This is a genomic window from Chungangia koreensis (assembly GCF_042651785.1).
GTDB classification, from domain to species: Bacteria; Bacillota; Bacilli; order Bacillales_A; family Planococcaceae; genus Chungangia; species Chungangia koreensis.
Window position 1 is genome coordinate 189,297 of record NZ_JBHSEC010000014.1, and the last position, 54,032, is coordinate 243,328.

Annotated in this window: 62 protein-coding genes, 7 tRNA genes and 1 rRNA gene (1 of these 70 only partly in view); 56 read left to right on the forward strand and 14 right to left on the reverse strand. The window is 41.9% G+C overall.

Annotation, left to right across the window (positions count from 1 at the left end):
- On the reverse strand, window positions 1–206 hold the 5' portion of the coding sequence (locus ACFOZY_RS08675) for a DUF2500 domain-containing protein (protein ID WP_378154394.1). The gene continues 187 nt to the left of window position 1, outside the view; the window shows 206 of its 393 coding nt (coding positions 1–206); its start codon is at window positions 204–206; the stop codon falls past the left edge of the window.
- A 222-nt stretch (window positions 207–428) separates the two neighbouring features.
- Between ACFOZY_RS08675 and ACFOZY_RS08680 the strand changes: the two genes are divergently transcribed.
- Window positions 429–2,609, forward strand: coding sequence for a putative bifunctional diguanylate cyclase/phosphodiesterase (locus ACFOZY_RS08680; protein WP_378154396.1), 2,181 nt, complete (start codon window positions 429–431; stop codon window positions 2,607–2,609).
- 73 nt (window positions 2,610–2,682) lie between these two features.
- Here the strand turns inward: ACFOZY_RS08680 and ACFOZY_RS08685 are convergent, their stop codons facing one another.
- On the reverse strand, window positions 2,683–3,207 hold the full coding sequence (locus ACFOZY_RS08685; RefSeq protein ID WP_378154398.1) for a YceI family protein: 525 nt from the start codon (window positions 3,205–3,207) through the stop codon (window positions 2,683–2,685).
- A gap of 185 nt (window positions 3,208–3,392) precedes the next feature.
- On the opposite strand from ACFOZY_RS08685, the gene ACFOZY_RS08690 reads away from it, so the two are divergent.
- The 4 genes from ACFOZY_RS08690 to crcB all read left to right on the forward strand — a co-directional run bounded on the left by ACFOZY_RS08690 (window position 3,393) and on the right by crcB (window position 5,426).
- Window positions 3,393–3,698 (forward strand): winged helix-turn-helix transcriptional regulator, encoded by a 306-nt coding sequence (locus ACFOZY_RS08690; protein ID WP_378154400.1) that lies wholly within the window; start codon window positions 3,393–3,395, stop codon window positions 3,696–3,698.
- Window positions 3,699–3,771: 73 nt separating this feature from the next.
- A complete protein-coding gene (gene murB, locus ACFOZY_RS08695) occupies window positions 3,772–4,686 on the forward strand; it encodes a UDP-N-acetylmuramate dehydrogenase (protein WP_378154402.1) in 915 nt (304 codons plus the stop codon).
- Between the two features lie 57 nt (window positions 4,687–4,743).
- The gene (locus tag ACFOZY_RS08700) at window positions 4,744–5,085 is read left to right on the forward strand and encodes a fluoride efflux transporter FluC (protein WP_378154404.1); all 342 of its coding nucleotides are present in this window, start codon (window positions 4,744–4,746) and stop codon (window positions 5,083–5,085) included.
- A complete protein-coding gene (gene crcB, locus ACFOZY_RS08705) occupies window positions 5,082–5,426 on the forward strand; it encodes a fluoride efflux transporter CrcB (RefSeq protein WP_378154406.1) in 345 nt (114 codons plus the stop codon). The genes ACFOZY_RS08700 and crcB overlap by 4 nt, the downstream gene beginning before the upstream one ends.
- A gap of 83 nt (window positions 5,427–5,509) precedes the next feature.
- Here the strand turns inward: crcB and ACFOZY_RS08710 are convergent, their stop codons facing one another.
- The 3 genes from ACFOZY_RS08710 to ACFOZY_RS08720 are packed head-to-tail and all read right to left on the reverse strand — an operon-like array spanning window position 5,510 to window position 7,268.
- On the reverse strand, window positions 5,510–6,502 hold the full coding sequence (locus ACFOZY_RS08710) for a P1 family peptidase (RefSeq protein ID WP_378154408.1): 993 nt from the start codon (window positions 6,500–6,502) through the stop codon (window positions 5,510–5,512).
- Window positions 6,503–6,561: 59 nt separating this feature from the next.
- Window positions 6,562–6,981 carry a universal stress protein gene (locus tag ACFOZY_RS08715; protein ID WP_378154410.1) on the reverse strand — a complete coding sequence of 140 codons (420 nt, stop codon included), beginning with the start codon at window positions 6,979–6,981 and terminating at the stop codon, window positions 6,562–6,564.
- 26 nt (window positions 6,982–7,007) lie between these two features.
- Window positions 7,008–7,268 (reverse strand): STAS domain-containing protein, encoded by a 261-nt coding sequence (locus tag ACFOZY_RS08720; RefSeq protein ID WP_378154521.1) that lies wholly within the window; start codon window positions 7,266–7,268, stop codon window positions 7,008–7,010.
- Between the two features lie 282 nt (window positions 7,269–7,550).
- Between ACFOZY_RS08720 and ACFOZY_RS08725 the strand changes: the two genes are divergently transcribed.
- The 5 genes from ACFOZY_RS08725 to ACFOZY_RS08745 all read left to right on the forward strand — a co-directional run bounded on the left by ACFOZY_RS08725 (window position 7,551) and on the right by ACFOZY_RS08745 (window position 12,593).
- Window positions 7,551–7,919, forward strand: a complete 369-nt coding sequence (locus ACFOZY_RS08725) for an ArsR/SmtB family transcription factor (RefSeq protein ID WP_378154413.1) — start codon at window positions 7,551–7,553, stop codon at window positions 7,917–7,919.
- Window positions 7,916–10,021 carry a heavy metal translocating P-type ATPase gene (locus ACFOZY_RS08730; protein WP_378154415.1) on the forward strand — a complete coding sequence of 702 codons (2,106 nt, stop codon included), beginning with the start codon at window positions 7,916–7,918 and terminating at the stop codon, window positions 10,019–10,021. The genes ACFOZY_RS08725 and ACFOZY_RS08730 overlap by 4 nt, the downstream gene beginning before the upstream one ends.
- 24 nt (window positions 10,022–10,045) lie before the next feature.
- On the forward strand, window positions 10,046–11,164 hold the full coding sequence (locus tag ACFOZY_RS08735) for a GNAT family N-acetyltransferase (protein WP_378154417.1): 1,119 nt from the start codon (window positions 10,046–10,048) through the stop codon (window positions 11,162–11,164).
- Window positions 11,165–11,403: 239 nt separating this feature from the next.
- Window positions 11,404–11,700, forward strand: coding sequence for a transposase (locus tag ACFOZY_RS08740; RefSeq protein WP_378154419.1), 297 nt, complete (start codon window positions 11,404–11,406; stop codon window positions 11,698–11,700).
- On the forward strand, window positions 11,697–12,593 hold the full coding sequence (locus ACFOZY_RS08745) for an IS3 family transposase (protein ID WP_378154421.1): 897 nt from the start codon (window positions 11,697–11,699) through the stop codon (window positions 12,591–12,593). The genes ACFOZY_RS08740 and ACFOZY_RS08745 overlap by 4 nt, the downstream gene beginning before the upstream one ends.
- A gap of 206 nt (window positions 12,594–12,799) precedes the next feature.
- On the opposite strand, the gene ACFOZY_RS08750 is transcribed toward ACFOZY_RS08745, so the two are convergent.
- A complete protein-coding gene (locus ACFOZY_RS08750; RefSeq protein WP_378154423.1) occupies window positions 12,800–12,955 on the reverse strand; it encodes a lmo0937 family membrane protein in 156 nt (51 codons plus the stop codon).
- Window positions 12,956–13,092: 137 nt separating this feature from the next.
- Between ACFOZY_RS08750 and mntR the strand changes: the two genes are divergently transcribed.
- The 5 genes from mntR (at window position 13,093) to ACFOZY_RS08775 (ending at window position 16,556) form a co-directional block, all read left to right on the forward strand.
- Window positions 13,093–13,515, forward strand: coding sequence for a transcriptional regulator MntR (gene mntR / locus ACFOZY_RS08755; RefSeq protein WP_378154425.1), 423 nt, complete (start codon window positions 13,093–13,095; stop codon window positions 13,513–13,515).
- Window positions 13,516–13,535: 20 nt separating this feature from the next.
- On the forward strand, window positions 13,536–14,399 hold the full coding sequence (locus ACFOZY_RS08760; RefSeq protein WP_378154427.1) for a CvfB family protein: 864 nt from the start codon (window positions 13,536–13,538) through the stop codon (window positions 14,397–14,399).
- Window positions 14,400–14,500: 101 nt separating this feature from the next.
- A complete protein-coding gene (locus ACFOZY_RS08765; RefSeq protein WP_378154429.1) occupies window positions 14,501–15,397 on the forward strand; it encodes a DUF1002 domain-containing protein in 897 nt (298 codons plus the stop codon).
- Between the two features lie 81 nt (window positions 15,398–15,478).
- Window positions 15,479–15,760 carry a GNAT family N-acetyltransferase gene (locus ACFOZY_RS08770; protein WP_378154431.1) on the forward strand — a complete coding sequence of 94 codons (282 nt, stop codon included), beginning with the start codon at window positions 15,479–15,481 and terminating at the stop codon, window positions 15,758–15,760.
- A gap of 316 nt (window positions 15,761–16,076) precedes the next feature.
- Window positions 16,077–16,556 carry a DUF4064 domain-containing protein gene (locus ACFOZY_RS08775; RefSeq protein WP_378154433.1) on the forward strand — a complete coding sequence of 160 codons (480 nt, stop codon included), beginning with the start codon at window positions 16,077–16,079 and terminating at the stop codon, window positions 16,554–16,556.
- Window positions 16,557–16,606: 50 nt separating this feature from the next.
- On the opposite strand, the gene ACFOZY_RS08780 is transcribed toward ACFOZY_RS08775, so the two are convergent.
- On the reverse strand, window positions 16,607–17,092 hold the full coding sequence (locus ACFOZY_RS08780) for a GNAT family N-acetyltransferase (protein ID WP_378154435.1): 486 nt from the start codon (window positions 17,090–17,092) through the stop codon (window positions 16,607–16,609).
- A 108-nt stretch (window positions 17,093–17,200) separates the two neighbouring features.
- On the opposite strand from ACFOZY_RS08780, the gene ACFOZY_RS08785 reads away from it, so the two are divergent.
- The 4 genes from ACFOZY_RS08785 (at window position 17,201) to ACFOZY_RS08800 (ending at window position 19,437) form a co-directional block, all read left to right on the forward strand.
- Window positions 17,201–17,647, forward strand: a complete 447-nt coding sequence (locus ACFOZY_RS08785) for a GNAT family N-acetyltransferase (RefSeq protein ID WP_378154437.1) — start codon at window positions 17,201–17,203, stop codon at window positions 17,645–17,647.
- 66 nt (window positions 17,648–17,713) lie between these two features.
- Window positions 17,714–18,088, forward strand: a complete 375-nt coding sequence (locus ACFOZY_RS08790; protein ID WP_378154439.1) for a hypothetical protein — start codon at window positions 17,714–17,716, stop codon at window positions 18,086–18,088.
- Between the two features lie 271 nt (window positions 18,089–18,359).
- On the forward strand, window positions 18,360–19,139 hold the full coding sequence (yidC, locus tag ACFOZY_RS08795) for a membrane protein insertase YidC (protein ID WP_378154441.1): 780 nt from the start codon (window positions 18,360–18,362) through the stop codon (window positions 19,137–19,139).
- Between the two features lie 52 nt (window positions 19,140–19,191).
- Complete coding sequence (locus ACFOZY_RS08800; RefSeq protein ID WP_378154443.1) at window positions 19,192–19,437, forward strand: hypothetical protein; 246 nt, start codon at window positions 19,192–19,194, stop codon at window positions 19,435–19,437.
- Between the two features lie 230 nt (window positions 19,438–19,667).
- On the opposite strand, the gene ACFOZY_RS08805 is transcribed toward ACFOZY_RS08800, so the two are convergent.
- A complete protein-coding gene (locus tag ACFOZY_RS08805; RefSeq protein ID WP_378154445.1) occupies window positions 19,668–20,819 on the reverse strand; it encodes a 3-phenylpropionate MFS transporter in 1,152 nt (383 codons plus the stop codon).
- Between the two features lie 112 nt (window positions 20,820–20,931).
- Between ACFOZY_RS08805 and ACFOZY_RS08810 the strand changes: the two genes are divergently transcribed.
- From ACFOZY_RS08810 to ACFOZY_RS08820, 3 genes are all read left to right on the forward strand, one after another.
- Window positions 20,932–21,858 (forward strand): M15 family metallopeptidase, encoded by a 927-nt coding sequence (locus ACFOZY_RS08810; protein ID WP_378154448.1) that lies wholly within the window; start codon window positions 20,932–20,934, stop codon window positions 21,856–21,858.
- Between the two features lie 74 nt (window positions 21,859–21,932).
- Window positions 21,933–22,880, forward strand: coding sequence for an ABC transporter permease subunit (locus ACFOZY_RS08815; RefSeq protein WP_378154450.1), 948 nt, complete (start codon window positions 21,933–21,935; stop codon window positions 22,878–22,880).
- Entirely contained in the window at window positions 22,877–23,776 is a 900-nt protein-coding gene (locus ACFOZY_RS08820; RefSeq protein WP_378154452.1) for an ABC transporter permease, read from the forward strand. Before ACFOZY_RS08815 ends, ACFOZY_RS08820 begins: the two co-directional genes overlap by 4 nt.
- 52 nt (window positions 23,777–23,828) lie before the next feature.
- On the opposite strand, the gene cls is transcribed toward ACFOZY_RS08820, so the two are convergent.
- Complete coding sequence (cls, locus tag ACFOZY_RS08825; protein WP_378154454.1) at window positions 23,829–25,280, reverse strand: cardiolipin synthase; 1,452 nt, start codon at window positions 25,278–25,280, stop codon at window positions 23,829–23,831.
- A 167-nt stretch (window positions 25,281–25,447) separates the two neighbouring features.
- On the opposite strand from cls, the gene ACFOZY_RS08830 reads away from it, so the two are divergent.
- Window positions 25,448–26,836 (forward strand): L-cystine transporter, encoded by a 1,389-nt coding sequence (locus ACFOZY_RS08830; RefSeq protein ID WP_378154456.1) that lies wholly within the window; start codon window positions 25,448–25,450, stop codon window positions 26,834–26,836.
- Window positions 26,837–26,885: 49 nt separating this feature from the next.
- Here the strand turns inward: ACFOZY_RS08830 and ACFOZY_RS08835 are convergent, their stop codons facing one another.
- Window positions 26,886–28,118: a helix-turn-helix domain-containing protein gene (locus tag ACFOZY_RS08835; protein WP_378154458.1), complete on the reverse strand. Its 1,233-nt coding sequence runs from the start codon at window positions 28,116–28,118 to the stop codon at window positions 26,886–26,888.
- A 105-nt stretch (window positions 28,119–28,223) separates the two neighbouring features.
- Between ACFOZY_RS08835 and ACFOZY_RS08840 the strand changes: the two genes are divergently transcribed.
- On the forward strand, window positions 28,224–29,528 hold the full coding sequence (locus ACFOZY_RS08840) for an MFS transporter (protein WP_378154460.1): 1,305 nt from the start codon (window positions 28,224–28,226) through the stop codon (window positions 29,526–29,528).
- Between the two features lie 16 nt (window positions 29,529–29,544).
- On the opposite strand, the gene ACFOZY_RS08845 is transcribed toward ACFOZY_RS08840, so the two are convergent.
- Complete coding sequence (locus ACFOZY_RS08845; protein WP_378154462.1) at window positions 29,545–30,702, reverse strand: MFS transporter; 1,158 nt, start codon at window positions 30,700–30,702, stop codon at window positions 29,545–29,547.
- A gap of 86 nt (window positions 30,703–30,788) precedes the next feature.
- Window positions 30,789–31,190, reverse strand: a complete 402-nt coding sequence (locus tag ACFOZY_RS08850; RefSeq protein WP_378154524.1) for a CBS domain-containing protein — start codon at window positions 31,188–31,190, stop codon at window positions 30,789–30,791.
- Between the two features lie 199 nt (window positions 31,191–31,389).
- Between ACFOZY_RS08850 and ACFOZY_RS08855 the strand changes: the two genes are divergently transcribed.
- Entirely contained in the window at window positions 31,390–31,527 is a 138-nt protein-coding gene (locus ACFOZY_RS08855) for an Lmo0850 family protein (RefSeq protein ID WP_378154464.1), read from the forward strand.
- A 78-nt stretch (window positions 31,528–31,605) separates the two neighbouring features.
- On the opposite strand, the gene ACFOZY_RS08860 is transcribed toward ACFOZY_RS08855, so the two are convergent.
- Window positions 31,606–32,790 carry an FtsW/RodA/SpoVE family cell cycle protein gene (locus ACFOZY_RS08860; RefSeq protein ID WP_378154466.1) on the reverse strand — a complete coding sequence of 395 codons (1,185 nt, stop codon included), beginning with the start codon at window positions 32,788–32,790 and terminating at the stop codon, window positions 31,606–31,608.
- 151 nt (window positions 32,791–32,941) lie between these two features.
- Here ACFOZY_RS08860 and ACFOZY_RS08865 point away from each other — a divergent pair, with 151 nt between their 5' ends.
- The 8 genes from ACFOZY_RS08865 to ACFOZY_RS08900 all read left to right on the forward strand — a co-directional run bounded on the left by ACFOZY_RS08865 (window position 32,942) and on the right by ACFOZY_RS08900 (window position 41,116).
- On the forward strand, window positions 32,942–33,274 hold the full coding sequence (locus tag ACFOZY_RS08865) for a DMT family transporter (protein WP_378154468.1): 333 nt from the start codon (window positions 32,942–32,944) through the stop codon (window positions 33,272–33,274).
- Entirely contained in the window at window positions 33,274–33,588 is a 315-nt protein-coding gene (locus ACFOZY_RS08870) for a DMT family transporter (protein ID WP_378154470.1), read from the forward strand. Before ACFOZY_RS08865 ends, ACFOZY_RS08870 begins: the two co-directional genes overlap by 1 nt.
- 88 nt (window positions 33,589–33,676) lie before the next feature.
- Window positions 33,677–34,759: a D-alanine--D-alanine ligase gene (locus ACFOZY_RS08875; RefSeq protein WP_378154472.1), complete on the forward strand. Its 1,083-nt coding sequence runs from the start codon at window positions 33,677–33,679 to the stop codon at window positions 34,757–34,759.
- 12 nt (window positions 34,760–34,771) lie between these two features.
- Entirely contained in the window at window positions 34,772–36,139 is a 1,368-nt protein-coding gene (locus ACFOZY_RS08880) for a UDP-N-acetylmuramoyl-tripeptide--D-alanyl-D-alanine ligase (RefSeq protein WP_378154474.1), read from the forward strand.
- Between the two features lie 92 nt (window positions 36,140–36,231).
- Window positions 36,232–36,930 carry an alpha/beta hydrolase gene (locus ACFOZY_RS08885; RefSeq protein WP_378154476.1) on the forward strand — a complete coding sequence of 233 codons (699 nt, stop codon included), beginning with the start codon at window positions 36,232–36,234 and terminating at the stop codon, window positions 36,928–36,930.
- 323 nt (window positions 36,931–37,253) lie between these two features.
- On the forward strand, window positions 37,254–38,753 hold the full coding sequence (locus ACFOZY_RS08890; protein WP_465251162.1) for a DEAD/DEAH box helicase: 1,500 nt from the start codon (window positions 37,254–37,256) through the stop codon (window positions 38,751–38,753).
- A 424-nt stretch (window positions 38,754–39,177) separates the two neighbouring features.
- The gene (locus tag ACFOZY_RS08895; protein ID WP_378154478.1) at window positions 39,178–39,657 is read left to right on the forward strand and encodes a PH domain-containing protein; all 480 of its coding nucleotides are present in this window, start codon (window positions 39,178–39,180) and stop codon (window positions 39,655–39,657) included.
- Window positions 39,650–41,116 (forward strand): PH domain-containing protein, encoded by a 1,467-nt coding sequence (locus tag ACFOZY_RS08900; RefSeq protein ID WP_378154480.1) that lies wholly within the window; start codon window positions 39,650–39,652, stop codon window positions 41,114–41,116. The genes ACFOZY_RS08895 and ACFOZY_RS08900 overlap by 8 nt, the downstream gene beginning before the upstream one ends.
- Before the next feature lie 40 nt (window positions 41,117–41,156).
- On the opposite strand, the gene ACFOZY_RS08905 is transcribed toward ACFOZY_RS08900, so the two are convergent.
- Window positions 41,157–41,765 (reverse strand): rhomboid family intramembrane serine protease, encoded by a 609-nt coding sequence (locus tag ACFOZY_RS08905; RefSeq protein WP_378154482.1) that lies wholly within the window; start codon window positions 41,763–41,765, stop codon window positions 41,157–41,159.
- Between the two features lie 68 nt (window positions 41,766–41,833).
- On the opposite strand from ACFOZY_RS08905, the gene acpS reads away from it, so the two are divergent.
- From acpS to ACFOZY_RS09020, 23 genes are all read left to right on the forward strand, one after another.
- Complete coding sequence (acpS, locus tag ACFOZY_RS08910) at window positions 41,834–42,190, forward strand: holo-ACP synthase (protein ID WP_378154484.1); 357 nt, start codon at window positions 41,834–41,836, stop codon at window positions 42,188–42,190.
- A 110-nt stretch (window positions 42,191–42,300) separates the two neighbouring features.
- Window positions 42,301–43,308 (forward strand): LolA family protein, encoded by a 1,008-nt coding sequence (locus ACFOZY_RS08915; protein ID WP_378154486.1) that lies wholly within the window; start codon window positions 42,301–42,303, stop codon window positions 43,306–43,308.
- A gap of 65 nt (window positions 43,309–43,373) precedes the next feature.
- Window positions 43,374–44,486: an alanine racemase gene (gene alr, locus ACFOZY_RS08920; protein ID WP_378154488.1), complete on the forward strand. Its 1,113-nt coding sequence runs from the start codon at window positions 43,374–43,376 to the stop codon at window positions 44,484–44,486.
- Between the two features lie 151 nt (window positions 44,487–44,637).
- Window positions 44,638–44,916, forward strand: a complete 279-nt coding sequence (locus tag ACFOZY_RS08925) for an antitoxin endoai (protein ID WP_378154490.1) — start codon at window positions 44,638–44,640, stop codon at window positions 44,914–44,916.
- Window positions 44,917–44,920: 4 nt separating this feature from the next.
- Complete coding sequence (locus tag ACFOZY_RS08930) at window positions 44,921–45,271, forward strand: type II toxin-antitoxin system PemK/MazF family toxin (RefSeq protein ID WP_378154492.1); 351 nt, start codon at window positions 44,921–44,923, stop codon at window positions 45,269–45,271.
- 150 nt (window positions 45,272–45,421) lie between these two features.
- Entirely contained in the window at window positions 45,422–46,261 is an 840-nt protein-coding gene (locus ACFOZY_RS08935; RefSeq protein WP_378154494.1) for an STAS domain-containing protein, read from the forward strand.
- Window positions 46,236–46,598 (forward strand): STAS domain-containing protein, encoded by a 363-nt coding sequence (locus ACFOZY_RS08940; protein ID WP_378154496.1) that lies wholly within the window; start codon window positions 46,236–46,238, stop codon window positions 46,596–46,598. The genes ACFOZY_RS08935 and ACFOZY_RS08940 overlap by 26 nt, the downstream gene beginning before the upstream one ends.
- A 2-nt stretch (window positions 46,599–46,600) precedes the next feature.
- Window positions 46,601–47,002 carry an anti-sigma regulatory factor gene (locus ACFOZY_RS08945; RefSeq protein WP_378154498.1) on the forward strand — a complete coding sequence of 134 codons (402 nt, stop codon included), beginning with the start codon at window positions 46,601–46,603 and terminating at the stop codon, window positions 47,000–47,002.
- Between the two features lie 15 nt (window positions 47,003–47,017).
- Window positions 47,018–48,013 (forward strand): PP2C family protein-serine/threonine phosphatase, encoded by a 996-nt coding sequence (locus ACFOZY_RS08950; protein WP_378154500.1) that lies wholly within the window; start codon window positions 47,018–47,020, stop codon window positions 48,011–48,013.
- Window positions 48,014–48,091: 78 nt separating this feature from the next.
- Window positions 48,092–48,436, forward strand: a complete 345-nt coding sequence (locus tag ACFOZY_RS08955; protein ID WP_378154502.1) for an anti-sigma factor antagonist — start codon at window positions 48,092–48,094, stop codon at window positions 48,434–48,436.
- Complete coding sequence (gene rsbW / locus ACFOZY_RS08960; protein WP_378154504.1) at window positions 48,423–48,893, forward strand: anti-sigma B factor RsbW; 471 nt, start codon at window positions 48,423–48,425, stop codon at window positions 48,891–48,893. Before ACFOZY_RS08955 ends, rsbW begins: the two co-directional genes overlap by 14 nt.
- Window positions 48,871–49,653 (forward strand): RNA polymerase sigma factor SigB, encoded by a 783-nt coding sequence (sigB, locus tag ACFOZY_RS08965; RefSeq protein ID WP_378154505.1) that lies wholly within the window; start codon window positions 48,871–48,873, stop codon window positions 49,651–49,653. Before rsbW ends, sigB begins: the two co-directional genes overlap by 23 nt.
- Complete coding sequence (locus ACFOZY_RS08970; RefSeq protein ID WP_378154507.1) at window positions 49,654–50,253, forward strand: PP2C family serine/threonine-protein phosphatase; 600 nt, start codon at window positions 49,654–49,656, stop codon at window positions 50,251–50,253.
- 94 nt (window positions 50,254–50,347) lie between these two features.
- Window positions 50,348–52,516: a Tex family protein gene (locus tag ACFOZY_RS08975; protein ID WP_378154529.1), complete on the forward strand. Its 2,169-nt coding sequence runs from the start codon at window positions 50,348–50,350 to the stop codon at window positions 52,514–52,516.
- Between the two features lie 51 nt (window positions 52,517–52,567).
- Window positions 52,568–53,032, forward strand: coding sequence for a SprT family protein (locus ACFOZY_RS08980; RefSeq protein WP_378154509.1), 465 nt, complete (start codon window positions 52,568–52,570; stop codon window positions 53,030–53,032).
- Between the two features lie 147 nt (window positions 53,033–53,179).
- Window positions 53,180–53,254, forward strand: a tRNA-Asn gene (locus tag ACFOZY_RS08985).
- Window positions 53,255–53,261: 7 nt separating this feature from the next.
- Window positions 53,262–53,333: transfer RNA gene (locus ACFOZY_RS08990), tRNA-Glu, on the forward strand.
- Window positions 53,334–53,343: 10 nt separating this feature from the next.
- Window positions 53,344–53,418, forward strand: a tRNA-Gln gene (locus ACFOZY_RS08995).
- A 4-nt stretch (window positions 53,419–53,422) separates the two neighbouring features.
- Window positions 53,423–53,498 (forward strand) — tRNA-Lys (locus ACFOZY_RS09000).
- A gap of 67 nt (window positions 53,499–53,565) precedes the next feature.
- A tRNA-Leu gene (locus ACFOZY_RS09005) sits at window positions 53,566–53,652 on the forward strand.
- A gap of 5 nt (window positions 53,653–53,657) precedes the next feature.
- Window positions 53,658–53,734 (forward strand) — tRNA-Arg (locus tag ACFOZY_RS09010).
- A gap of 18 nt (window positions 53,735–53,752) precedes the next feature.
- Window positions 53,753–53,826: transfer RNA gene (locus tag ACFOZY_RS09015), tRNA-Gly, on the forward strand.
- 143 nt (window positions 53,827–53,969) lie between these two features.
- Window positions 53,970–54,032: ribosomal RNA gene (locus ACFOZY_RS09020) — 16S ribosomal RNA — on the forward strand; the annotation flags it as partial.

The window sequence follows — 54,032 nt, forward strand, 5'->3', positions numbered from 1 at the left end:
CGTTTTGTCACTACCTTTGCCGGTACGGTGAGACGTGGTGAACTATTGTTTTGCGACCATTGCCTTATACTGGAACCAATCACGAATATGAACATCCCAATAATGAAAATGAATAATAACGCAAAAAATACACCAAATAGGCCAGGACCTCCGCCAAGGAAGGTGCGTTCAAAAAAACCAGGTCCCTCTATTATAGGATAATCCATCTGCTCTTCCCCTTTCCCTTACTCAAGATTTATATACGTATAAAAGTGGAGTTGGTTTCAGACGAAATTATTATATCGTTAAAACAATAGTTCGATGAATCAAACTATTGTAAATAAAATTAATGGGAAGCATTGACTAATTTCCGACAGTGTTCGACAATGGAAATGGAAACCTTTCATGTATTGTTATTTAATGGAACCCAAAACGGAGTGTAGCCATCCATGTCAAATCGGCAAGAAAACAAGTATGGACTAATCACCATGTTAATTCTTTGTATCATCGCCGTAACAGCTATCAATTACAATTTGACGCTTAATCATGTTGTGAAATCAGTGGACAAAGAATCTGAATTTATATTAGAGAGGATGTCAGAAGAGTCCTCGGAATACATTGCTGAACGGATAGCTAATATGAGATTAATGGCTGATTATTTGTCTTTTATCCATAGTAACGATGATCTGATCGTCACCTTCTTAAATCGGCAAAAGGATTCGTTGGAAACTTTTGAAAGCTTATCCTATATAACTAAAGAAGGAAGAATGCTAACAGCTCAAGGAAGAAGTATGGAAATACCAGACCGAGAATCTGTCAATCTCGCACTTTCTTCAAAAGAGCCTATATATAGTGATGTATTTGAAGTAGAGCCAGACGTATTCGCAGCCGCTATTCGCTTCCCGGTAATGGTGGACGAAGAAGTGGTAGGGGTTATTTCAGGAACCATCAATGCACAAGAAATGATGTCTAACGTGTCTAAAGGGTTGGACATTTCAGGTCAAGCCTCACTTAGTGCTAACCAGCGTATCATCGTCTCAACAGCAAATGATCTTAAGGTGAATGCGGTCATCCCGTTTTCCGATATTTTTCTTGGGGATATGGAAGCTCATGTTGAAGGCAGAGAGTTAGTAAATGAACAAGATGCCCATTTTATTAAATATAACCAGGTTGTCCCAAACTGGTATGTCGTTTTAGATACATATTCAAGCGAAAGCCAACAGGCAGTGACTTTCCTTTTTTGGCGAAATTATTTGTTCATAGCAGGGGGAGTATTGGCATTACTTACGATTTATCTTCTGTTGAAGAAGTACAAAATTAGGAAAGAACGGCTATTAAAACAAGACCTTTTAACGGGATTATCGAACCGTGTTCAGTTAGAGGAAGATTTAAAGGAAGCATTTGAAAAAAAATCGAAAAGTTCACTTTATGTAATTCTCATTAATATCGATCGGTTTAAGAATATCAATGACCGTTTTGGTTATCAGAGTGGGGACCGGGTACTTTACGAACTGAGCCGGATGGTACAGACTGTTGTATCTTCTAATCAGTTATATCGGGTTGGAGCGGATGAATTTGTTTTAACTGCCTATTCGAATTCTGAAGAGCAAATCTATAAAACGATGGATTCAATTCTAAAAAGTGCTGACCGTCCAGTGATCCTACCTTCTGGAGAATCTCTTTGGATGACAATCAGTATCGGAATCCGGCATTACGAGAAAGGCGTCAGTTCCGATGTACTGCTGCAAGATGCATCTTTAGCCGTACAGCATGCAAAGGGCATGGGCGGGAACCGATACGTTCTGTTCACGAAGGAATTGAGTACACAGCATGAACGTGTCCGCCTCATGGAAAAAAATCTGGCTACAGCTTTACAAAACAATGAATTCCACTTAGTGTATCAGCCGTTGTACTTATTGCAGTCAGAGAAAATAACAGGATATGAAGCATTATTAAGATGGAATTCACCAGCTCTTGGTGAAATTTCGCCAGTTGAATTTGTACCAGTTTTGGAAAGCACTGATTTAATCATCCCAGTAGGTCGGTGGGTGATGCATGAGGTAGCTCAAACAGTCAATCGGTGGGAGCAGGAAACGGAAGAACACTTCCAAGTAGGCATTAATATTTCGATTAAACAGCTAATGCACCCGGAATTCATAAATGATGTTAAAAGTCTGCTGAAGGAGACTTCAGTGTCGACTGATAAACTACTATTTGAAATTACCGAGTCTGTAGCTGTTCAAAATAGTGTACTGGCACTCTCCATATTAAATGAATTGAACGCGCTTGGTATTCAGACAGCGCTTGACGACTTCGGTACAGGCTACTCCTCGCTTTCAATCTTAAAAACATTACCGATTCAACATTTAAAAGTGGATCGTTCGTTCATAATGATTATGGAAAGTGATGGGGATAAGTCGAAAATGATTTTAAAAGGCATCATCGATATTGCAAAAGGCCTCGGGTTGAACACTGTTATGGAAGGTGTCGAAACGATCGAGCAATTGACGCTTCTGAAAGAAATGGGTGCGGAGAAAATCCAAGGCTATTTAATAAGTAAACCGGTTCTTCCAAGGAAGGCATTGGCATTACGGAGTGTCAACTACTTCAAGGCGCAAGAATCGAAATGATTGTTGCCGAGTTTTTGTACTGAAAATGTAAAAAACCTCCTCTCGATTTCGAGAGGAGGTTTTGTGATTAGAATTATGCAGGGTTTGCTTCAAGTTCGATATCGATTTTAATATCTTCTCCAACTAAAACGCCGCCAGTTTCAAGTGCTGCATTCCAAGTTAAGCCGAACTCTTTACGGTTGATCTTAGTCTCAGCTGAAAATGCTACTACTTCAACGCCCCATGGGTTAGTACCTTTGCCGCCAAACTCAGCTTCAAATGTCACTTTCTTCGTTGTATCTTTGATCGTTAAATCACCTGTAACATCATATTCGCCGTCGCCTTTATTGACGATGTCAGTAGCTACGAATGTAATCGATGGATAATTTTCAACATCGAAGAAATCAGCAGAACGAAGGTGGTTGTCACGGTCTTCATTTTTTGTATTGATGCTGTTCACATCGATTTTAAACTCAATTTTTGCTCCTGTTAAATCTTCAGGAGTACCTTCCAATTCCGCTTCAAAGTTTGAGAAGCTTCCACGTACTTTTGAAACCATCATGTGTTTAACAGAAAAGCCTATTTCAGAGTGTGCCAAGTCAACATTATATTTCGCCATTTTTTCTTCCTCCTAAAAATTAGAATCTTTCTATACACAATATAAAATGCATAAACCTTGAAGTCAAGATATTTTTATTAATTTGGTTACTTTTTTTCACCAATATACTATTAGTCATTTAATTACACTGAAGTTTACTTTAGATGAAAAAGGAGTATAATATTATAGAAAATGGGGGGATTTAAATGAAAGAAAAGTGTTTATGTCCGCGTTTGGCGAAAGCTATGGACCTTTTAGGAAAGCGGTGGACCGCTTTAATCATATATCAATTACTTGAAGGCTCTCAACGATTCAATGAAATCGAATCTGCACTTCCAATCAGTGGAAGGCTTCTTTCTGAAAGACTGAAAGAACTGGAGAAGGAAGGGCTCGTAGAGCGAAAAGTGTATCCTGAAGTTCCCGTGAGAGTCGAATATGCTTTAACTGAAAAAGGATTGGGTCTTAAGACGACAATTGAGGGCATACAACAATGGTCGCAAGACTGGTGTTAATGAAATGGCACTTGTCATGACTATGTCCGCATACTATGATAGGTGAGAAGGTTTTTTGAAAGGAATTGACTCCATGAAAACTGAATGGTTTAAGGCATTAAGTGAAAAGATCAGCAGTAATAATATAAAAATAGACGAACCATTAAATCTCCATACAGCAACTAAAATGGGTGGTAACGCAGACGTTTTTGTTGTACCGGAAAATGAAGAAGAAGCACAATTTGTCGTTAAATATGCCCACTCCAACGGTATTCCGATTCTTCTTTTAGGAAACGGCTCTAACATGGTTGTCCGTGATGGCGGTGTCCGTGGAATCGTAGTGAACTTCTCGAAGTTGAACAAGATTATAATTGACGGAACTCATGTATACGCTGAAGGTGGAGCAGACGTAAAGGAAGTATCTAAACAAGCAGCAGCTGAAGGTTTGACAGGCTTTGAGTTCGCATGCGGTATTCCAGGTACCATTGGCGGCGGCATGGCGATGAACGCCGGAGCTTATGGTGGGGAATTTAAGGATGTTATCATCCAATCTACCGTATTAACGCCGGAAGGGGAACTTAAGGTCCTCTCAAAAGATGAACTTGAACTTGACTACAGAAAGAGTGTCATTGCAAAAAAAGGCTATTACGTACTTTCTGCAGAGTTCGGATTGGCATATGGAGTGCAAGAAGAAATCGATGCAACCATTGCTGATTTAACATACAAACGCGAATCGAAACAACCGCTCGAATACCCTTCAGCAGGTAGTGTATTTAAACGCCCGCCCGGGTATTTTGCAGGAAAGCTGATCCAAGATAGTGATTTACAAGGAAAAGGCTTCGGTGGTGCGGAAGTCTCCATGAAACACGCCGGGTTTATTGTCAATAAAAACGGGGCAACTGCAACGGATTATATTCAAACAATCGAAATGGTCCAAAGCACTGTAAAAGAAAAATTTGGCGTTGATCTTGAATTAGAAGTGAAAATCGTCGGAGAAGAACCGATGTAACTGACGTGTCCGGCCCTTTGTAGCCGGACACTATTTTTTTAGGAGAAGGTGTGTCATGTGGTGATAGTCGGGCTCGGCGGAGCGGTTGGCGCAGTACTACGTTTGCTTGTAACAAGTTATATGGACGGTGCCGCTCTATGGTTGGTGAACGGAATAGGAAGCTTAGCTCTCGGGTATATGAATGGACGTTTAAGAGGTCAATCTAAATGGATACTGTTCTTCGGTACCGGTATGATCGGATCGTTCACGACATTCTCGGCGTTTTCGCAACAGTGGTTTGACTTGTTGGCCCATGACTTCATTGCTGGTATATTGTATGGAATTGGAATGACTATCCTTTGCTTTTTCCTCTGCTGGTTCGGATTGAATGCAGGTAGAAAGAGAGGCGGTCAGGCATGATGATCCTTTTGACGGCAGTTGGAGGGTTTTTCGGAGCCATTGCCCGGTATTTGACGTCAAAACTGTTTAAGCGTTTAAATTCGGGCTTTTCTGCAACGATGGCAGTAAATCTGTTAGGTTCCTTTCTAATGGGACTGGCTGCCCGTGCTGCGTGGGATGATTTGAATTGGCGAACACTCGTTATCACAGGGTTTTTAGGCGCTTTTACAACATTTTCTACATTCATGTATGATGCGGTGGAGTTGGCAGAAGAGAAATTGCCGTTCAAGTCTTTGATCTATGTAGTACTGACTCTCATCGGTGGATTACTGCTATTTATGATGGGTTGGAGTTTATCCTGATCATCCAAAGAACTCCGCTGAAAGTCATCATAATGAGAAGTGGAAATAACAAAGGGAGCCCTTATTCAGAGGCTCCCTTTGACTTACTTGTTTAACTTGAAATTACCTTTCTCAACAACGCGTCCTTTCCGGCCAATAGTTGTTTCTGCATGCAGGACTGATTGGTAGACCGCTTCCTCAGTCGCTTCAATGACCGCTTGGAAAAGATCATTCATTACAGCTGAATCATCGCGAAGAATCGCATTTTCGGTATACATTTCCGTACTTTCATGCGGGATCATATAGCCGTTAGAGAATGCGATGATAATGTCTCCGCTGCCGTTATGTACGTGTGTGCCCGTTCGTCCAAGACCGATTGCGGCGCGTTTAGCAAAACGTTTAAGCTGCCGCTCGTTTACTGGTGCATCGGTTGCGACGACGATTATTACTGAGCCGTCAGGTTTCTCTAAATCGTCCGGAGCCCAATCCGCAATTTTAATTTCATGAGCACGACCGAAGTTCGTTAATGTTAAAACACCAACTGTATACTGATAGTTCTCGCCCTCGACGATTCTGGATGAACTGCCGATTCCACCCTTCACCCCATAGCAAATCATTCCTTTTCCCGCGCCGACTGCCCCCATTTCAAAGACACCGGACTCCGCTTTAACGATTGCCTGTTCAGCATGCTCAGGACGGACCGCCATAAGACGCATGGAATTCAAATAGCTGTCGTTACATTCGCCGACGACAATATTCAAAGAACTGGTTTGATCTCCGATTTCAGGATTTTCATGAAGCATATACCCCATGGTTCCTTCCAATACAGCTCCAACACTAAAAGTATTCGTAAGCATGATCGGGGATTCTATTACACCCAACTCATCGACTTGTATCAATCCCGCAGTTTTTCCGAACCCGTTTAAGACGAAGCTCGCAGCTGGTACTTTTTCCTTGAACCAGTTTCCGCTATGAGGCAAGATTGCCGTGACTCCTGTGCAGATTGTGTCATCCTCATTCAATTTCTCATATAGCGTAACATGTCCGACTTTTACGCCTTCCACATCCGTAATGACGTTCCATTTTCCTCTTTTCATTTCGCTTCCTCCATTGATAAAAGACCTTTTCCGAAAGCGGAAAAGGTCATTATTAGTAGTTATTTTACAATCAAAACTGGAGCGTGTACACGTTTGGCCACCTTATGGCTGACACTACCCAACACCATTTCCTGCAGGGTATTCAGTCCCCGACTGCCAATGACGACGATATCGTACTTCTCACGATTCGCATGTTCGACAATTGTCGGGCCTGGTTCGCCATGAAGGAACTTCACCTCATATTCTATTCCTTCTCGATTCAATAATTTCTCGACGTCCGCAAGCAACTTTCGTCGTTCCAAATGCATTTCTTCATTGCTTTGAACATGCATAACGTCTGAACGGGATTTCGAATAGTCGATAACGTAAAGCAAGGTCACGACTGTATCCTGTGAGATTTTGGCTACTTTCGCTGCTTCGGTCGCAGCTCGTTCAGAATGATCCGAGCCGTCTACCGCCAAAAGGATTTTTCGATACATTAGGCAACCCCCTCGAATGTGAAAAATCAATCATTTCCCTTTATCGGATATACGGCAAGACGTTCAACCAGTCTCTTACTTGACTCGTTGAGGCCGATGAATTCAATCCGTTGGGATTTCTCCTTCAGTTTTACATATACCCGATCTACAGCACCTACACTTGAGTCATCCCAAATATGGGCATCAGAAAAGCCGATGATGATCTGCTCAACCTTTTCCACTTCATCGATTTTGGCTGTAAAGTCTTGGACTGAAGCAAAGAATAATTGACCATGTACTGTATACATATTCTTCACGCCAGTTTCTAACACCTTCTTTTTCACTGTAACACAGGAAATTTTAGAGATGAAAAAGATGGCACTTAAGATGACCCCAGCTAATACACTTTGGACAGATCATGAGTTTCCAAGACGACTATGACTGTCACTAACATAACGATAGCATGCACTTCGGGTCTTTGTTTCTTTATCAACAAAAGACGGAGCTGTTTAATACATTCAAATGAATGTTTGAATATTAGTGGACTTATTCTGAATAATTGCATATAATACAGTCAAACAATCATTTGAATGAAGGTGCTGACTTTGAAGGATATATGTGAAGTGACAATTGTCCATGAGGAAACAGTGGACTTTGTTAAAAAAGCAATGCCCGACTTAACCACTACCGTACTACTCTTTAAAGCATTGGCAGATGAAACCCGATTGAAAATCGCCTATGCGCTTACTTTGGAAAAAGAACTGTGTGTTTGCGATGTAGCGGCAGTTATTGGCTCCTCAAATGCGACTGCATCCCATCACCTCCGTTATTTGAGGGAACAGCATTTGGCTAAGTCGGAACGGAAAGGGAAAATGGTATATTACTCCCTCGCGGATGAGCATATTTTGCATCTGATCCAAGTCGCTTATGAACATGCAATAGAAGGTGATGGGGAATGAAGATTGATGAAAAGAACGAGTATCGCTTGGAAAACTTATCCTGTGTAAATTGTGCAGCAAAATTCGAAAAGAATGTACGCAATCTGCCAGGAGTGGATGACGTTCTCCTGAACTTTGGAGCATCCAAACTAACCGTTTCTGGAGTTGCGTCCGTAAAAGATTTAGAACAGGCGGGTGCCTTCGACAATATAAAAGTGCGTCCTGTAAAAGAAAAAAGAGTCATTGAAACGATTCCATTTTATAAAAGAAAAGAAAATGTAATCAGCCTATTTTCCTTACTCTTTTTGTTAATAGGGACTTCGATTTCATTTGAATCCGGAGAAGAAAATCTATTGGCCATCAGCCTGTTCGCCCTCTCCATTTTGGTTGGCGGGTTTGATATGTTCAAGGTGGGGCTAAAAAACCTATTTCGCTTTGAATTCGATATGAAAACTCTCATGACGATTGCGATTATTGGTGCTGCAATTATCGGGGAGTGGCGAGAAGGGGCGGTCGTCGTCTTCCTGTTCGCTGTTAGCGAAGCGTTGGAAGCCTATTCGATGAATAAGGCACGCCAGTCTATACGCCATTTAATGGATATTGCGCCATCGCGGGCAATTGTCAGACGTAAAGGAGAACTATTGGAATTAGACACGGATGAGGTACGGATCGGAGACATGCTGATCGTTAAACCGGGACAGAAAATTGCAATGGACGGCCAGGTTTCCTCAGGACTTTCAACCGTCAATCAGGCCCCCATTACAGGTGAATCGATGCCGGTTACTAAGTCTGTCGGAGATGAAGTTTTTGCTGGCACGATCAACGAAGAAGGCGCACTTGAAGTCCTCGTGACGAAAAGAGCAGAGGATACGACCATTGCGAAAATTATCCACCTCGTTGAGGAAGCGCAGGCAGAAAAAGCACCTTCGCAGAAGTTTGTTGACCGATTTGCAAAATACTATACGCCAATCATAGTAATAATCGCTTTGCTGGTTGCTGTTATTCCTTCTTTAGTAACGGGAGATTGGCACACATGGGTGTACCAAGGGCTTGCAGTATTAGTCGTAGGATGCCCTTGTGCACTCGTCGTTTCGACGCCAGTAGCAATCGTGACTGCTATTGGAAATGCAGCGCGTCAAGGAGTGCTAATTAAAGGCGGAATCCATTTAGAAGAGCTCGGCAAGATCAAAGCAGTAGCTTTTGATAAAACAGGAACTTTGACAAAAGGGTACCCGGAAGTTACGAACGTCGTGCCGGTGGACATTTCAGAGGTGGAAATGGTCCGACTTACGGCAGCGGTAGAATCGATGTCGCAGCATCCGCTGGCAAGAGCTATATTGAATTACGCGAAAGGGAAAGGGATTAGCTTTCCTGAAGGCACCGAATTCCAATCTGTAACAGGAAAAGGAGCGCATGCAAGAGTAGATGGCAGGGCAATCATGGCAGGTAGTTTGGACTGGATCGGCTCAATAGTCTTCGTCCCGGAACAGATGCAGCAGATGGCCACGGCCTTGCAAAGTGAAGGGAAATCCGTCATAGCGATTGCCGATGAACAACATCTTATAGGGCTGATTGCAGTCGAAGATCCGATTCGGGAAAATAGCGCAGAGGTATTGAAACGGCTTGTCAAAGCTGGCGTAACACATACGGTTATGTTGACAGGAGACGGTAAACGTACAGCTGAAGCAATTGCTAAACGGGTGAATGTAACGAATGTGGAAGCACAGCTTATGCCAGAAGATAAGCTGACAGCTATCCAAAAAATGAGAAATCAGTTTGGCCGCGTAGCGATGGTAGGTGACGGTGTAAATGATGCACCTGCTCTTGCTACAGCCGATGTCGGAATAGCGATGGGCGGAGCCGGAACGGATGCCGCATTAGAAACCGCTGACGTGGCTCTCATGTCGGATGACTTGGATAAATTGCCGTATTCAATTAATTTAAGCCGAAAAACATTGCGAATTATTAAAGAAAATATTATGTTTGCATTAGGCTTAAAAATAGTAGCGCTACTTCTCATTATTCCGGGTTGGCTGACATTGTGGATTGCCATTTTCGCGGATATGGGTGCAACCCTGTTGGTTGTATTGAACTCTCTCCGGTTAATGAGGATCCAAAAGTAGGGCGCTGATACGGGGGAATCGTCAGTGAAATTGACAGAGTGGACAATGGAAGAGCAAGAACAGCTGATCCATTTTATGACTACCAATGCTTGGCCTTATCATGGAAACTCCCACCCTGCACGGGATATCATCGAAAAGACGATAGAAGAGGGCGGATATGAATCCGATGAAGTTAAAACGTTTTGGGTAGAGAATGATGAAGGTAAACAAGTAGGGATTGTGAAAATCTATGATTTACAGGATGAAATTCCGCTTTTCGACTTGCGGATTGCGGAAGCTCATCGTGGACACGGCTATGGTCCGAAAGCATTGAAGCTATTGGCTGAATACGTTTTCGGACTGCCAGGCAATAAAATTCGGTTGGAAGGCCATACTCGACAAGATAACTTCGCCATGAGAAAAACATTTGAACGGGCCGGCTTCGTCAAGGAAGCGCATTTGCGCAAAGCTTGGTACTCACCAAAAGAGCATTCGTATTATGATGCCGTCACATATGGAATTACCCGTGAGGACTTCTTTGGAGGAACAACAACTCCAGTCCATTGGGACGATGAACAAGAGAATCGTAATTTGGCTGAAGTTGTGCCATTAGCTCTTCGCCAGTTTCCTGAGTATTTTGAGTCGGAGCGGCTCATCATTCGTGCTCCGCGAGTGGAGGATGCTACTTTGGTTTGGGATGCCATTCGCCATTCCATGAAAGAATTGAAGCCATGGATGCCATTCGCACAAAAATTGCCTAAACTAGAGCAGACGACCGAAAGCATCCGTCAAGCAGTAGCGGATTGGGCGACCCGGAAAGATCTCCGTCTCCACGTGTTCTTGAAGGAAACTGGAGAATTCATCGGTTCTTCAGGTCTACATCGCATTAACTGGGACATCCCGAAGTTCGAAATCGGCTACTGGCTTGATAGCCGCCATGAGGGCAAGGGCTATATGACGGAAGCGGCGGAACGCATTACACAATACGCTTTCGAAGAACTTGGAGCAAGAAGAGTTGAAATCCGATGCGACACCGACAATGTCCGAAGTCGTGCCATCGCTGAACGATTAAAATATAGTCTTGATGGAATCTTGAAAAACGATTCATTATCCGCAGACGGAAAACGTCTACGCGACACATGTATTTACTCTAAAGTAAGATAATAAAAAGGAATGCCGTATCATGGCATTCCTTTTTGATGTTAGGGCAATCCAGCGTTACTACCGATTATTGTGGTTTTACTACCGATTATCGTAGATTTACTACCGATTATTAAGGTTTTACTACCGATTCTAAGGGCTTTACTATCGATTATTGATTGTTTATGGGGTTAGTCTAAAAAGTGGACACGAAAATGTGAGATTGGGATAATCGATACAACATTTAAAGGGGCGTGTCCAAAATGGCCGAAAGAAAATCTCCCGAGTATAAAGAATATGTATCAAAGCTAATTGTAGAAGAAGGAAGAAACGCAAAGCAACTAAGCTATGAGTTAGAACTTAGCTATTCAACCACACTCAAATGGGTCAAGGCATATAAGGAAAAGAAGCAGCGTGAACTGAATCCTGACCAACATCTGGATACTCCTTCGGAGTTACGTAAAAGAATTGATGAGTTTGAAAAACGTAACCGTGAGCTTGAGGAGGAGAATGAAATCTTAAAAAAGGCCATGCATGTCTTTGCCAAAAGCCGCAAGTGAAATATGAATTCATCCAGGCACACCAGGATGAATACCGAGTGGTAAAGATGTGCGAAGTCTTGAAAGTTTCAAAGAGCGGCTATTATAAATGGCTCCATTCAAAAGATGAAGTCAGTGAAAGAAAGCAAAGACAGGAAGAACTTCGACGAAAAATTTCCAAGTCCTATCATGAGAGTGGTGGTACCTATGGCAGCCCGCGTATCCATCAAGATCTATTGGAGTGGGGATATATTGTTTCTCAGAAGACCGTAGCTCGTTTAATGCGTGAGATGGAATTAACGGCCATTCCTGAGTCGAAATATATAACAACTACGGATTCTAACCATGAAGAGTTTGTCTATCCTAATCTACTTGAAAGACAATTCATGGTGGAGGCTCCAAATACAGCTTGGGTCGCAGACATCACCTACATCTGGACAGTAGAAGGATGGCTTTATTTGGCAAGCATCATGGATCTTTTCTCTCGAAAAATAGTCGGGTGGAGTCTGGATGTCACGATGAAGAAAGAGTTACCGTTAGAAGCTTTAGAAGAAGCCTTAACTCTCCGGCAGCCACAAGGAGAACTGATTCACCATTCGGACCGTGGGTCCCAGTACTGTTCAACAGAATATATCCAGACATTAAACAATCATGTGGAGAGCAAAGTCGGCATCAGTATGAGTAGGAAGGGTAATCCCTACGACAATGCTTGTATCGAATCCTTCCACGCGACAATCAAGAAAGAACTAATCTATCGAAGGCGATTCAAAACGAGAAAAGAAGCAATTGATGCCATAACTCATTACATTGACCATTTCTATAATGGGAAAAGAAGACACTCAACATTAGGATACCTGTCTCCGAATGATTTTGAGAAAGAGTATCATCAAAATCCAAAAGTAAAAATAGCATAACACTCTCAAAGACGTCCGAAAGGTTCGGTCTTCTTTTCGACCGAACTTTTCGGATGTCCCACCAAACGAAGTGCGGTAGCGATTTTTTAGAAAGTTACCTCATAAGAGTGTGTCCACTTTATTGACCTAAGTCCATTTACTACCGATTCTCAATTTCCCTGCCGGTTAGGCAAAGAAAAAGACGGACCCTATAAGTCCGTCTCCGTCTAAGTAGATCGCCTTCCGGTCAACAATTGGAAAATGAAGATAATACCGGCAATCACTAAAATAATATGGATTAATCCGCCGCCGATTTTGAACAGGAATCCTAATAACCAAAATACGATCAAGGCGATAATAATCCACCATAGGATTTTACCCATCTGTCTCACCCTCTCTTTGCATGTCCAATACCCTGTTGAAAAATTTCATAAACTTCACCATAGTATGGCAAAAATAGAGATGTTCATGCATCTTGTAGTAAACTGTTAATACGTATTGGAGAAAGTAGGGGAACTTTATGCCAACACCAAGCATGGAAGATTACATAGAACAAATCTTTCTTTGGACTGAGAAGACTGGAGAAGCGCGTGTATCAGATATCGCCGAGTCGCTATCCGTACTCCCTTCATCTGTGACAAAGATGGCCCAGCGCTTAGACAAGGATGGGTATTTAGTTTACGAACGATACAAAGGGTTAATATTAACAGAGAAAGGCCACAAAGTTGGAAAAAGGCTAGTGAGAAGGCATGAGTTATTAGAACAATTTCTCCGGTTGATCGGTGTAGATAAGGAGAATATCTATACGGATGTGGAAGGGATTGAACATCACCTTAGCTGGAATGCCATTAGCCGAATTGAAGGTCTTGTAGAGGTGATGGAGGCTAATCCGTCGTTTATAGAAAAATTGAAAAAAACTGTGCGAGATCGGGAAGAAAATTGAACGAAAAAGGAGATAGAGTAATGGCTGAGCTTCAATCAGGTACAATCGTCGATATGGAAGTGAAAGAAAAACAAGGCTCTAAGTGGATATTAGCGTTAGAGGGCCAGGAAGTCAGTATGAATGCTTCGGAGGCGCCGGAAGATTTGGCAGAAGGCGACACTCTAAAAGTATTTCTATACTTGGATCGACGCGGTGAACTTTCAGCTACCTCTGCAGTTCCTGACATAAGTTTGGACACATATGGTTGGGCAAAAGTGATTCGCACGAGCGATAGAGAAGGAGCTATTGTCGATATAGGGACAACCAAGGAGATTCAAGTGGCTCCTGAAGATCTTCCCAAAATCCGTTCAATATGGCCGGAAAACGGGGACTGTCTCTTCATGACGTTACGAACGGACAAGAAGGGAGAGCTTTTTGGCCGCTTAGTGACGGAAGAAAAAATTCAAGATAAATTGATTGAGGCCCCTACATCTATATTCAATAAAAACATTAAAGCAAGACCTTATCGATTGTTGCCGGTTGGTTCCTTTTTACTGAGTGTACCGGAAAATTATCGAATTTTTGTTCATAACTCTGAAATGGTGAAGGAACCAAGGCTGGGACAAGAAGTCGAAGTACGTGTCATCGGTGTCAAAGAAGATGGGTCAATTAACGGTTCTATGCTTCCAAGAAAACAAGAACGTATTTCCGATGATGCCGAAGAAATCTTCCGTTATTTAATTGATGTAGGTGGTAAGATGCCGTTTTCGGATGATTCGACGCCTGAAGAAATAAAGGAAATGTTCGGCCTGAGTAAAGCGGCATTCAAACGAGCTATGGGTAAGCTCATAAAAGATGGAAAAGTTACTCAGAATGAAGGCTGGACCCAATTGAATCACGTTTAATAGAAAGAGGACAGAGAGTCGACTGGGAACTTTTTTGTCCTCTTCTACGTACTTATCTTGTAGGAGGATGTGGAAAAACATTCCCGAAAAGGAGAGTCAATATGAAGAAATTGATATCAATTGTAAGTGTAATCATGCTGTCAGCAGCTATTATAACCCCCTCTGCATTTGCGGAGACAAATAGCGGAGTCGTCAATGAAAAATTAGGGGTTCCTGTAGTCGTCTATGGAGCAAACTTGACAGAAGATCAAAAAGCGAGTGTAAAAGATAGTTTGAAAGTGTCCGATGGAGATGACGTTGAAGAGATCATAGTGGATGGCAATGATTTAGTGAAGTATGTGAAAGACGGGAATTCGAATTCCCGTATGTTTTCATCCGCTAAAATTACGCGGAAAGACGCAGGCAAAGGGCTGGTCATCCAGATTGTAACTCCTGATAATATCACAGAAGTCACTTCTGAAATGTACATGAATGCTATGTTGACTGCAGGAATCGAGGACGCAACTGTACTCATTGCGGCCCCTAAACCGGTAACCGGTCACTCAGCACTTGTAGGGATTTATAAGGCATACGAAGTGAATGGTGAAAAGCTTGATACTGAGCGGACAGATGTTGCCAATGATGAGCTATCGGTTGCAACCACTTTGTCAGAATCAGTCGATGATGCAAAAGTTAGTGAACTATTAACAGAAATAAAGAGACAAATTGCTGAACAAAATCCTGTTTCGAAGGAAGAAGTAGAAGCAATCGTCAATGAACAGTTGAATAAATTGCAAATTGAATTATCACCAGAAGATAGACAATTACTTATTGACTTGATGGATCGAATTCGTCAATTGGATATCGACTTCAGTAAATGGTCCGACCAGTTGAACGACTTGAGTAAAACGATTGAAGACAAAATCACGGAACTTGCAAATGATGAAGGGTTCTGGAAGAAAGTTAAAGATTTCTTCACTAACCTAATCGATTCCGTCCGTTCTATTTTTGGAAACTAAACCATTTGACCATCCATCAGTGTAATTATTAGAGGCTGTATGGTTAGTATGCTACAATCGTTGAAAAGGAGTGATGCATAGATGGAATTTCAATTAACGGAATTAGGAAACGATAGTTTTGCCTATGTTCATGAACAAGATGGAAAGAATCTTGCTGAAATTACATGGGTCCGCAAAGGTGATGTAATGGTCATGGATCATACATTTGTCGATCCTTCTTTACGTGGCCAAGGCGTAGCAAAAAAGCTATTGGATCAAGCGGCAGATTACGCACGTGACAACGGACTGAAAATGCAAGCCCTATGTTCCTATGTCGTCTCTGCTTTTAACCAATCCTCCTCATACGATGACGTGAAAGCATAACAAAAAAGGCAGACCCTATAAGGTCTGCCTTTATTTCATAAGTCCGAATGATTAAAAACCCATAACAATAAATAAGAATGTAGTTAAAACGGATGCACCGGCAATTGTGAATAAGACGTCAGATTGGGTATAAATGATGTTTTTTTCTTCCATGTGTAGTTCCCCTTTCAATCTGGTGTAATACTCTATTTATTCCCAAATTGATAGAGAATTAAACAACATTATCCAATTATTGTTTAAGAATTTGAAAAAAGTGAAACTAATTCATTAGGAAGACCGTATAGAAATAGAGAATTTTAAAACAGAGGTGACCTTCATGAAAAGAACTGGGGAAGTCGTTTTAGGTGTCATTGGTTCGATTTTCAATGTAATCGGAATTATTGGCTTACTATTTTTAATGGTAGGTGCTTCAGGGTTTATGAATAGTTCAGACTATGAGCTCTTCATGGATCAGATGCAGATGGAGATGCAAAACGATCCTAACTTGACTGCTGAAGACGCTCAAATTGTAGCTGATATGATGCCTGCCATGTTTGATGCAATCGGTGTATTTGGATGGGTCTTTTTAGTGGCCCTGATTATCAGTTTAATATTAGCAGTCATCGGAATTGTGAAAATCAGTAAGAACAGCAGTCCGAAAGCAGCCGGTGCTCTCTTCATCGTAGCAGGAATCTTTGCGGGCATTTTGTCTCTGACATCGATCCTATTCTACATCGCTGCCATTATGTGCTTTGTTCGTAAACCGCCAGTCCAAGATGAGTTCTTAGAACAACGCGAACCATACCAAACATTTTAAGGAATACAAAAAACCTGCACGCTCTAGTAAAAAGCGTGCAGGTTTTTAAATTATCCGGCAAAAGCTGGTGCTTTAACGTAGTAAACATATTGCGCAGTGTCAAGAGGATACCCTTGAAATAGTTCCTCAAATTCCTCTACGAATTCAAACCCTTTTGCTTCATAGAAATTACGGCCATTTACATTGTCACATTCTATATAGACAAAAAGTTGCTGTGCATCCTGTATTAACTCGAGTCCCGCTTCGAATAACTGGGTGCCAATCCCTAATTGCTGATATTCAGGGAGCAAATAGATCGCAGTCAATTCAGCATCACCGTCTTCATCAGTTTTTGTGAATGCTGCAAAGCCAACAACATGACCATCGATTTCTGCGAGGAGCATATTCGTTTTTTCCATTCTCTTTTGAAGCATCGGGATAGAATATGCCATGTTCAAAAACTGTTGTTGAACATCTTCTGGTATGATTCCATTATAAGTATGTTGCCAGCTAACATTAGCAATGTGCTGGACTATTTCAATATCGTCATAGGTCATGGAACGAATCATCCTTGTCACCTCGAAACTCTTTTTGACATCATAACAAATATTAGGCTTCAAGACCACTTACATGTGTAATATTTCCGGAAAGGGGGACAATTTACTATGAAATGGATCACCAAGTCATTTGATGAATTAACAACCATCGAACTTTACCATATTTTAAAGGTGCGAACTGACATTTTCGTTGTTGAACAAAAATGTGCGTATCCGGAAATAGATGGTCACGATGGGGTATCATTGCATCTGTTTTCTCTTCAAAACGGGGAAATTGCAGCTTATGCAAGACTTGTTCCTGCTGGGGAAAAATACGAGCAAGCCTCAATAGGAAGGGTACTCGTTATTCCTGCTAAAAGAAAATCCGGTTTGGGTCGCCAACTCGTCTCACAAGCTATCGATAAGATTAAAGAAGAATGGGATGTAAAAGAAATTAAACTTCAAGCACAAAGCCATTTGGAATCTTTTTATGGATCATTCGGTTTCCAGCCAGTATCCGAAATATACGATGACGACGGCATTCCGCATGTCGATATGCTCTTAACGGTAAGATAAGGAAAGTTTTTAAGACAAAAAAATGGGTATACATAAGTACATAGTGAAAAGGGAGGAAGATCTACTATGGCGAAACGTAAACGAAATAATCGAAACTTATTATTAGCTGGACTTGCAGCAGGTGCTTATGCATATTTCAGTAAAAAAGAAAACCGTGACAAAGCGATGGTAGCCTTCAACAATACAAAGGAAAAAGTGAATTCTTTCATGCACGCTCAAAAATTGAATCGATCTACTGAGACAAAAGCTGGGTTATCGGACCCTTATGATTTACAGGACAATAAAATGGTAAGTGAAGGCTCACAAACTAGCGTTCACTACTATAATCAGGAAGTCGAAGATAAGAAATCGAAAAAGTCCGGTGAAGACCAAGGTTTATATAAAATGGATCCGGAAGCGACAAAGAATAGTCAAGAACCTGATAAAAATACACTTCAATAATAAATCAACCGGTGGGAACTGCGCTGTACTGTGCAGTTCCCTTTTCTATGTCTAAGCTGCATTTTGTGAATTTATAGGCGGCGAAAAAAAGCTTAGACTCGTTGCTCTACGTGATGAAGCTGCTGTATAGTATGACTGATTTTGCTCAAGAGAGTCAGCTCATTTGATCTTTTTTTCCTTCAATCAGGTGTGAAGTCTCACTTTGAATTGTAATGACACTTGTAAATAAGGTATACTACTCTATAGTTTAAAAACATTGAAGGTGAAATGATTGAAGAAAAGGATTGGATTATTCTCTATCCTAATAACCGCAGCATTTGTCTTATCTGGCTGTGCAGGTGTAGAAAATAAAGAAGGTATGTTTTATAGCTTTTTAGTTCGTCCATTAGACTTATTGTTGAATTACTTAGGGGATTTATTTGGTGGCAGTTATGGACTAGCTATCATTGCAATTACGCTCATTATCCGTCTTATTTTAATGCCATTAATGTTGAGGAACTATAAAAATCAACAGGCGATGAAATCGAAAATGGATAAACTGAAACCGGAAATGGAAGACATCCAAAAACGGTTAAAAGAAGCGAAGTCAAAAGAAGAACAAACGAAAGTCCAACAGGAAATGATGGGCCTTTATCAAAAACACGGAGTCAACCCGTTGAATATGGGCTGTTTACCGATTCTTATTCAGATGCCGATCATCATGGGATTATATTTCGCTATTCTCCACTCACCAGAAGTGAAATCTCACCAGTTCCTTTGGTTCAACTTAGGTTCTCCTGACATTGTGATGACATTGCTCGCAGGTGCTGTTTACTTCGTACAAGCGAAAGTTTCTCTCTGGACCGTGCCTGAACAGCAAAAGCAGCAAATGAAAATGTTTGTCTATATTTCGCCAATCATGATCATGTTTGTATCGTTCTCCTCTATGGCTGCTTTGCCGCTTTACTGGGCAGTCGGTGGACTTCTATTAATATTCCAAACGTATTTGGGAAGAAAATTCTATTCAGAGCATCCTGAAAAGGCATTAGAAGAGACTAATAAGCAATCTTAAAGTACAACCGGCGCGATCAATTGCGCCGGTTTTTTCTAAGGAGTGAAATGGTTTGAATCGGAAGTTAGTCTTTGGTATTTTAATTGGGTTATCAAGTATATTATCCTTAGTCTTTATCGTATTGAGAAATATGGACCTTGCTGTGTTCTTCATGTGTATACTATTTACTTTTACAAATTTATCAAGAGTATATAGCTTCCGGGAGAAAGGCTACACGAAAGAAGCGAATTGGATGAAATGGATGGCCGTCGTATTTGCAATCGGAGCGGTTGTAATCCTGTACCTCTATTTATTCTGAAAATGAAAAGCGCGTTGAATCCTAAACGATTCAGCGCGCTTTCTTTTGTGGTGCTACTTCCCGTTCATGTCTACGTTCCTCTAACAAAATGTCAAGCTGTTTCATGAGCCTTTTTACTTCAAAATGGGTAATTGGTTGTTTCATGTTCATTTCTCCTCCCGGTATATGTATGTACCATATGATTCGAAAGAAAGGAGGAGTTTCTGTCCGTAACCAACTAAAATAGGTCCTTAGTAGGAATACTTCTTTCTGGTGGCCAAAACAAGTATAAGGGCAGGAATAGAACAAGCCGTCATACCTAAAAAGGCAATTTTAGGTGAGTATTCATATAATGGACCGCCTGCGAATGTAAGGAGCGCTGTACTTAGGCTCATGGCAAATGCGGCATACATTCCTTGAGCTGCCGGAATCTGTTCATCAGGCAACCGTATAGAAATATATTTGATGAACGCATAGTGGGCAACGCCAAACGACAGAGCATGTAACAGTTGAGATAGCACGAACATCCAAACATTTGGGGATAGGAATATTAACAGCCAGCGGACAGTAGAACCTACCGCGGCAATTATAAACATCGTTGAAACCTTAGTGTTAGAGAGCAGACGGTCAGCTGCTGCAAAGACAATGATTTCTGAGACAACGGCAATATTTAAGATGAATCCGATATAGAATGCACTGACTCCGATCTCTTTTAAGTATATAAACCCATAATTATAGTAGGACGTATGGGCTCCTTGGAGCAGAATGGTCAATAAAAGTATAGTTATAAAACTACTTGAAGTAAGAAGGGTCTTGTAAATCCCTTCTCCGGACGTGCCTGACTTGTGCAAGGGACCTTTTAAAGTATCAGGTGCAGGCAGGAATTGAGTAAGGACCATCAGGAATAATCCTAAGATAAGTATCCATACTATCGAATTTTCTCCCCACGTATATGTGGCAATCCCGATCAAAAGTACAGCAATTATATAACCGAACGATCCATAAGAGCGGCTTTTTCCATAATTGATGTTCTCTTTTTGCATTAAGACGGATCCGCTGCTTTCCATCGCAGCCAAAATATTCGGATACACTAAACTAAAGATCACCGTAATGACCAAGAGCATTCCAAATGAATCGGATGGGATGTAGAACAAAACTATAATCAGTGATAGAAGAGCAGAATATCGCATAAATGAGCTAAGAGAAGAACGCTTTGTCGCTTCGGGGAAAAGTAAGAAGGTCGAGAGAGAGCGAATAATCATACCAGCTCCCATGATTATACTCGCCTCTATGACAGTGAGACCTTTTCCGTCTGTAAGCCATCCAACCATATAAGGGAGAAAAACTCCCCAAGTAAAGAAGAATGTAAAGAAGTTAAAAGAAAGCCAGCGTTGTGTTTTCATATGGTTGTAACCTCGCAGAAGTTTAAATAGTCTTATTCATTATAGCGGAAAAAGGATAGGAAGAGCTTCATAAAGATGGTAAACTAACTGTAGGTTTTTAGAAAGAAGGGTAATGATGGAATTCAACAGGTTTAACCACAACAAGAAAAGTAACCGCACGTGGATTGTGCTTTCAATTATAGTTTTTATCATCGTATTAGCCGCTGGCAGTTGGATCGGCTACAATGGCTGGAATGTCAATCGAAGTATAGATAACCTTGTGGCCGTATGGAATTCAGAGAATAAAGGGGGAGAAGGGGAAATGATTCCAACCGGAGGGGATCCGACAGAAACACCAGAGGTGCCGGAACGACAGCAAGCAGAGCCTGAACCTGTTCCGGAAGCGCCTAAGCAACCGGAAGAAAAGCCTGAAGTGACACCGCCTCAAGAAAAGCCGTCAGAAGATGTCAAAACACCGGTCCAGCCGGAACAAACGATTGATCATGGCGGTTATATTGAAGGAGTGAAGATTCCAAAGGAACCGACGTATATAAATGGTGTTTTGATTGCTAACAAAAAGAACCCGCTGCCTCAGGACTTTGCACCTGGGGAAAACAAGGAAGCCCGTGAGGCTTTTGACAAGATGGCAGCAGAAGCGAAGCTTTCCGGATTTGAATTGGTGGCATTTAGCACGTACCGCTCATTTGACTATCAGACGACTCTTTACAACCGATATGTTGAAAAAGACGGGCAGGAAGCAGCTGACCGCTATAGTGCCCGTCCAGGATTTTCGGAACATCAAACCGGTCTTGCTTTTGATATTGGAGAAAAGAATTTTGAACAATATTGGGCGGACTCCGAATTTGGAAATACCCCAGCAGGACAATGGGTAGCAGAAAATGCCCATAAATACGGGTTCATCCTCCGATATCCGGAAGGTAAAGAGGAAATCACAGGGTACATGCATGAATCTTGGCATTTCCGATACGTAGGGGAAGGAATTGCACGGGATGTCTATATAAAAGGCATCACATTAGAAGAATACTTGAACATACAATAGAGCCTGCTATGTGCAGGCTTTTCTTACATCGAAATTATTCTGTTTATTCCGACATATAAAAAGGGGGAATCGGAATGCTGAGTAAGTTATTAACACAAGTGGGTCTGTGGGCGGTTGCTTATTGTGTATTAATCACCATCTTTTTAATGCCTACCTCGGTAAATTATCAACCATCCGAAGTGCGGGGGCATTTTGCAGGTGCCACATATGACTATTCTTTTGAAGAGCATTGGGAGCTAATGAAAAGTTTTGGAGCTTATCTTATAGAAAATAAGGGCTTTGGTTATGAGGAGAATGGGGATTCTATTTTAGGATTCATGCTGGAGAAGATAGGTAGGAGTGTTTTGCTCATTATTCCTGCAATCTTCATTTCGTTCTTTTTCGGGATTATGAAAGGAATCTTTGACTATCGAACACGCAACTCTCTTGGTAAACTGCCGGGGAAAAGTATGACGTGGCTTTCCTTATCTGTACCGGATATGTTTTTTGTCCTTCTGATCCAATTGACGCTGCTTTTTGTGGTATATAAAGGCTGGCTGTTTCATATTGATCTGTTTGGAAGTGATAAATTGGAGAATGTTTTATTATGTATTCTATTCTTATCCATATATCCAACTGCCTACATCGCGAACATCACGTTCCAATCATTACGGGATGAAGAGGGGTTAGATTATATTCGGACAGCCAAATCGAAGGGACTCAATGATTTTCATGTATTTTATAAACATATGCTGAAAAATGGCTTCCTCAAAATTTTAGCCCATGCCAATTCTATGGTTCTCTATCTGTTATCCAATCTCTTTATCATTGAGTTTTTTATGGAGTACCGAGGGGCAGCGTACTATTTTAAAGGAGCATTAGGACAGCCGAATGTTTTCATGGTCGGGCAGAATGTCTCCTCCATTGATATAGTCTACGCAGCCGGATATGCATTTTTCTTCACTGTAGTGATATTGATTTCGAATGTGATTGCGGAGATTGCTAAGAACTTCGTGTCTCCCATGAATGGCGGTGAGGCATGATGAACCGCTCACTTTGGATTGGCGGCCTCATGACCCTTGTTACTGTCATTGTCTTTGTGTTTGGGCCGCATTTACCACTCATTGATGAAAGTCTTGAGAGGACACTTGTTATAAGAGACGAAGCAGGCAAATTATTAGTCCCACCGATTGAACCCTCAAAAGATTTTCCGTTAGGAACAGATAAACATGGGCGGGATCTCCTGTCTCGCTTAATCATTGGGGCAAGAGAAACATTAATATTAGTGGCAATGATCGCAGGAATCCGGCTTGCTTTCGGATTGGTGCTATCAATATTATCTTTTTACTTTAAACCCGCTAAAGTTGTGATGGATTTATGGAATCGACTCTTTTCTTTTATGCCGTCTATCTTCTTTATCATCGTTTTATTAAACATACCGTTCATCATGTTTTCATCGAATCGCGATATTTTGGCCATTCTTACGATTGCATTGGCGGAAGGGGGACGTGTAGCTTCCGTCTTTTATGCGATGATGACAGAAATACAAAAGAAAACATTTATGGAAGCGGCGATTGCAGCAGGCGGTTCCAGGTGGAATTTATTCAGGAGGCATTATTGGCCAATAATGAAAGGGCATGTCTTAGTACAGTCGCTAACGGAAGCCGCACGAACCATGTTTTTAATTGCGCAGCTGGCGTTCTTGCAGATCTTCATAAACCAGGTTTTCATGTCGCAAGAAGCAAGAGGTACATATTTATCAATTGACCAATCCCATTCATGGATGTCATTCTTCCACGAGGCACGCTTGGACGTATATATAGCTCCATGGATTCCAGTTTCGGGTTTTTTAGCGATCACCTTTGTCATGGTGGGACTCTATCTTCTGGCTGATGGACTTCAACGAAGAAACTTGATGAAACAGAGAAGGATGGTATAGCCGTTCAAAAAGAGAGGGGAGGAATCCAAAAGATTCCTCCCCCTTCCGATTTTTATAAAATGGGTGATAACAAGCGTGAAACGGATTCTTTTAATCGAATCATGGAAGATCTCTCCTGATAAGATTCCCAAGTCAGTTCGGTAGATAATTGCATATCTTGCTCGAACAGCTCAGCAAGCCTTCGGGAAGTTTCTTTATCATAGATAAATGCGTTCACTTCAAAATTCAGTTTAAAACTTCGCACATCAATATTCGCCGTTCCTACGGTTGAAACTTCATCATCTACTACAATTGTCTTCGCATGTAGGAATCCATTTTCGTAAATATATACTTTAGCTCCTGCCTTTAATAACGAACCGACATTCGAATACGTTGCCCAGTAAACAAATAGATGGTCCGGTTTATTCGGTATCATAATCCGGACATCGATCCCTGACAAGCAAGCAATTCTTAAAGCATCTAAAAAGCTGATGTCTGGTATGAAGTACGGCGTCTGGATATAAATGTACTTAGTGGCCAAGTTGATCATTTTCAAATAGCCGTCTTTAATCTGTTCCCATTCAGCATCCGGCCCACTTGATACAATCTGCATGCCGACAGTTCCTTTTCGTGGAATGGCGGGGAAGTAGCGTTCCGAATACTCAATGTCATGGTTGGCGGAAGCTTGGTTCCAATCCAGGATAAACCGAGTCTGGAGCGGATGAAGGGAACTACCCTCTAAGCGTAAATGTGTATCTCTCCAGTAACCGAATCGTTTATTAAGTCCTAAATACTCATTCCCGACATTAAATCCGCCGATATATCCAATCCGTCCATCTACTATAACGATTTTACGGTGGTTCCGATAATTTAATCGGGGATTGATCAATGGCAAAATGGAAGGGAAGAAGGCTTCAACTTCTCCACCGTATGCAATCAGTTCTTTAAAATGCCTTTTTCTCAGCCATCTTGAACCCATATCATCATAAAGGATTCGAACTTTGACACCTTGTTTTGCTTTTCTTAGTAATGTGTTATAAATACGTTTACCAATTTCGTCCAGGCGGAAAATATAGTATTGAATATGAATATGGTCTTTTGCCGAATCTAAGTCATGTAGAAGAGATTCGAACTTATCGAAACCATCGTTAAAAATGCGGACATCGTTGTCTTGGGTCAATACCGCATGATTGTTCCGTAAGTGAAGATAAATCATTGCATTGTAGGAAGTCGTATCTTTCATCAGGAATTCAAATGAATTGTCCTCTATGGCTTCCATTTGGTAGTGAATAAGTTTTTCAATACCGATCCTGCTTCGTCCTTCCCAGCGGAAAAGATGCTTCCGCCTTAAAGGGCGCCCAAGTAAAAGGTAAAGGAAGAACCCTGCAACCGGCAGGAAGAACAGGACCAAAAGCCATGCCCATGTCGATGTAGCATCTCTGCGCTCAAGGAATATTAAGGCAATGGCAAGGAATATATTAATGATAAGAGTCGCAGCAATAAAGATGGTAATTATTTGGCTCATTTTATATCCCCCATCAACCGGTCATTCTAACAATAAGTATAGCAGGTAAGCTGAAAAAAATCGTAGGAGGACGCCGAAAGAACATTTCCGAGAAAACCTACTTGACTAATAGGTATTAAAGTCTTAAAGTATGAAAGTCATTTACTTTTCGTAAGGAGGTTTAAAGTTTGGAAACTTTATATATTGTTTTAAACGTTGCTGTCTTAGTTGCACTCATTGGATTGTTAGTTTATATGCAACGAAAACACGTCTCATTTTCCAAGCGGGTTTTCACGGCGCTTGGATTAGGAATTGTACTCGGTCTTGTACTCCATCTCATTTACGGTGCAACCTCAGAGGTGCTCGCTGATTCGGTAGCTTGGTATAACATTATCGGTACTGGTTACGTGAAATTCCTTCAAATGATTGTTGTACCTTTAGTATTTATCTCTATTTTAGGTGCATTTACACGAATTCAATTAGGAAGTAATTTAGGTAAGATCGCTGGCTTGATCTTATCCATCCTAATTGGAACAACTGCTATTGCAGCGGTTGTAGGAATTGCCTCAGCAGTGGGCTTCCAACTTGATGCATCGGAATTAGTGCAAGGAGAAGCGGAGACAGCTCGTGCCGAGAACCTTGTGCAAAGAGCCGCTGAAGTGGAAGGAAAGACACTTCCGCAACAAATCATTGAATTCATTCCAGCAAATCCGTTCCTTGACTTTACAGGAGCACGCCCAACTTCTACTATCGGTGTTGTCATTTTTGCAGCGTTCTTAGGTTTTGCGTATTTGGGAATCTCCCGTAAGGATCCTGAAAATGCAGCTACAGTAAAAAAGGCAGTAGATGCCCTTTATGCGTTAGTTATGCGTGTCGTAACACTCGTTCTTCGCCTGACTCCATATGGTATTTTAGCGATCATGGCAAGAACGGTCGCAACTTCCGATTTCGGTGCGATTTACAATTTAGGTAAATTCGTCATTGCATCTTATGTGGCATTAGGTACAATGTTCATCATTCACTTAATCATCGTTTCCCTTTCAGGGTTAAATCCAATCACGTACTTGAAAAAAGTTGCTGATGCTTTACTCTTCGCATTTACTTCCCGTTCAAGTGCCGGTACATTGCCATTGACGATCAACGCACAAGCGAACCGTCTTGGTGTATCTGAAGGAATTGCGAACTTCTCTGGTTCCTTCGGTTTGACCATTGGACAGAATGGATGTGCCGGAATTTACCCGGCAATGCTTGCAGTCATGATTGCCCCTTCTATGGGTATTCCTCTTGACTTGCCGTTCATTTTGACATTGATCGCTGTCGTGGCAGTTAGTTCATTCGGTGTGGCAGGTGTCGGCGGTGGTGCAACATTCGCTGCAATCCTTGTCCTTTCAGCGATGGATCTGCCAATTGCATTAGCAGGTCTTTTGATCTCAGTTGAACCGTTGATTGACATGGGTCGTACTGCGTTAAATGTAAACGGGTCGATTACTGCTGGTGTCGCAACAGCTCGTATTACAGGTCAGTTGGATAAAGATATGTATAACGAACCGATGGAAAAACAAACTGCTGAAGTTTAATGAAAATAATAAAAAAGGAAAAGCCGCATAATGCAGGCTTTTCCTTTTTTTATTTAATCTGATCTTTAATGTATCCATAAGTATCATTTATAAAGTCTTTGTATGGCGAGTGCGGCATAGTTGATACATTGTCTACTGCTAACTTTGCAAATTTTAAAGCTTCTTCATCATGTCCCAAATTCAAAAAACATAATGCTTTATAAGAATCTGTCGTATAAAGCATGGATAAGTCATATGGGTGATGGATATAATCTGGTATTTTATAATCCTCAAGCCATTTTAATGCCTGTTCGTATTGGCCCATTCCGTACAGTGATTTTCCCATTTCTGGATAGAAGAACGAAATATCTTTACCAGGTTCTTTGAAATAGTGATCTATAAATGACAAGGCGGCTTCATAATCCTTGGCATACGTATTATAATAGTGGGCTTTCATTAAGTCGACAAATGCTTCAGTCATTTTATGGTCGGCGAATGCAGCGTATTGGGCTAATTTCTTCAGATAATATTCCATGTTGGCATTATGTCCTGCCATCATCGCTTCAAAAGCCGCTAACCTATACAAATCATCAGTCCGATAGAAAATCCTGTGCTCTTTCGAATATTTAATCGCTTCATTCATGACTTCAACTGCCTTTTCAGTTTCCCCTACAGCAAAACATAAAATTGATTCGTAGTAATTATAATCGAGCCGAGTCATGGCATCTAAGACCCCATTTTGATGTTCCAACCTTTGACGTTCGGTTTGAATAATTCTTAATGCATCCGCATATTGATGTTCAGTAAACTTTGTCATGGCATAAAAAGTAATCATTTTGGCACGCTGATTTATAAGATTCAGCTTTTCGTACCGATTGATTGATTCATCATAATACTTACGCCAATTGTTGTTTTTCTTATGAAATAGACAACGACTATATAGCTCCAGAAGTCTCGCCGATTCGTATGAGAGAGGTATCTTATCTGCATAAGGTTTGACCAATTCAATAATCTGGTCATATTCGTCCTTCAAGTTTTCAAACTCCACTTTAAACTGTTCTTCCACCTGTTCAAGCAGCTCTCTTAAATCAGAAGTGCTAAATTCCGATAATAGGTCTATTGTTTCTACATCCAACTGTCTTGCAATATAATTCAAGCTCTCCATAGAAGGGTTGGCTTTGCCGTTTTCAATAAGGCTAAGCATACCTTTTGTTAATTGATCTCCGGCAAGTCCCTCTAACGTAAGATTTTTTTGTTTTCGCAACTTACGAATTCGTTCACCTAAGTTTTCGATCGTGCACACAACCTTTTTTATACTTTTGTTTAATTATATTAAACTTTATTGTTGAAAGCAAAAAGAATGTATGGTTTAATTAAATTAAACTTTTAAACATTAAGGGGAATTAAAATGTCTGAAGAACAAAAATTAAAACGGGCAACCTATCATCTCTGGACGTTTACAATCAGTAAATTACTGTCGACATTTGGGGCGAGTGTCTTTGCATTCGGAGCAGGGCTTTTCGTGCTCGAGATGACTGGCTCAGCTGCAAATTTTGCCATCACAATGGTATGTAGTATCTTGCCGCGTATGCTGCTTGCACCGATTGCCGGATATATAGCCGATAATTATCCCAAAAAACCGATCATTATCATCGCGCAAATTGGAAGTGTCTTAGCAGTTAGTACGTTACTTGCCTATAGTCTCATTTTTGACATTACTGTTTTAAGCATTTATGTTGTCACGGCTGTTTTATCGATTACATCTCTTTTTTCGGGGGTCACGTTTTCATCTTCTATTGCAACACTCGTGGGTCCTGACAGGATTCAGAAAGCAATGTCATTCAACCAATCGTCCATTGCCATTGCCACTATTGGGGGGCCAGCTGTCGGTGGGATGCTATACGGTTGGACGACAATGACTGTCTTTCTTTTGTTCCAGATTGTCGGATATGCAATTGCAGTCATTCTGGAATCGACGATGAACTTCAGACTTTATTCGAAACGGGAACAAAACGTTCAATCGGAGCAAAAGAAGGAGTCCGTCATCGAAGGCATTAAAAGTGGCATCTCTTATTTGAAAACACAGAAGATCATTTCACTCATTGTTTGGGTATCTCTTTGGATTAATTTCTTCTTTGCAGCACTAAATGTAGGAATGCCGTACGTTTTACGTGAACAGTTGTTTATGAAGTCTACCCACTTTGGCTACGTTGAAGCCATTCTATCTGTGGGAATGCTACTCGGTTCCCTTTATTTTGCCGCCAGAGCAGAAGTGAAATATCCTTTGCAATTCAGTAAGCGGGGAGTGCTGGTTCTAATTGCGCTTTTGGCACTTTTCCCGATTCCCTCAGTGATTGAACTGCCTTACTACGGAAACTTTGTCTATTATCTGGCGTTAATGTTTTCGTTCGGTGTAACACTGATGCTCATTAACACACCGATCGGGGTTGTCATGCAGAAGGAAATTGAAGAGGAATATAAGGGGCGAGTTTTCGGTCTTTTAGAAACAATGGCTCAAGCAATGATGCCATTAGGCGCTATCATCTTTGGTCTTCTATTTGATGTAGTAGCTGCGGAATGGGTCATTTGGGGAGCATGCCTGTTCCTAATCGCAATTGTCCTATACTTGATGCGTCCATCGATCATCGTCCAGGCGCATCCTGAGCTTGATAAGAAAGAATCTTTAAAGCACGAAGCAAAAACTGCAGTATGAATATAAACCGGTCTCCTTAATTAGGGACCGGTTTCGCATTGTTTCGGAAAATGAAAATGAGCAAGATGGTTAACAAGGAAAGAGTGGCGGAGATGAAATACACATTTCCAGAAATACCCGTTAAGATCCAGGTGAATAAAAGAGGTCCGGCAATGCGTCCTAAGTTATCCATCGAATAGGACATGCCGGAAGCGGTCCCGTAACGTCCACCGGATTCCTTAGTTGTCAAAGACACTAAAACCGTCCTCGCTAAAGCATTCCCGGCTGTGAATACACTAAGAGACACTCCTGCCCAGAAAAGGCTCCCCGTAAAAGGAAACATTAGTAAACCTAAAGCAGTCAAAACTTGTCCGCCAATTATCCATTTCGTCTCGCTGCCGTGTTTTACTCTTCGAACTACCCCACCTTGAATGGCGGCATCGACCAATCCGCTTGCTATGAAAAGATAGCCGATTTGAAGTGGTGTGATTTCAATATTCTTCACTTGGAAAAGCTGGAAAGTTGCTTCTACACCGGCAAGCAGGAAAGTTACCATGAACGAAGTGAGGAATAGATAACGGACTCGATACTTCCATAGATCCATCCCGCCTTTTGGCACAATAGTTCGTTTCTTTCCTTCATTTCGATTAACGGGTTCTTTTAGCACGAGGGCTGCGTATATCATCAGCAGGAATGTCAAGATGGCAGAAGCGGTGAAAGGTAGTGTCAAGCTGATATGCCCAAGCACTCCACCAATCGCCGGGCCGAATATGAAACCGAGACCAAGTGACATACCGATCAGTCCCATATACTTATTGCGTTCTTCATTACTCGTCATGTCTGCTACAAAGCCATTAACGGAAGTGTATAAGGCGCCTGAAAAAACCCCACCAACCATACGTGAAACATACATCATCGTTAATGAATCGATCCACACGGAAAAGATCAGGAAGCTTAAGCTAAATCCGAATAGGCCGATCATGATCAGTGGTTTCCTGCCAATCCGATCTGAAAGTGAGCCCCATAACGGCGCAATGAAGAATGAAGATAGGGCATAAACGGTCAATAATCCCCCCACATGTATTTCATTTAACTGCTGTTCGATAATCACTTCCGGCAAAATAGGAATAATAATGCCGAAACCTAAATAGACAAGGAATTGGATTGACATTAATAAGAGAATTGCTTTTTTCATGGTGAACACAACTTTCTGCATAAAGGTAATTCCATTTTACCTGATATACAGAATAGAGGACAAAAGAAAACGCGCACTTAGGCGCGTTACAGGGAATTCCCTTCAATTGCTTGACGGATTGGAGACCTGGAGCCGATTGGCTCGGGGACTGAAAGTTCGGACAGAGTGAGGTAGCCTGCAAGTTGGCCATTTTCTATAACGGGGAGTCTTCTGATTTTATAAGTCGCCATTAGAGCGGCAGCTTCTACTGCTGAAGATTCAGGGGTTATCGTAATAACCTCTTTCGTCATGAAATCTTCGACAATCGATTGCGAAGTTAAATCAGTCCGGGTGGAAAGGTCACGGTCGGTGATGATTCCAATGACTCGCTGGTCCTTGTCAATAACAGGCATACTACCGATATCCAACGTCCTCATATTTTGGACTATTTCTTGAGCGAAATCGGTAGGAGAGCAAGTTACGACATCGCGGCTCATAAGATTTTTCACAAACAATTGAAATTCCTCCCTTCATGTCGTTTAGTATGTTTACAAAAAGGATATGATATGTAACAGAATTGAAAGATTTGATGGAAACAAAAAGTGGTAGTATAAACGTACAGATGAAAAAAATCAAATCTTTAGGTTCGGAGAAACTCTGGAGGCTTACATAGCGTCTATTATTATAAGAAAGGTTGAGGTGGCACGAATGGCGAAAGAAGTGGATGTCAAGAAAATTGTGACGAACCTGTCGAAACTCGGTGTTCCCGTTACGATGACGAAATCCCGTGTGGAAATGTTGAAAGCGCTCGCACCGCCGGCACAAAATGCCCATACCCAATCATGACACGCACGGAAAAAAGGACCGTCACCATGGCCATACGAAATGGCCATGGTGACGGTCCTTTTTTCATGATAATTTTACTTATTCCTCATCATCTGAACTGAACATATACTTGCGGTGATGGAATTTCATACTGAATACGAGACCGATGGCGAGGAAATTCCCCATTAACGAGCTTCCGCCGTAACTGATGAACGGAAGTGGAATTCCGGTAATCGGTAGTAATTGCAGCCACATGCCGATATTCTCGAACACATGGAATGTGATCATCGCGATAATTCCTGCACATACATACGTACTGAATTGATCCTTTAATTCCAACGTAATTTTAGTCAAATGATAAATAAGCAGGAAGTATAAGCTGATGACAAGACTGGCTCCGATGAATCCATATTCTTCGCCAATGACAGTGAAAATCGCATCGGTGTGCTGCTCTGGAATGTAAACCTCGCGGCCGAAGAATCCTTTTCCGAAAATCTCCCCTGAACCGATTGCTTTGAGGGAATTCAATAACTGATACCCTTCATTCGATGCGTACGATTCTGGATCGAGCCAGGAATAGATCCGGCCGAATTTATAAGGTTCAACACCTAATTTATCAGCCATGAAATCCGGCATATAAAGTGCCATCAAGATGAGGGATGTACCAAGGGCTGCGACTCCCGTCATGAGAGGTACAAGGATTTTCCAAGAGATTCCACCAACCACAACTAAGGCAATGGTTATAGCGATAAACACTAAAGAACTTCCCAAGTCGGGTTGTTCCATAATGAATGCGAGCGGCAAGCCTGCAATAAGTGCAATTTTTCCTAATAACATAAAATCGGTTTTTATGGTTTTGTTTAAATGATGCTCGTTATGCGAACTAATGACTTTCGCCATAGCCAAGATGAAGAATGTCTTCATGAACTCGGAAGGCTGGATACTTCCGACTGGTGTATGGAACCAGCTCTTTGCACCATTACGGATTTCTGCAATTTGTCCTTCTCCGCCGGGAGCAAGCATCAATACAACCAATAGTAAGATTCCAAATCCATATAGATACCAAGCCATTTTCTTATATTGGTCAATATCGAAGAACATCGTGAAGGCAATGATGAATGCTCCGACCCCGTACCACATGATCTGTCTCGGTATGAAGTTCAGGCCATATTGTCCGGATGTTTGTGCGGATGAAATCGCCAAAAGGCTGACGATGAAAAACATAAAAATTATAAATGCAAGCGTCCAATCGAAGCGATCCGTTACGCTATTTTTTGAATCCATAAGTTTCACCTAATCTTTTTTCAGAATATCTAATTTAGTATAACGCAAACGTGCAACTTTTTCTTCGTATCCTCAAGGAAATGACGCGAAAGAACTGGAAATGTTCCATTTATGATAATATGGTGCCATTCTTTAAAATGGAGGAAACATCATGGCTTGGATTTATTTGATTGCAGCCGGACTTTCAGAAATAGTTTGGGCGATCACGATTAAAGAATCTCATGGTTTCACGGTCCCTTTACCGTCGATCATCACGATTGTATTTTTGATCATCAGTTTTTATCTGTTTTCAAAAACACTTACAGACATGCCGGTCGGAACTGCTTACGCTATTTTCACAGGAATAGGAGCGGTAGGCGCAGTATTCGCCGGAATTTGGTTATACCACGAATCTCTTAGTTTCGGAAAGTTATTTTTCCTCGTCCTCCTGATTGTTGGAATGGTCGGATTGAAGTTGACAGACAATGAGGAGGGGGCGGAATAATGGAATGGCTGATTTTAATAGCTGCTGGATTATTCGAAGTGGTATTTGTCATTACAATGAAATTGTCGGATGGTTTTAAGAAGCATCTTTACACTATTTTAACCATTGTATCAGCGGCATTAAGCTTAGGTCTTCTTTCATTAGCACTAAAAGTGATTCCTGTAGGGACCGGTTATGCCGTATGGACGGGAATTGGTGCAGCGGGAAGTGTGCTGGTCGGAATGCTTCTTTTCAAGGAGAAGAAGAGTATCTTGAAAATTATGTTCTTGAGTTTTATTATCATCGGGGTCGTTGGGTTGAAATTTGTTTCATAGGCCAAATAGCATGTCTGCTTATTAACTGTTCATCGCCTCCGCCTCTTCGTGATAAACTATAACTATCCGACAAATGGAGGTTTTTTGAATGAAAAAACGAATTGGCTTATTATATGGCGGGAAGTCCGCTGAGCATGAAGTATCCTTAATGACAGCACGTGCAGTTACTGGTGCACTTAACTTTAATAATTACGAAGTATACCCGATTTATATAACGACTGATGGAGAGTGGCGTAAAGGCAAACGTCTTAGCGGTCCAGTTGAACATGTAGAAGAATTGCAATTCGGGACTGAACAGTTAGCGATTCCGAATAATATTTCCGATTTTTTACCGACTAAGGCTGAATCTGAGGAACAGGCATTGGATGTCATCTTCCCGCTCCTCCATGGACCGAACGGTGAAGATGGAACGGTTCAAGGACTCCTTGAAGTGTTAAACCTTCCGTATGTAGGGAATGGAGTATTAGCATCATCTGCTGGGATGGATAAAGTCGTGATGAAGCAACTTTTCTCAGTAGCCGGGTTAAAGCAAGTTCCGTATATCCATTTTATACGTAGTAACTGGAGGAAATCACAAGAGAAGTTATTGGATCAGATTGAGGAGCAGCTTTCGTTCCCAGTGTTCGTTAAGCCTGCTAATTTAGGCTCGAGTGTAGGGATCAGCAAAGCGGTTGATCGGGAAAGTCTGATACAAGCAATTGAACTGGCGTTTAAATACGACCGGAAGATTGTGATCGAACAAGGTGTGAAAGCCCGGGAAATTGAAATGGCTGTATTGGGTAATGATTCTCCGAGATGTTCTGTTCCTGGAGAGATTAAGCCTTTAAAAGATTTTTATGACTACCAAGCGAAATATCAGGACGGGAATACAGCACTGATTATCCCGGCTGAGATTCCAGACGAAGTCGAAGATGCCATGAAGGATATGGCGCTGAAAGCCTTTAAAGTATTGGATTGTTCAGGGTTAGTACGGGCGGACTTCTTTGTGACTGACGACAATGAAGTGCTGATCAATGAAATAAACACGATGCCCGGTTTTACTCCGTTTAGCATGTATCCACTATTGTGGCAGCACACAGGCCTTAGCTACCCGGATCTCATCGAGGAATTGGTGAGACTGGCTATTGAGCGCCATGACGAGAAGCAATTATTGAATTATACGATGGATTGAGTGGATGAATAAATGAAAAAACAATTGAGAACTATTGCCGATTGGTTAAATGTAGAAACGCAGGGTTTGAGAGAGGTTGAAGTGTCAGGTGTATCCATCAATACTCGGACACTGCAGCCTGGAGATCTTTTCATCCCGTTCAGAGGAGAAAAGGTAAATGGCCATGACTATGTCATGACAGCACTTGAAAATGGAGCAGCTGCCTCGCTTTGGCAAGCGGATGAACCGAATCCTCCGAAGGATGTACCCCTATTATTCGTAACCGATCCGGAATTGGCTCTACAAGAAATGGCCAGGAAGTACAGAGAAGAATTGGATACAGTATTTATAGGGATTACTGGGTCTAACGGAAAAACATCAACGAAGGATTTAGTAGCTGGCGTTCTATCTCCTTACTTCAAGGTTCAGAAAACAGAAGGGAATTTCAATAACCAGCTCGGCTTACCTTTGACGATTTTGTCACTTGATGAAGAGACAGAGTATGCAGTCCTCGAAATGGGGATGAGCGGTTTTGGTGAAATCGAATTCCTGACAAAAATGGCAAAACCAAAATATGCGGTGATCACCAACATCGGGGAAGCGCATATGCAGGACTTGGGCTCGCGTGAAGGGATTGCAAAAGCGAAGTTTGAAATTGTTCAAGGGCTGTTGCCTGAAGGTATGCTCTTTTACGATGGGGATGAACCGTTATTGGTTCCCCATGCAGCCACTCTATCGGGGGATAGGAAGACAGCATTTGGATATGGAGAAGAAAACGCGCTTTCGGTCCAAGGTATCCGTTCGACTGAAAGGGGAAGTGAATTTACAGTTTCCGGTTTGTTGAATGAGTCATTCACTATTCCTGTTTTGGGGTCGCATCAAGTGAAGAATTCACTTGCCGCAATCTTAATCGGCATGGCAGCAGGATTGAATGCGGAACAAATTCGCTATTCCCTGCAAAGTGTCAAATTGACGGATATGAGAATGCAAGTGCAGACCGCAAATAATGACGCGATTTTCATCAATGATGCCTATAATGCAGCTCCTGCTTCTATGAAAGCGGCTTTGTCATTCTTAAAGGAGACAGAGATGAGGGAGGAAAAGTGGGCAGTCTTAGGCGATATGCTGGAGCTTGGCGATTTAGAGCGGCAGTTCCATGAAGAAGTCGCTGATGATCTCACACCTGAAGTCATTAAAGGCGTTTGTCTATATGGTCCGAGGATGGAATGGCTGTACGAAAAGCTGAAGGGCAAGTTTGATCCGGAGTGCCTAATCTGGAGTAAGGATGAATATGATCCACTGATTGAATGGCTTAGTGTTCGACTCAATTCTAAATCAGTTGTCCTGTTGAAAGGTTCTCGTGGTATGGCGCTGGAAAATATTCTAAAAGCGTTTGTTTAATATGTCCCGAAACCGGCTGGAAAAAGAATTGGTGGTTCCAGCCGGGATTGGGGCTTTTTATGTACATAATTTTCTGGAAGGTGGGGATTCCTTTGAAGACGGGCGTACTATTCATCCATGGCTTTACAGGCGGACCATACGAAGTTGCACCGTTCGTCCGCTATTTAGAAGAACGTACGGATTGGGTATTCTCTGTCCCGACACTTCCAGGGCACGGGACAGAATTGAATTTAAAAAAGTTAACGGCTGAAGACTGGATGATGGAAGCGGAACTTGCTTTGCGCAAATTGGAAAAAGAAGTAGATCAGCTATATATTGTCGGATTCTCAATGGGTGGTTTAATTGCGCTTTACTTGGCTCTTCGATACAAAGTATCCAAACTTGTGTTGCTAAGTGCCGCTGCCAAATATATTAGTGGTCGCCAATTACTGGAAGACGTGAAGGGAATAGTTGGCCAGGTCATTACGGGACAGCCTTATGATGAGACATTTGTGCATTTATATGAATACAAGCTGACGCATACGCCTTTGCGTGCCGCCATTGAATTTTTGCGAATCGTACGAATGGTTGAGCCATATTATAGCCAAATTACAGTACCGGCCGTCATTGTTCAGGGGAAAAAGGATGGAATCGTTCCGTATACTACAGCTCAATTTTTGTACGAAAAAATGGGTGCGACCGATAAGAAGTTAATCACATCAGAAACCGGTAAACATCATATTTGTTATAGTCAAGATTGCGAGGATTGGTTCGGACAAGTGTTTAATTTCTTGCAATTAGGGGAAAGGTAAACTGACAATTGGCATAACGGCAGAATCGTTGCAACAGGTGGAAAAGCGTGGTAAGCTATTATGAGCAATGGATACATTTTGTGAAAAACTCTTCACGTGTGGAGAGTATTTTTTTGAATATAACGGTGGATTCCTCCGGGTCCTAATCCCAAGGCCCGCTGAACATACCGCTCGGCAATGACCGGGCTTTCCTTTTGTAATTCCCCTCTTAAATGATAGTGAATTGTTATCGGAACGTTCCTCTATAGGCTCGTAAATTGCCGCAATTTCATCTGAAAATGTAACCATTTGTCAAATGTAAAGGAAAAAGGAGATTGAAGAGTTTGACAAATTTTTCAGAATTTAATATCAGCCCATCAACGTTGAAATCACTTAAACGCATGGGCTTCGAAGAAGCAACGCCAATCCAAGAAGGTACAGTTAAATATGGCATGGAAGGCCGTGACATTATTGGTCAGGCGCAAACAGGAACAGGGAAAACTGCTGCATTCGGTATACCTTTGATTGAAAAAGTGGATCCAAAAAACCCTGATGTACAAGGGCTGATTATTGCACCGACTCGTGAGTTGGCAATTCAAGTTTCAGAAGAGCTATATAAAATCGGTTATGATAAGCGAGTTAAAATCCTTTCTGTTTATGGCGGACAGGAAATCGGGCGTCAAATCCGGGCACTAAAAAACAAACCGCAAATCATTGTTGGTACCCCTGGACGGATCCAGGATCATATCAACCGCCGTACATTAAAGTTGGAAAATGTTCAAACACTCGTCTTGGATGAAGCGGATGAAATGTTGAACATGGGATTCATTGATGACATCAATGCAATTTTGGAAACTGTACCGGAAAATCGTCAGACTTTGCTATTCTCTGCAACGATGCCAGGTCCGATCCGTAAAATTGCTGATAACTTCATGAAGGATCCTGTAGAAGTAAAGATCAAGTCGAAGGAAATGACGGTTGAAAATATAGATCAATATTTCGTGAAGGCGCATGAACGTGAAAAATTTGACGTATTGACTCGTCTCTTGAACGTACATCAGCCGGAACTTGCAATTATCTTCGGACGTACGAAACGTCGTGTGGATGAATTGTCCCAGGCCTTGACAATCCGAGGCTACTTGGCTGAAGGGATTCATGGAGACTTGAGCCAGGCCAAGCGGTCGTCCGTTCTTCGCCAGTTCAAGGAAAATAAAATCGATGTATTGGTTGCTACTGACGTAGCGGCACGTGGACTTGATATCTCAGGTGTAACACACGTGTACAACTTTGACATTCCACAAGATCCGGAAAGCTATGTTCACCGTATCGGCCGTACTGGTCGTGCTGGTAAGAGTGGTATGGCGATCACTTTCGTCACTCCACGTGAAATGGGTTATCTTCGAATTGTGGAAGAAACAACGAAGAAGCGCATGACTCCGCTCCGTCCACCAACATCGGATGAAGCATTACTTGGACAGCAACGTCTTGCGATCGAATCGTTAAAGGAAATCGTTGAAAAGAACGATTTGAATGATTACCGTATTCTTGCAAACGAATTGCTTGAAAATCTCGACGCTGTCGATGTAGTAGCTGCGGCTATCAAATCGATGACGAAAGAGCCAGATGATTCACCAGTAACAATTTCTGAAGAACGTCCGCTGCCTTCAAGAAGAGGCAAAGACAACCACCGAGGTGGTGGCGGCGGCTATAAAGGCGGCCGTAGTTCAGGTCGTCCAGGTGGCAGAAGCCATGATCGTGGAGGTTCCCGACGCGGAGGAAGAGACGGAGACAAACGTGGCGGCCAAGGCCAAAGCCGGTCCCGCTCCCGTTCTAAATTCGAATAAGTTGTTTAATCGGCTATGCACTTTGCATAGCCGGTTTTTTTGTGGGTTGTAAAAGAGGGGGGGATATAGCCGATTTTAATAGCTCAAGTATTTTTGGTGATGTCCAACCAAATCGCGAAAGTTTCCAACTAAGTCATGAAACTTTCCAACCAAATCGTGAAAGTTTCCAACTAAGTCATGAAAGTTTCCAACTAAGTCATGAAAGTGTCCAACCAATTCGCCAAACTTCCAACCAAACAAAAAGTCCCTCCACAAAGTTTGAAAATTCTCTTGTAGCTTTATGTTGTACAATTAAATAAGAACATGAAAAATTTTAAAAAACAGTTATACTCATTCATTGAAATTTAATGACCCAATAAAACCACCAGCTAAACGAAACATTTCACCGTTTCATTCGTAAACAGAACAGAAGAGAGGTGTCATCATGAGGAGAGAACCACAAAATAGAATATCGATGAAAGGTTTAAAGGTTTGGAGACTTTACGGAATCATGCAAACTGCGATTACGACGCTAATTGTAGCCGGCGTTGCATTTCTTACATATTTTTTTGATTGGCCAAAGTGGATATGGCTTATATGCATTGCTATTCCTATCATCGATACATATGTGTTTATTTATTTATTCCCGAAACTTCGTTGGCTGCGTTGGCGCTATGAAGTAAGTGAGCAGGAAATTGAAATTCAGCACGGCTTGTTCATTATGAAGCGAACACTCGTCCCAATGGTAAGGGTCCAGCACGTCGACACAGAGCAGGGACCGATTTTAAGGAAATACAATTTGTCCTCCATCACCATTTCTACTGCAGCTACCATCCATACGATTCCTGCGTTGGAAATGGAAGAGGCGGATGAACTAAGAACTCGGATTTCACAATTGGCAAGGGTGGCGGAAGAGGATGTCTAAACGCTATAAACTGCATCCGATTTCTGCTGTCATTAACTTTGTCAAAGGACTAAAGGATTTAGTGATCCCGTTTGCCGTCATTTTGTTTGCGAATGGTTTTAACGGAGATTGGTGGAGTCTTTTCCCTTACTTATTCATCGTACTCGCGTTAGTCTTTTCTTTAGTGACGGGTATTATTAAGTGGAAGCGTTTTGTTTACTGGTTTGAGGAAGATGAGCTCCGGATTGAATCCGGGTTGTTCGTGAAGAATAAACGATATATCCCGTTTGAGCGCATTCAAAGCTTGAATTACACGGAAGGAATTCTCCACCGTCCGTTCAAATTGGTGAAAGTGGATATTGAAACAGCAGGTACAAACTTGTCAAATAAATCAGAGGCAGAGTTAACAGCCATAACACGGGAAGCTGCAGATGTGATAGAACGGGAAATGGCAGCTGCGAAAAGAAGAAAAGTGAATGGCGACCTGGAAGTTTTAGAAGATGAACAGGCAGATGAAGCGGAGTTAACCGCGCTTAAAAGTGAGAAGTTTTATAAAATGTCTCTGAAAGAACTATTGGTATTAGCTTCTACTTCAAGCGGAATCGGGGTTATCTTTTCGGGGATCGCCGTTGTGTTCTCGCAGTTCTCGGAATTTATTCCGTATGATTTCATTTATGAAGAGTTAAAGACCTTCATTCAATTCGGTGTATTCATGGTTGCATTAGCGGTATTTCTTGTACTGCTCGTTGCTTGGATTGTATCTGTTGGTATGACGCTGCTGAATTATTATGATTTCTCGATTGCAAAGGAAGAGGACCAATTATACATCACTCGCGGTTTGCTTGAAAAAAAGAAAATCACTTTACCGATGAAACGGATCCAAGGGGTACGGATTGTAGAAAATCCATTGCGTCAACTATTCGGCTATGCTTCCGTCATTGTCGATAGTGCAGGCGGCTCAATAACAGACCAACAAAAAATTAACCTCTTTCCGCTCATAAAGAAAGCGGAAGTGAAACCGCTATTGGAATCCATTCTTCCTGACTATGATTTCCAGGGAGAATTAGAATCGGTTCCAGAGCGGAGTAAACCATATTTCTATCGGATTGACTTTGTCTGGATGATACCGATTATTGTGTTGGCGGGATACTTTTTCTATCCATATGGCTTATTCTCGCTGCTCCTAATACCTATTGGAATTGCTTGGGGGCTGTGGCAACACCGTGCAGCCGGATTCACACTGTTGGATCAACAAGCAATCTTCCAATTCCGTGTTTTCAGTAAGCATACGTATTTCCTCAAACGCAGAAGGATTCAGTCATTGGAAGTTAACCAGTCGTACTTCCAAAAGAGACGAGACTTGGCAACCATCCAGGCCAATATAAAATCCGGAAGTTTGGGAGCGTCTGCTGTCGTTCCGCATATGAATGCAGAAGATGCTGGCCGCATTTTGGATTGGTATGAACCCGGTACTAAATAATCCTAATTTAAAAAGAGAGCATTCCGATTTGGAATGCTCTCTATTTTTTCTTTTTCCAGCTGGTAATCCGCTTTGGATGGAAATAACTTAGACCAATAAGAAAACCGACAATCAGCCCGGTGATATGGGCAGTCACGTTGATGTTTGGGTTAATAAATGTCATGATGACACTAATGATAATAATCGGCATGACCAACTGTTTCAATTGCGGCATGGTTCTTCTTGTATAGTAGACGAGTGCTCCAAAAGCCCCGAGTATCCCAAAGATTGCGCCGCTTGCACCAACATGTCTGAAATTCAGATCATACAGGAAATAACTCGAAAATGTACCGAAAATACCTGCGAGAAAATAAATCGTCAAAAATCGCACTCTTCCGCAAAGGCGCTCCAACTCGGGGCCAAAGAGGAATAATGAGAACATGTTGAACAATAAATGCATCATGCCAGCATGCAGGAACATCGGTGTGATGAACCTCCACCACTCTCCTTCTGCAATTAAATAATTATAACCGATGCCCAACGTGTACACGTAATTTCCGATGAACGGCAGCATCGTAATTAAATAAATGATGACATTGACTGCAATGAGAGTCGATACTACTGGATATAAACGTAGATATTCTGAAAAACTTTCCCTGCGAATAAACATGGATCCACCTCAATTTTGTATCATTATTATAACTATAGACAGACCAAAGTGGAAAGGGGGAGGACTCGATGATTAAAGGTATAGGCTTGGATATCGTTGAAATTGAACGCATTCAACGTCTGGAGGAACGATCTCCAAAGTTTTCCCGTAGAATTTTGACTGAACAGGAGCAGATTCTTTACTCCAATTATACGGCTTACCGGCGAACAGAATTCCTTTCAGGCCGGTTTTCGGCTAAAGAAGCCTTTTCGAAGGCGTTAGGCACGGGAATAGGAGACCAATGCAGTTTTCTTGATATTGAGGTGCTAAAAGGGAACAACGGAGAGCCGAAATTGATGTTTAAAGGTGAACCGGTCAATGGATATGTAAGCATCACCCATACTAAAACCCACGCAGCAGCACAAGTGATCCTGTTGAATGATTAATTAGCTGAACAAATAAGGGATGTCTATTTTTTTGAACGAGCAATAGAATATTGTCCTAATCCTCCTCATAAGATGTCTCAACGGACGGAAAATGAGAAAGGATGAAATGATTGCGGAAACGATTATTAACAGGCGTTCTAATTCTCTTGTCACTAATGCTGGCTGCGTGTGGAGCTGACTCCAAGGAAGATGTTGTAAAAAAGCTAAGTACAAAGTGGACAGAAACGAAGGGCTATGAGCTCGATGCAACAATGGAAATCAAAACTGGATCTGAGCCGCGTGTATATGACGTCAATGTATGGCACACAAAACCCGATTTCTATCGCGTAAAGGTAAACCAAGCAGGCGACGACAATTCGCAAATGATTGTCCGGAATGAAGAAGGGGTATTCGTTGTAACCCCAGCACTTCGCAAGACGTATAAATTCCAAAGCGATTGGCCGAAGCAAAACAGCCAGGCATACTTGATCGGCGCCTTGGCGGATGATATTAAGGCAGACTCGAAGTCCGTCATGCGTGAAGAGGAAAATTCTTTTGTATTTGAAACCCAAACAAGAAACAATCATCAGAAGCTACTGCCTTATCAACATATTTATATTGATAAGAAAACGATGCTTCCGACAAAAGTCTCTGTACTTAACGAAAACAAAGAAGAACAAATCAGCATCACATTCAAGAAAATTACTTTAGGAACTACAAGAAACGCGGCGGATTATGCTGTTGAGAAATTCACTGAATCAAAAGATGATCAGACAGCTGGAGCCGACCTTGACAATAAGGACTTCCAAACAACATATCCAGTATTATCTGCGGACATGAAAATAGTAGAAGAGAAAACTTTCGAAGACGACGGTTCGAAACGCGTAATCATGGCTTACGCATCAGAGGATAAGGATTTCACACTCATTCAACAGGCAGCGGAACCTGATGCAACTTCCTATCTTCCAGTATTTGCGGCTGGCGACCCTGCTGACTTGGGCTTCGCAATTGGAGCGATTACCGACCATTCCATCAGTTGGGAACAAAACGGAGTCTCTTACTTCATTGCGTCCAGTACACTGAGCCGTGATGAAATGATCGAAGTTGCTGCCTCCATGGCACTAAGTGAAGATAAATAATAAATTGACTCATAAATAGGGTAGGGCGGATAATGGATTAAAAGCGTAAAAAAGAGGGAAATCCAATGAATATCCATTACCGTCCAACCTATGCTGAAATCGATTTAGAAGCAATACGATCCAACATTGAAGGGTTAAAAACGTATTTAGATGAGAAGACTGGCGTTATAGCTGTCGTAAAAGCGAATGCTTATGGGCACGGAGATATAGAAGTTGCAAAGGCTGCGATTGAAGCAGGAGCAATCATGCTTGCAGTCGCTACTCCTGAAGAGGCATTGCGGCTCAGGGAGGAATTTCCGGAAACTGATATTTTGGTCATGGGTCCAGTATCGCCTGCATTTGCGGAAGTGGCAGCGGCCGAGCGAATCATGTTGACTGCATTCTCGGTTGAATGGATGAATAGGGTTTTGGAGGAAGCGGACAAGTTTCTTGTTCCGCTTCAAGTCCATGCCAAGGTCGATAGCGGGATGGGTAGAATCGGCGTCAGATCGATTGATGATTGGGAAGAGCTCATCCATCTTATTCGTACAAGCAGCCACTTCATACTGGATGGCATCTATACACATTTCGCTACAGCAGATGAAGAATCCAAATCATTTGTAGACGAACAAGCAACGGTGTTCAAGGAATTTATAAGTCAACTTCCTGAAAAGCCAAGATTGGTCCATGCAGCGAACAGTGCAGCAGCTTTGCGGTATAGACAGCTGCAATTCGACGCTGTCCGTTTTGGAATTGCTATGTATGGATTTCCGCCATCTCCTGTTGTAAAAGAAGTACTTCCTTATGAGTTGAAGCCCGCACTTTCGCTATATAGTGAAATCGCTCATATTAAAAAGGTGGAAGTCGGATCGACCATTGGCTACGGCCAGGCGTATACGGCAGAACAAGAAGAATGGATCGCGACGCTTCCGATCGGTTATGCTGACGGTTTACAACGTGGTCTTTCAGGGCAAGAAGTAATTATAGGTGGGGTGAGAGCCCCAATTGTAGGAAGAATATGTATGGACCAATGCATGATTCGCTTGTCTAAGGAATACTCTATTGGAGAACAGGTGGTGTTGATTGGGAAACAAGGAGAAGAAGAAATCCGAATGGAAGAGTGGGCAGAACGTCTACAAACTATTCCATATGAAACAGCAGTGTTACTAACAAATCGGGTAAACAGAGTCTATAAATAAAGCTTTACACACAGTACAATATTCGACAATATCCGGAAGAAACATAAAAGATTGTCAAAAACTTTCCTTCTTTGTCTTTTCATGAATCTATTTCGATGTTAAGATGATTCTATATGAAAAAGAGGGTTCGGGATTGTTGGAGGTGTTGGCTGTGACTGGAACTAAAAAAATGCGGGAAGTCATCGTAAAGCTTCCGAAGCAATATTTAGATGAAATCGGACATACAGTCGACCGCGATTGTGAACGCGGGGAATTTGTGTATGTTTCGACAAAAAGATATACAAGGCATTACCAATCAAATCAAATACGGGAAGCCATGATGAGAGGCTATGTGGAAATGTCACATATCAATTTATCTATTGCATGTGAATGTTCCCACGCGGAATATGAAGCGGAGCATACGGTGGAGCGTCTCGTAAGCGGAGGATGAAAACTTGATTGTAAAACGTGGTGACGTTTTCTTTGCCGATCTCTCTCCGGTTGTCGGATCTGAACAGGGCGGCACAAGGCCAGTCCTGGTGATCCAAAATGATATCGGCAACCGGTTTAGTCCAACGGTGATCATAGCGGCGATCACCGCACAGATCCAAAAGGCGAAACTGCCTACTCATGTAGAGATCAATGCGGAAAAATACGATTTTGAAAGAGATTCGGTTGTTTTACTTGAACAGGTCAGGACAATCGATAAATCTCGTCTGACGGACAAAATTACACAGCTGGACGAAGAACTGATGGAATTGGTGGATGAAGCCTTGGAAATCAGTCTTGGGCTTGTTAAATTTTAGTATACATATATGATTAAAAGTACCGTGCATGTCGAATGACGCTCGGTACTTTTTTCCATTGTTCTGCATAATACGTGAAGTAGCTTTTATTTTGATATACAATAGTATTACTATGCCCGTGACGAACCGGAGGAGGTATTGTTTTTAGAGATGAATAGAAAGACAGCAGTAAATGTGAGAGAAAATTTCGATGAAATTTTTGAACGATGGTATTCATTAATAGAAAAAGAAAAAGATCAACAGACGTCCAACCTGATGTCAGATAAAGTTATAGATGAGACGCTTCGCGAGTTTGCCGGCCTGATGGTGTCAAGTCTATTTGACGTTGAACAGGACGAAATGCGTGTCCGTAATGTGGCTGATAAGGTAGTGAAGTTTGGGTGGTCAATAACATTTGTTGTTAAGGTGATTAACCAATTTGCTCAAGTAGTTTATATGGTTCTTGTTGAAAAGGAATTAATAGACGTCCACGATTATACAGATCTCTTCTCAACTTGGATTTCCCCAATGAGTGAATCCATTATCGCTAACTATTCGGATTCTTGGGAACGCACAGTTAACCTACAAAAGATTGCATTGCAAGAACTTTCCGCCTCCCTCATACCTGTCATTGACCGTGTGTCGGTTATGCCACTTGTAGGAACAATCGACACTGAGCGGGCAAAACTTATATTAGAGAACCTACTTGAAGGTGTTGTTAAGCACCGTGCTGAAGTTGTACTTCTTGATATTACGGGAGTGCCGCTTGTGGATACGATGGTTGCCCATCATTTAATCCAAGCAGCTGATGCAGTAAGGCTTATAGGTTCCAAATGTATTATTGTAGGGATTCGTCCGGAAATTGCTCAAACGATTGTCACATTAGGCATAAACTTGAGTGAATTTTATACAGCGAGTACTTTGCAGCTTGGGATGGAACAAGCACTTAACTGGACTGACAGGAAAATTGTGGGGGTGAATGTTGATGAATACACGAATTCCAATTCTTAAACTGAAAGATACGTTGATCGTTTCCATTCAATGGGAGATAGACGATCACACGGCAATTCAGTTCCAGGAAGACTTATTAAAGAAAATGCATGAAACTGCGGCTAGGGGAGTAGTCATAGATTTAACTCCTATTGATTTCATCGACTCTTTCATCGCGAAAGTATTGGGTGATGTCATCAATATGTCGGGGCTCATGGGTGCCAAGGTCGTTATTACTGGCATACAGCCACCGGTTGCTATTACTCTGATCGAACTTGGAATCCGGCTTGAAAATGTCATTACTGCTTTGGATTTGGAGAACGGGTTAGAGAGACTCCACAGTGAATTGGAGGCTTGACAATGAACTATCGGTCTTCTGTAGATATATATACTGAATGGGATATTGTTGCTGCTAGGCAGCTTGGCCGAAATGAAGCGAAAGCGGTTGGCTTCGGCACAGTCGACCAGGCAAGAATAACCACAGCTATAAGTGAACTTGCTCGTAACATTTACTTATATGCAGGTAAGGGGAAAATTGAAATTGAAAGATTATCATCCAATGGAGTGCATGGCATCGCTATCATTGCCCAGGACGAAGGTCCAGGAATTGCTGATGTAAAAAAGGTGATGGAAGATGGATATTCCACCTCGGGAGGCCTGGGAGCGGGAATGCCGGGTGTAAAAAGGTTGATGGATGAGTTTTACTTAGACACAGAACCTGGAAAAGGCACCTCCATCAGAGTGGTGAAATGGCTCCGATAAGGAGGGAATTAGTGGATGCTGCAGTTTTCAAAAGATTATAAAGAGATATTACGTCAGTATGTTTTAAGTCAGACGGAGCAGAATTTGTACATAGGCCAAAACTTCAGCCGTCAATTGATTGAAAAGAACATAGCACCAGAAGATGTAATCGGCATCCATAAGGCTGCTCTGGAAGAAATATTTCCGGATATGCCGGAACAGTTATTACACTCATTCGATCTTCTCATCGAAGTAATGATTCGTTATGGCTTAGCTTTAAAAGAACATGAGAGTCTCGTGAAGAAGCAGGAAGAACTGAAAATGGAAATGGACTTAGCGGCAAATGTCCAAGAAACCATGCTGAAAACAAAGGTTCCGCAATTATCCGGATTCGACATCGGATTAGTCTCCATTCCTGCTAAGAAAATGAACGGAGATTACATTTACTTTGTTAGTAATGATGATCAGCATGCAGATGTTGCTGTGGCGGATGTCATCGGAAAAGGAATTCCGGCAGCCCTGTGCATGTCCATGATTAAATTTGCGATGGATAGCTTACAGCATTCCTCGACTAATCCGGACTACATGCTCGACATGATGAATGGAATTGTAGAAAGGAATATGGACGATTCCATGTTCATATCGATGTTCTACGGCAGAATTGATATTAAAAAATCCCGCTTTACGTACGCTTCCGCTGGCCATGAACCAGCTTTGTTATACCGGGCGGCGGAAGACCGCTTCGAGTATTTGGAGGCAAAGGGCATACTTTTAGGGGTTGATCCTTCCGCTGTATTTGAGAAACATGATGTTACTCTAAACAAAGACGATTTTATCGTCATCATGACGGATGGTGTAACTGAGAGCAGGACGAAGGAAGGGTTTATAACCCAACAAACATTGCTGTCATTAATCAGAGACGCAAAAGATTTACCGGCACAGGAAATGACGGATCATATTTTCCAACTGCTTGCAAGATCGCAGGATTATGAACTAAGAGATGACTTTACGATGGTAGTATTAAAAAAATAATAATTTTGCATGTTTAACTGACGATGGATTGTGGTAAATAATATTTACGCAAAAATAAAGATGAATTCGGGGGTAAACATGGATATTTTAGTGGATTTACTTGAGAGCAAGCAAAATATACAGATCAAAGTCAACGGAGAAATTGATGCATATACAGCACCGCTATTAAAAGAAAAATTAGCATCTGCACAGGAAACGGAAGGCTTGAACGCAGTTCTGGATCTGACAGATGTTTCGTATATGGATAGTACAGGCCTTGGTGTTTTTGTAGGATTCTACAAAGCAGTCAAAGCAAATGGTGGCCACGTTAAAATAGTCGGCCTTTCCCCAAGATTGAAAAGACTGTTTGATATTACAGGGTTAGGTGAATTAATGGATATCGAAACAGCTGGAAAAGGTGAAGTGAATAATGAGACCATATGATTATATTGAACTCCGCATCCCTGCAAAGGCTCAATACATCGGAGTGGTCAGGCTCACAATCTCAGGTTTGGCGAATCGTATCGGATTTAATTATGACGATATCGAAGACTTGAAGATTGCCACGAGCGAGGCGATCACAAATGCTGTACAGCATGCCTATAAGGAAGATGAAACCGGAGAAATTGTTGTCGGTTGTGCACTTTATGAAGACAGAATGGAAGTAATGGTGGCGGATCACGGCCAAAGCTTCAACTTCGATGAAACGAAAAAAATGGTTGGCCCTTACAACGAGAATGAGGACGTTCTCTTCTTGCGTGAAGGAGGGTTGGGCCTCTATCTGATTGAAACGCTGATGGATGAAGTCAAAGTCCACCATGAAGAGGGTGTTACGGTCTTTATGACTAAATATCTCCGCGGAGAGCAGGTGGATCAAGATGTCGAACCAATCACCTCCTAATTTCTCCTCAAAGGAAGAAATATTAACTTGGATAAAAGAATATCAAGAAAATCAGGATGACGAAGCCCAAACAAATTTAGTCCTCCATTACCAGCGACTGGTTGAATCGATTGCCCGTAAATATTCCAATGGCAAATCGTATCATGAGGACATTGTACAAGTGGGTATGCTCGGTTTGTTAGGTGCGATTAAGCGTTACGATCCACAATTCGGTCGTAGCTTTGAGGCGTTTGCAGTCCCTACCATTGTCGGGGAAATTAAACGTTTCCTCAGGGACAAAACATGGGCTGTTCATGTACCTCGCCGAATTAAGGAATTAGGACCGAAAATTAAATCGGCAGTAGAAGCGCTGACCACCGAGTTGCAACGTTCTCCACATGTCTATGAAATAGCAGACTATCTGGAAGTGGAAGAGGACGATGTACTTGAGGCAATGGAGATGGGGAAAAGTTATCACGCCCTTTCCATGGATCATGCTCTTGAAGCTGATTTTGATGGTGGAACAGTTACGCTATTTGATATATTGGGTGAACAAGATGATGGGTTTGAAAAAACGGATCAGCGGCTTATGGTCGAAAACGCTCTAAGTGTTTTATCCGAGCGGGAAAAACTGATCATCCAATACACGTATATGGAACAACTTAGCCAAAAAGAGGCAGGGGAACGCTTGGGTATTTCTCAAATGCATGTTTCTCGTCTGCAGCGTAAAGCGATTAAAAAACTGCAGGAAGCTATTTTGGCGGCTGGTGGTGCTACATAAATGGAAGTACTTCAACATGATAATATTGAAGCGTATGTGTATCAGGAAGCCAAGGGTGGAAACAAAGAATCGGGTGATAGTTATTTCACCTACATGAATGAGGATTACTTCCTCTTTGCAATCGCTGATGGATTAGGAAATGGTCCATTCGCAAAGCAATCCTCTGAAGTGATGCCGAAGATCTTAGCTGAACATCATCAGGAATCGATTGATCAGTTGCTTTATCGGTGCAACGAGCAAATGTTCCACAAACGTGGAGCGGCTGTAGCAATTGTCAAAGTGGATTTTGTGAATAAGACAATTTCCTATAGCTGTGTCGGCAATGTCCGATTCTATCTATTCAGTAAAAAGACAGATACTATGAAGTATCCGCTGCCGGTAATGGGCTATTTGTCCGGTCGTCCACAAAAACTGAAGACGCAATCGTATCAGTACGAAGAGGGAGATTTATTTCTTCTCCATTCCGATGGGTTAGTCATGAAGAGCCCGAAAGCGTTTCTTAAGGACAATCCGAACTTATTAAGACTATCAGAAAAGCTTATTGATTCCATTAAACATGATGATGATGCTACGTTCATAGCAGGACGATTACTTCACTAAAAAACTGCTCCATTTGGGGCGGTTTTTTTGTTGTGAAAAGGTGTTTGTTTCTGGATATGATAAAATGGAAGGTAATTGTGAAGGGGTGTTGGCCATGGAAGCAAAAGAGATGCAAAAAAAAATAGCGAAAGATTTGAACGTACGACCTCAACAAGTTGATCAAGTTATTAAATTACTCGAAGATGGGAATACGGTCCCTTTTATAGCCCGGTACCGTAAGGAAGCAACCGGTTCTCTTGACGAGGTTCAAATAAAAGAAATCTCTGATCGGTTTGACTATATGCAAAACCTCAATAACCGGAAGGATGAGGTACTTCGCATTATCGAAGAACAAGGAAAACTAACAGTTGACCTGAAAAATGAAATATTGGCAGCTGAAATACTACAAAGAGTAGAGGATCTCTATCGTCCATACAAACAAAAAAGGCGTACGAAGGCTACAATTGCTAAAGAAAAAGGATTACTTCCTCTCGCTGAAAAACTCATAAAGTTCTTATCGGATTCTCCTGAAGACTATGCAAAAGATTTCTTGAATGAGGAACTGGGCGTAACGACAGTGGAAGATGCCTTGAGCGGAGCCAAAGATATACTTGCGGAACAGTTTGCTGATGATGCATCAATTCGAGATGAAATCCGTAATTTGACATGGAAAGCTGGAAAGGTCGTTTCAACTGTCAAAGATGAGGAATCAGATGAGAAAAAAGTATATGAGATGTATTACTTATACGAAGAGCCGTTGCAAAAAATTGTGCCGCATCGAATTTTAGCCTTAAATCGCGGAGAAAAGGATGGTATATTGCGTGTAGGAATTGATGCTCCGGTGGACCGGATTATGACGGTCATGCAAAACCGGATTCTACCACGTTCATCTTCACCGTCAAAGACTGTGGTAGCTGAAGCAATCGAGGATTCCTATAAGCGTTTGATCCAACCATCCATTGAACGTGAAATGCGAAACGAACTGACGGAGAAGGCAGAAGCCCAAGCCATTCATATATTTGCTGAGAACTTAAAGAACCTGCTTCTTCAGCCGCCGTTAAAAGGGAAAATGGTATTGGGCGTAGACCCGGCATTCAGAACGGGATGCAAGCTGGCTGTAGTCGATGAAACAGGGAGACTGCATGAGGTAGATGCGATTTATCCGCATCCTCCGAAGCCAGATAAAGAGGGTTCTAAAAAGAGAGTGTTGGAAGTGTTGGCCAAATATCCGGTTTCAATAATTGCAATCGGCAATGGTACAGCTTCACGCGAAACAGAACAATTCATTGCCGAATGTTTGAAGGAAGTTGACAGGGAAGTTTCGTACGTCATTGTAAATGAGGCAGGAGCCAGTGTTTACTCCGCTTCCGAATTGGCTAGAGAAGAATTCCCTAAACTACAAGTAGAACAAAGAAGTGCAGTCTCAATTGCCCGGCGTTTACAAGACCCGTTAGCGGAATTGGTCAAGATTGAGCCAAAAGCGGTAGGTGTCGGCCAATATCAGCATGATGTCTCTCAGAAAAAGCTGTCTGAATCACTGAAGTTCATTGTCGAATCTGCAGTTAACTCGGTAGGTGTAAATGTAAATACTGCCTCTTCCTCATTACTTCAATACGTTTCGGGTTTGTCAAAAACAGTTGCTGAAAACATTGTGAATACAAGAAATGATTTAGGGCGCTTCACTTCAAGGAAGCAGTTAAAGAAAATTCCACGGCTTGGAGCTAAGACTTATGAGCAAGCCATCGGTTTTCTTCGGATTCAAGAGGCTGAACATCCGTTTGACGCAACTGACATACATCCGGAAAGCTATGAAGTAGCTGAGCGGTTGTTAAAGGAAGCCGGTTTGGATAAAAACTCAATCGGTAAAGTAGAAGCACAGGAATCATTGGACAAGATGAATCTAAAAGAATTGTCTACGGCCTGGGAAGTAGGGGAAGTGACACTGCAAGATTTGGTCAACTCCTTGAAAAAACCAACCCGTGATCCGCGTGATGCCTTCCCTCAACCATTGCTTAAGAAGGAAGTACTCCAAATGGAAGATTTGGAAGCAGGAATGGAGTTGCAAGGCACCGTACGTAATGTGGTGGATTTCGGGGCGTTCGTTGATATTGGTGTAAAGCAGGATGGACTTGTTCATATTTCTAAATTGAAGCGGGGATTTGTTAAACACCCGCTTGACGTTGTATCGTTAGGAGATATCGTCACTGTATGGGTGGAAAAGGTAGATCAATCAAAAGGGAGAATTTCCCTTACGATGCTTCCGCCGGCAGAACAAGAATCATAAAATGATCAATGCCTGCCCGGGTGCCGGGCAGGCATCTTTAAAGGAGTAAGAATGAACGATTTAAACTTGCAAAGGTTAGTGAGTGAAATTTCGGAGAGCCTATTCGGTAAACCGTTTAGACATAAAGCATACTTTAATCCGAAACTTCGTTCTACAGGCGGACGTTATCTGTTGGGTTCTCATAATATTGAGATCAACCCGAAAGCATATAAGAAGTATGGGTTAGAAGAATTAGAAGGAATCATAAAACATGAGCTTTGTCATTATCACTTACATATAGAAGGAAAAGGATACAAACATCGGGATGCTGACTTTCGAAAGCTATTAAAAGAAACGAATGCGCCGAGATTTTGTTCCGATCTGAGGGAGATACAAGGGAATCAAAGACCCTATAAAAATATGTATATTTGTACAGAGTGCGGTACAAAGTTCAAACGGAAAATTAGAATGGATGTCAAAAAGTATAGATGTGGAAGATGTAAAGGACGGATTGTACTTACTGAAACGCAGGCATGAAAATGCTGCTATGTATAACTTTCAATTAGCGGTTCATAATAGATGCGGAGCTTATAAATTTCCATACGAAAAAAATGCAAAAAATAGTTGACGAATCTTGTCGCACTCTCTATAATAGAAAAAGTCGACAAGATATGTCGCTCTTATTCCGAAGTAGCTCAGTGGTAGAGCAACCGGCTGTTAACCGGTTGGTCGCAGGTTCGAATCCTGCCTTCGGAGCCATACATAAGGCCCCTTGGTCAAGCGGTTAAGACACCGCCCTTTCACGGCGGTAACACGGGTTCGAATCCCGTAGGGGTCATTCTTCATATTGGGGTATAGCCAAGCGGTAAGGCAACGGACTTTGACTCCGTCATGCGTTGGTTCGAATCCAGCTACCCCAGCCATTGCGAGCCATTAGCTCAGTCGGTAGAGCATCTGACTTTTAATCAGAGGGTCGAAGGTTCGAGTCCTTCATGGCTCACCATTTTTATTTTAAAAATAGTGATTGACATTCCTTGTTTTCGTAGTATAATAAGTATTGTCGCTAAAACGCGGTCGTGGCGGAATGGCAGACGCGCTAGGTTGAGGGCCTAGTGGGGGTTAACCCCGTGGAGGTTCAAGTCCTCTCGGCCGCACCAACAAGGCGCCCGTAGCTCAATTGGATAGAGCGTCTGACTACGGATCAGAAGGTTATGGGTTCGACTCCTGTCGGGCGCGCCATAATTACTATTATAATATGCGGGTGTAGTTTAGTGGTAAAACCCCAGCCTTCCAAGCTGGTGATGAGGGTTCGATTCCCTTCACCCGCTCCACTATTTAAAACATGAACCTTGAAAACTGAACAGCAAAACGTCTAACAAACACTTGTTTTGATCCGACCTCCGTCGGACAAAACAGACAACAAATTTGGATATCATAATGATGCCAGCAAAACTTATGAGCTTAACTCATACTCTTTATGGAGAGTTTGATCCTGGCTCAGGACGAACGCTGGCGGCGTGCCTAATACATGCAAGTC

Coding starts and splice junctions, on each gene's coding strand:
- ACFOZY_RS08680 (WP_378154396.1), top strand. CDS start 429: ATGTCAAATCGGCAAGAAAACAAGTATGGACTAATCACCATGTTAATT.
- ACFOZY_RS08685 (WP_378154398.1), bottom strand. CDS start 3,207: ATGGCGAAATATAATGTTGACTTGGCACACTCTGAAATAGGCTTTTCT.
- ACFOZY_RS08690 (WP_378154400.1), top strand. CDS start 3,393: ATGAAAGAAAAGTGTTTATGTCCGCGTTTGGCGAAAGCTATGGACCTT.
- murB (WP_378154402.1), top strand. CDS start 3,772: ATGAAAACTGAATGGTTTAAGGCATTAAGTGAAAAGATCAGCAGTAAT.
- crcB (WP_378154406.1), top strand. CDS start 5,082: ATGATGATCCTTTTGACGGCAGTTGGAGGGTTTTTCGGAGCCATTGCC.
- ACFOZY_RS08710 (WP_378154408.1), bottom strand. CDS start 6,502: ATGAAAAGAGGAAAATGGAACGTCATTACGGATGTGGAAGGCGTAAAA.
- ACFOZY_RS08715 (WP_378154410.1), bottom strand. CDS start 6,981: ATGTATCGAAAAATCCTTTTGGCGGTAGACGGCTCGGATCATTCTGAA.
- ACFOZY_RS08720 (WP_378154521.1), bottom strand. CDS start 7,268: ATGTATACAGTACATGGTCAATTATTCTTTGCTTCAGTCCAAGACTTT.
- ACFOZY_RS08725 (WP_378154413.1), top strand. CDS start 7,551: ATGAAGGTGCTGACTTTGAAGGATATATGTGAAGTGACAATTGTCCAT.
- ACFOZY_RS08730 (WP_378154415.1), top strand. CDS start 7,916: ATGAAGATTGATGAAAAGAACGAGTATCGCTTGGAAAACTTATCCTGT.
- ACFOZY_RS08740 (WP_378154419.1), top strand. CDS start 11,404: ATGGCCGAAAGAAAATCTCCCGAGTATAAAGAATATGTATCAAAGCTA.
- ACFOZY_RS08750 (WP_378154423.1), bottom strand. CDS start 12,955: ATGGGTAAAATCCTATGGTGGATTATTATCGCCTTGATCGTATTTTGG.
- mntR (WP_378154425.1), top strand. CDS start 13,093: ATGCCAACACCAAGCATGGAAGATTACATAGAACAAATCTTTCTTTGG.
- ACFOZY_RS08760 (WP_378154427.1), top strand. CDS start 13,536: ATGGCTGAGCTTCAATCAGGTACAATCGTCGATATGGAAGTGAAAGAA.
- ACFOZY_RS08765 (WP_378154429.1), top strand. CDS start 14,501: ATGAAGAAATTGATATCAATTGTAAGTGTAATCATGCTGTCAGCAGCT.
- ACFOZY_RS08770 (WP_378154431.1), top strand. CDS start 15,479: ATGGAATTTCAATTAACGGAATTAGGAAACGATAGTTTTGCCTATGTT.
- ACFOZY_RS08775 (WP_378154433.1), top strand. CDS start 16,077: ATGAAAAGAACTGGGGAAGTCGTTTTAGGTGTCATTGGTTCGATTTTC.
- ACFOZY_RS08780 (WP_378154435.1), bottom strand. CDS start 17,092: ATGACCTATGACGATATTGAAATAGTCCAGCACATTGCTAATGTTAGC.
- ACFOZY_RS08785 (WP_378154437.1), top strand. CDS start 17,201: ATGAAATGGATCACCAAGTCATTTGATGAATTAACAACCATCGAACTT.
- ACFOZY_RS08790 (WP_378154439.1), top strand. CDS start 17,714: ATGGCGAAACGTAAACGAAATAATCGAAACTTATTATTAGCTGGACTT.
- ACFOZY_RS08805 (WP_378154445.1), bottom strand. CDS start 20,819: ATGAAAACACAACGCTGGCTTTCTTTTAACTTCTTTACATTCTTCTTT.
- ACFOZY_RS08810 (WP_378154448.1), top strand. CDS start 20,932: ATGATGGAATTCAACAGGTTTAACCACAACAAGAAAAGTAACCGCACG.
- ACFOZY_RS08815 (WP_378154450.1), top strand. CDS start 21,933: ATGCTGAGTAAGTTATTAACACAAGTGGGTCTGTGGGCGGTTGCTTAT.
- ACFOZY_RS08820 (WP_378154452.1), top strand. CDS start 22,877: ATGATGAACCGCTCACTTTGGATTGGCGGCCTCATGACCCTTGTTACT.
- cls (WP_378154454.1), bottom strand. CDS start 25,280: ATGAGCCAAATAATTACCATCTTTATTGCTGCGACTCTTATCATTAAT.
- ACFOZY_RS08840 (WP_378154460.1), top strand. CDS start 28,224: ATGTCTGAAGAACAAAAATTAAAACGGGCAACCTATCATCTCTGGACG.
- ACFOZY_RS08845 (WP_378154462.1), bottom strand. CDS start 30,702: ATGAAAAAAGCAATTCTCTTATTAATGTCAATCCAATTCCTTGTCTAT.
- ACFOZY_RS08855 (WP_378154464.1), top strand. CDS start 31,390: ATGGCGAAAGAAGTGGATGTCAAGAAAATTGTGACGAACCTGTCGAAA.
- ACFOZY_RS08860 (WP_378154466.1), bottom strand. CDS start 32,790: ATGGATTCAAAAAATAGCGTAACGGATCGCTTCGATTGGACGCTTGCA.
- ACFOZY_RS08865 (WP_378154468.1), top strand. CDS start 32,942: ATGGCTTGGATTTATTTGATTGCAGCCGGACTTTCAGAAATAGTTTGG.
- ACFOZY_RS08870 (WP_378154470.1), top strand. CDS start 33,274: ATGGAATGGCTGATTTTAATAGCTGCTGGATTATTCGAAGTGGTATTT.
- ACFOZY_RS08875 (WP_378154472.1), top strand. CDS start 33,677: ATGAAAAAACGAATTGGCTTATTATATGGCGGGAAGTCCGCTGAGCAT.
- ACFOZY_RS08880 (WP_378154474.1), top strand. CDS start 34,772: ATGAAAAAACAATTGAGAACTATTGCCGATTGGTTAAATGTAGAAACG.
- ACFOZY_RS08895 (WP_378154478.1), top strand. CDS start 39,178: ATGAGGAGAGAACCACAAAATAGAATATCGATGAAAGGTTTAAAGGTT.
- ACFOZY_RS08900 (WP_378154480.1), top strand. CDS start 39,650: ATGTCTAAACGCTATAAACTGCATCCGATTTCTGCTGTCATTAACTTT.
- ACFOZY_RS08905 (WP_378154482.1), bottom strand. CDS start 41,765: ATGTTTATTCGCAGGGAAAGTTTTTCAGAATATCTACGTTTATATCCA.
- acpS (WP_378154484.1), top strand. CDS start 41,834: ATGATTAAAGGTATAGGCTTGGATATCGTTGAAATTGAACGCATTCAA.
- alr (WP_378154488.1), top strand. CDS start 43,374: ATGAATATCCATTACCGTCCAACCTATGCTGAAATCGATTTAGAAGCA.
- ACFOZY_RS08935 (WP_378154494.1), top strand. CDS start 45,422: ATGAATAGAAAGACAGCAGTAAATGTGAGAGAAAATTTCGATGAAATT.
- ACFOZY_RS08940 (WP_378154496.1), top strand. CDS start 46,236: ATGAATACACGAATTCCAATTCTTAAACTGAAAGATACGTTGATCGTT.
- ACFOZY_RS08945 (WP_378154498.1), top strand. CDS start 46,601: ATGAACTATCGGTCTTCTGTAGATATATATACTGAATGGGATATTGTT.
- ACFOZY_RS08950 (WP_378154500.1), top strand. CDS start 47,018: ATGCTGCAGTTTTCAAAAGATTATAAAGAGATATTACGTCAGTATGTT.
- ACFOZY_RS08955 (WP_378154502.1), top strand. CDS start 48,092: ATGGATATTTTAGTGGATTTACTTGAGAGCAAGCAAAATATACAGATC.
- rsbW (WP_378154504.1), top strand. CDS start 48,423: ATGAGACCATATGATTATATTGAACTCCGCATCCCTGCAAAGGCTCAA.
- sigB (WP_378154505.1), top strand. CDS start 48,871: ATGTCGAACCAATCACCTCCTAATTTCTCCTCAAAGGAAGAAATATTA.
- ACFOZY_RS08970 (WP_378154507.1), top strand. CDS start 49,654: ATGGAAGTACTTCAACATGATAATATTGAAGCGTATGTGTATCAGGAA.
- ACFOZY_RS08975 (WP_378154529.1), top strand. CDS start 50,348: ATGGAAGCAAAAGAGATGCAAAAAAAAATAGCGAAAGATTTGAACGTA.
- ACFOZY_RS08980 (WP_378154509.1), top strand. CDS start 52,568: ATGAACGATTTAAACTTGCAAAGGTTAGTGAGTGAAATTTCGGAGAGC.